The organism is Nocardia sp. NPDC055050, from assembly GCF_053608345.1.
In genome coordinates, this window is record NZ_JBSGVG010000009.1 from 56,345 (window position 1) to 112,316 (window position 55,972).

At 67.1% G+C, this 55,972-nt stretch carries 59 protein-coding genes, 1 tRNA gene and 1 other RNA gene (2 of these 61 cut by a window edge); 32 read left to right on the forward strand and 29 right to left on the reverse strand.

Annotation, left to right across the window (positions count from 1 at the left end; translation table 11 throughout):
* From ACWGCN_RS11710 to ACWGCN_RS11725, 4 genes are all read left to right on the forward strand, one after another.
* Positions 1-1,230 carry the 3' portion of a permease prefix domain 1-containing protein gene (locus ACWGCN_RS11710; protein ID WP_452459787.1) on the forward strand. The gene continues 108 nt to the left of window position 1, outside the view, so 1,230 of the gene's 1,338 nt are visible here — the last part of the coding sequence; the start codon falls outside the window, past its left edge; the stop codon is at positions 1,228-1,230.
* Positions 1,231-1,278: 48 nt separating this feature from the next.
* Complete coding sequence (locus ACWGCN_RS11715) at positions 1,279-2,676, forward strand: 3' terminal RNA ribose 2'-O-methyltransferase Hen1 (protein WP_452459788.1); 1,398 nt, start codon at positions 1,279-1,281, stop codon at positions 2,674-2,676.
* The gene (locus ACWGCN_RS11720; protein WP_452459789.1) at positions 2,677-5,196 is read left to right on the forward strand and encodes a polynucleotide kinase-phosphatase; all 2,520 of its coding nucleotides are present in this window, start codon (positions 2,677-2,679) and stop codon (positions 5,194-5,196) included.
* A gap of 77 nt (positions 5,197-5,273) precedes the next feature.
* Positions 5,274-6,764 carry a DUF4246 domain-containing protein gene (locus tag ACWGCN_RS11725; protein ID WP_452459790.1) on the forward strand — a complete coding sequence of 497 codons (1,491 nt, stop codon included), beginning with the start codon at positions 5,274-5,276 and terminating at the stop codon, positions 6,762-6,764.
* 234 nt (positions 6,765-6,998) lie between these two features.
* Here ACWGCN_RS11725 and ACWGCN_RS11730 read toward each other — a convergent pair whose 3' ends face one another.
* Together ACWGCN_RS11730 and ACWGCN_RS11735 are read right to left on the reverse strand one after the other, a co-directional pair.
* Entirely contained in the window at positions 6,999-7,688 is a 690-nt protein-coding gene (locus tag ACWGCN_RS11730) for a class I SAM-dependent methyltransferase (protein WP_452459791.1), read from the reverse strand.
* Positions 7,689-7,725: 37 nt separating this feature from the next.
* Positions 7,726-8,370, reverse strand: coding sequence for a dihydrofolate reductase family protein (locus tag ACWGCN_RS11735; protein ID WP_452459792.1), 645 nt, complete (start codon positions 8,368-8,370; stop codon positions 7,726-7,728).
* 60 nt (positions 8,371-8,430) lie between these two features.
* On the opposite strand from ACWGCN_RS11735, the gene ACWGCN_RS11740 reads away from it, so the two are divergent.
* The gene (locus ACWGCN_RS11740) at positions 8,431-8,949 is read left to right on the forward strand and encodes a winged helix-turn-helix transcriptional regulator (RefSeq protein ID WP_378633032.1); all 519 of its coding nucleotides are present in this window, start codon (positions 8,431-8,433) and stop codon (positions 8,947-8,949) included.
* Between the two features lie 3 nt (positions 8,950-8,952).
* On the opposite strand, the gene ACWGCN_RS11745 is transcribed toward ACWGCN_RS11740, so the two are convergent.
* Both ACWGCN_RS11745 and ACWGCN_RS11750 read right to left on the reverse strand, forming a co-directional pair.
* Complete coding sequence (locus ACWGCN_RS11745) at positions 8,953-9,969, reverse strand: fatty acid desaturase family protein (RefSeq protein ID WP_452459793.1); 1,017 nt, start codon at positions 9,967-9,969, stop codon at positions 8,953-8,955.
* A gap of 213 nt (positions 9,970-10,182) precedes the next feature.
* The gene (locus ACWGCN_RS11750) at positions 10,183-12,498 is read right to left on the reverse strand and encodes an ATP-binding protein (RefSeq protein WP_452459794.1); all 2,316 of its coding nucleotides are present in this window, start codon (positions 12,496-12,498) and stop codon (positions 10,183-10,185) included.
* Between the two features lie 203 nt (positions 12,499-12,701).
* On the opposite strand from ACWGCN_RS11750, the gene ACWGCN_RS11755 reads away from it, so the two are divergent.
* The 3 genes from ACWGCN_RS11755 to ACWGCN_RS11765 all read left to right on the forward strand — a co-directional run bounded on the left by ACWGCN_RS11755 (position 12,702) and on the right by ACWGCN_RS11765 (position 13,986).
* Complete coding sequence (locus ACWGCN_RS11755) at positions 12,702-13,145, forward strand: Zn-ribbon domain-containing OB-fold protein (RefSeq protein WP_452459795.1); 444 nt, start codon at positions 12,702-12,704, stop codon at positions 13,143-13,145.
* A gap of 150 nt (positions 13,146-13,295) precedes the next feature.
* Positions 13,296-13,781 carry a nuclear transport factor 2 family protein gene (locus ACWGCN_RS11760; protein ID WP_379314499.1) on the forward strand — a complete coding sequence of 162 codons (486 nt, stop codon included), beginning with the start codon at positions 13,296-13,298 and terminating at the stop codon, positions 13,779-13,781.
* Positions 13,782-13,821: 40 nt separating this feature from the next.
* The gene (locus tag ACWGCN_RS11765; protein WP_379314500.1) at positions 13,822-13,986 is read left to right on the forward strand and encodes a type II toxin-antitoxin system prevent-host-death family antitoxin; all 165 of its coding nucleotides are present in this window, start codon (positions 13,822-13,824) and stop codon (positions 13,984-13,986) included.
* Positions 13,987-14,401: 415 nt separating this feature from the next.
* Here ACWGCN_RS11765 and ACWGCN_RS11770 read toward each other — a convergent pair.
* The 7 genes from ACWGCN_RS11770 to ACWGCN_RS11800 form a co-directional block, all read right to left on the reverse strand.
* A tRNA-Ala gene (locus ACWGCN_RS11770) sits at positions 14,402-14,474 on the reverse strand.
* Between the two features lie 180 nt (positions 14,475-14,654).
* Entirely contained in the window at positions 14,655-15,395 is a 741-nt protein-coding gene (locus ACWGCN_RS11775; RefSeq protein WP_378991413.1) for a DsbA family protein, read from the reverse strand.
* A gap of 65 nt (positions 15,396-15,460) precedes the next feature.
* The gene (locus ACWGCN_RS11780; RefSeq protein ID WP_452459796.1) at positions 15,461-16,792 is read right to left on the reverse strand and encodes an MFS transporter; all 1,332 of its coding nucleotides are present in this window, start codon (positions 16,790-16,792) and stop codon (positions 15,461-15,463) included.
* A complete protein-coding gene (gene pgm / locus ACWGCN_RS11785; protein WP_449964213.1) occupies positions 16,789-18,426 on the reverse strand; it encodes a phosphoglucomutase (alpha-D-glucose-1,6-bisphosphate-dependent) in 1,638 nt (545 codons plus the stop codon). The genes ACWGCN_RS11780 and pgm overlap by 4 nt, the downstream gene beginning before the upstream one ends.
* Positions 18,427-18,473: 47 nt before the next feature.
* Complete coding sequence (gene crcB, locus ACWGCN_RS11790) at positions 18,474-18,836, reverse strand: fluoride efflux transporter CrcB (protein ID WP_378991409.1); 363 nt, start codon at positions 18,834-18,836, stop codon at positions 18,474-18,476.
* Positions 18,837-18,900: 64 nt separating this feature from the next.
* Positions 18,901-19,317 carry a fluoride efflux transporter FluC gene (locus ACWGCN_RS11795; RefSeq protein WP_378991407.1) on the reverse strand — a complete coding sequence of 139 codons (417 nt, stop codon included), beginning with the start codon at positions 19,315-19,317 and terminating at the stop codon, positions 18,901-18,903.
* A gap of 173 nt (positions 19,318-19,490) precedes the next feature.
* Entirely contained in the window at positions 19,491-20,984 is a 1,494-nt protein-coding gene (locus ACWGCN_RS11800; RefSeq protein ID WP_452459495.1) for an MFS transporter, read from the reverse strand.
* A gap of 129 nt (positions 20,985-21,113) precedes the next feature.
* On the opposite strand from ACWGCN_RS11800, the gene ACWGCN_RS11805 reads away from it, so the two are divergent.
* The 4 genes from ACWGCN_RS11805 to ACWGCN_RS11820 all read left to right on the forward strand — a co-directional run bounded on the left by ACWGCN_RS11805 (position 21,114) and on the right by ACWGCN_RS11820 (position 24,157).
* Complete coding sequence (locus ACWGCN_RS11805) at positions 21,114-21,791, forward strand: TetR/AcrR family transcriptional regulator (protein ID WP_378991403.1); 678 nt, start codon at positions 21,114-21,116, stop codon at positions 21,789-21,791.
* A 57-nt stretch (positions 21,792-21,848) separates the two neighbouring features.
* Positions 21,849-23,150, forward strand: coding sequence for a D-arabinono-1,4-lactone oxidase (locus ACWGCN_RS11810; protein ID WP_452459494.1), 1,302 nt, complete (start codon positions 21,849-21,851; stop codon positions 23,148-23,150).
* Positions 23,151-23,292: 142 nt separating this feature from the next.
* Positions 23,293-23,706 carry an arsenate reductase ArsC gene (locus ACWGCN_RS11815; protein WP_378991400.1) on the forward strand — a complete coding sequence of 138 codons (414 nt, stop codon included), beginning with the start codon at positions 23,293-23,295 and terminating at the stop codon, positions 23,704-23,706.
* Between the two features lie 52 nt (positions 23,707-23,758).
* The gene (locus tag ACWGCN_RS11820) at positions 23,759-24,157 is read left to right on the forward strand and encodes a VOC family protein (protein ID WP_378633010.1); all 399 of its coding nucleotides are present in this window, start codon (positions 23,759-23,761) and stop codon (positions 24,155-24,157) included.
* On the opposite strand, the gene ACWGCN_RS11825 is transcribed toward ACWGCN_RS11820, so the two are convergent.
* On the reverse strand, positions 24,133-24,621 hold the full coding sequence (locus ACWGCN_RS11825; RefSeq protein ID WP_378991399.1) for an NUDIX hydrolase: 489 nt from the start codon (positions 24,619-24,621) through the stop codon (positions 24,133-24,135). The two genes, ACWGCN_RS11820 and ACWGCN_RS11825, sit on opposite strands and share 25 nt — an antisense overlap.
* Positions 24,622-24,745: 124 nt before the next feature.
* On the reverse strand, positions 24,746-25,441 hold the full coding sequence (locus ACWGCN_RS11830; protein ID WP_452459493.1) for a helix-turn-helix domain-containing protein: 696 nt from the start codon (positions 25,439-25,441) through the stop codon (positions 24,746-24,748).
* A 141-nt stretch (positions 25,442-25,582) separates the two neighbouring features.
* On the opposite strand from ACWGCN_RS11830, the gene ACWGCN_RS11835 reads away from it, so the two are divergent.
* Positions 25,583-26,407, forward strand: coding sequence for a DUF1266 domain-containing protein (locus ACWGCN_RS11835; protein WP_452459492.1), 825 nt, complete (start codon positions 25,583-25,585; stop codon positions 26,405-26,407).
* Here the strand turns inward: ACWGCN_RS11835 and ACWGCN_RS11840 are convergent.
* Positions 26,385-27,272: a hypothetical protein gene (locus ACWGCN_RS11840; RefSeq protein WP_378991396.1), complete on the reverse strand. Its 888-nt coding sequence runs from the start codon at positions 27,270-27,272 to the stop codon at positions 26,385-26,387. The two genes, ACWGCN_RS11835 and ACWGCN_RS11840, sit on opposite strands and share 23 nt — an antisense overlap.
* Positions 27,273-27,344: 72 nt before the next feature.
* On the opposite strand from ACWGCN_RS11840, the gene ACWGCN_RS11845 reads away from it, so the two are divergent.
* Positions 27,345-27,593, forward strand: a complete 249-nt coding sequence (locus ACWGCN_RS11845) for a DUF5302 domain-containing protein (RefSeq protein ID WP_378991395.1) — start codon at positions 27,345-27,347, stop codon at positions 27,591-27,593.
* A gap of 91 nt (positions 27,594-27,684) precedes the next feature.
* Here ACWGCN_RS11845 and ACWGCN_RS11850 read toward each other — a convergent pair whose 3' ends face one another.
* The 4 genes from ACWGCN_RS11850 to ACWGCN_RS11865 are packed head-to-tail and all read right to left on the reverse strand — an operon-like array spanning position 27,685 to position 30,435.
* On the reverse strand, positions 27,685-28,746 hold the full coding sequence (locus ACWGCN_RS11850) for a hypothetical protein (RefSeq protein WP_378991394.1): 1,062 nt from the start codon (positions 28,744-28,746) through the stop codon (positions 27,685-27,687).
* 53 nt (positions 28,747-28,799) lie between these two features.
* The gene (locus ACWGCN_RS11855) at positions 28,800-29,408 is read right to left on the reverse strand and encodes a methyltransferase family protein (protein ID WP_378991628.1); all 609 of its coding nucleotides are present in this window, start codon (positions 29,406-29,408) and stop codon (positions 28,800-28,802) included.
* A gap of 2 nt (positions 29,409-29,410) precedes the next feature.
* Positions 29,411-30,106, reverse strand: coding sequence for a cation transporter (locus ACWGCN_RS11860; protein ID WP_452459490.1), 696 nt, complete (start codon positions 30,104-30,106; stop codon positions 29,411-29,413).
* Positions 30,106-30,435, reverse strand: a complete 330-nt coding sequence (locus ACWGCN_RS11865) for an ArsR/SmtB family transcription factor (protein WP_378991392.1) — start codon at positions 30,433-30,435, stop codon at positions 30,106-30,108. Before ACWGCN_RS11865 ends, ACWGCN_RS11860 begins: the two co-directional genes overlap by 1 nt.
* Before the next feature lie 214 nt (positions 30,436-30,649).
* Between ACWGCN_RS11865 and ACWGCN_RS11870 the strand changes: the two genes are divergently transcribed.
* The gene (locus ACWGCN_RS11870; RefSeq protein WP_378991391.1) at positions 30,650-30,793 is read left to right on the forward strand and encodes a hypothetical protein; all 144 of its coding nucleotides are present in this window, start codon (positions 30,650-30,652) and stop codon (positions 30,791-30,793) included.
* 156 nt (positions 30,794-30,949) lie between these two features.
* Here the strand turns inward: ACWGCN_RS11870 and ssrA are convergent.
* Positions 30,950-31,322: a transfer-messenger RNA gene (gene ssrA / locus ACWGCN_RS11875) on the reverse strand.
* Positions 31,323-31,547: 225 nt separating this feature from the next.
* Here ssrA and ACWGCN_RS11880 point away from each other — a divergent pair.
* Positions 31,548-32,846 (forward strand): ABC transporter substrate-binding protein, encoded by a 1,299-nt coding sequence (locus ACWGCN_RS11880; RefSeq protein ID WP_378991390.1) that lies wholly within the window; start codon positions 31,548-31,550, stop codon positions 32,844-32,846.
* Between the two features lie 4 nt (positions 32,847-32,850).
* On the opposite strand, the gene ACWGCN_RS11885 is transcribed toward ACWGCN_RS11880, so the two are convergent.
* The 8 genes from ACWGCN_RS11885 to ACWGCN_RS11920 all read right to left on the reverse strand — a co-directional run bounded on the left by ACWGCN_RS11885 (position 32,851) and on the right by ACWGCN_RS11920 (position 40,098).
* Positions 32,851-33,714, reverse strand: a complete 864-nt coding sequence (locus ACWGCN_RS11885) for an EamA family transporter (RefSeq protein ID WP_378991389.1) — start codon at positions 33,712-33,714, stop codon at positions 32,851-32,853.
* Complete coding sequence (smpB, locus tag ACWGCN_RS11890) at positions 33,711-34,184, reverse strand: SsrA-binding protein SmpB (protein WP_452459489.1); 474 nt, start codon at positions 34,182-34,184, stop codon at positions 33,711-33,713. Before smpB ends, ACWGCN_RS11885 begins: the two co-directional genes overlap by 4 nt.
* Before the next feature lie 48 nt (positions 34,185-34,232).
* A complete protein-coding gene (locus ACWGCN_RS11895) occupies positions 34,233-35,171 on the reverse strand; it encodes an acyl-ACP desaturase (RefSeq protein ID WP_378651804.1) in 939 nt (312 codons plus the stop codon).
* A 95-nt stretch (positions 35,172-35,266) separates the two neighbouring features.
* Positions 35,267-35,875 carry a YdcF family protein gene (locus tag ACWGCN_RS11900; protein WP_378991387.1) on the reverse strand — a complete coding sequence of 203 codons (609 nt, stop codon included), beginning with the start codon at positions 35,873-35,875 and terminating at the stop codon, positions 35,267-35,269.
* Between the two features lie 320 nt (positions 35,876-36,195).
* Positions 36,196-36,429: a hypothetical protein gene (locus ACWGCN_RS11905; RefSeq protein WP_378991385.1), complete on the reverse strand. Its 234-nt coding sequence runs from the start codon at positions 36,427-36,429 to the stop codon at positions 36,196-36,198.
* Positions 36,430-36,521: 92 nt separating this feature from the next.
* The gene (gene recQ, locus ACWGCN_RS11910; RefSeq protein ID WP_378991383.1) at positions 36,522-38,513 is read right to left on the reverse strand and encodes a DNA helicase RecQ; all 1,992 of its coding nucleotides are present in this window, start codon (positions 38,511-38,513) and stop codon (positions 36,522-36,524) included.
* Between the two features lie 95 nt (positions 38,514-38,608).
* Positions 38,609-39,394 (reverse strand): histidinol-phosphatase, encoded by a 786-nt coding sequence (gene hisN, locus ACWGCN_RS11915; RefSeq protein WP_452459488.1) that lies wholly within the window; start codon positions 39,392-39,394, stop codon positions 38,609-38,611.
* Between the two features lie 122 nt (positions 39,395-39,516).
* Positions 39,517-40,098: an NADPH-dependent FMN reductase gene (locus ACWGCN_RS11920; RefSeq protein ID WP_452459487.1), complete on the reverse strand. Its 582-nt coding sequence runs from the start codon at positions 40,096-40,098 to the stop codon at positions 39,517-39,519.
* A 141-nt stretch (positions 40,099-40,239) separates the two neighbouring features.
* Between ACWGCN_RS11920 and ACWGCN_RS11925 the strand changes: the two genes are divergently transcribed.
* The 6 genes from ACWGCN_RS11925 to ftsX all read left to right on the forward strand — a co-directional run bounded on the left by ACWGCN_RS11925 (position 40,240) and on the right by ftsX (position 45,034).
* Positions 40,240-41,097, forward strand: a complete 858-nt coding sequence (locus tag ACWGCN_RS11925) for a helix-turn-helix transcriptional regulator (protein WP_452459486.1) — start codon at positions 40,240-40,242, stop codon at positions 41,095-41,097.
* A 44-nt stretch (positions 41,098-41,141) separates the two neighbouring features.
* Positions 41,142-42,260, forward strand: a complete 1,119-nt coding sequence (gene prfB / locus ACWGCN_RS11930; RefSeq protein WP_056812604.1) for a peptide chain release factor 2 — start codon at positions 41,142-41,144, stop codon at positions 42,258-42,260.
* A 128-nt stretch (positions 42,261-42,388) separates the two neighbouring features.
* Positions 42,389-43,246: a mechanosensitive ion channel family protein gene (locus ACWGCN_RS11935; protein ID WP_378991378.1), complete on the forward strand. Its 858-nt coding sequence runs from the start codon at positions 42,389-42,391 to the stop codon at positions 43,244-43,246.
* On the forward strand, positions 43,233-43,388 hold the full coding sequence (locus ACWGCN_RS11940; protein WP_378632946.1) for a hypothetical protein: 156 nt from the start codon (positions 43,233-43,235) through the stop codon (positions 43,386-43,388). The genes ACWGCN_RS11935 and ACWGCN_RS11940 overlap by 14 nt, the downstream gene beginning before the upstream one ends.
* 54 nt (positions 43,389-43,442) lie before the next feature.
* A complete protein-coding gene (gene ftsE / locus ACWGCN_RS11945; protein WP_378632943.1) occupies positions 43,443-44,132 on the forward strand; it encodes a cell division ATP-binding protein FtsE in 690 nt (229 codons plus the stop codon).
* Positions 44,132-45,034 carry a permease-like cell division protein FtsX gene (ftsX, locus tag ACWGCN_RS11950; RefSeq protein WP_378991377.1) on the forward strand — a complete coding sequence of 301 codons (903 nt, stop codon included), beginning with the start codon at positions 44,132-44,134 and terminating at the stop codon, positions 45,032-45,034. The genes ftsE and ftsX overlap by 1 nt, the downstream gene beginning before the upstream one ends.
* A 70-nt stretch (positions 45,035-45,104) precedes the next feature.
* Here the strand turns inward: ftsX and ACWGCN_RS11955 are convergent, their stop codons facing one another.
* Positions 45,105-45,485, reverse strand: a complete 381-nt coding sequence (locus ACWGCN_RS11955; RefSeq protein ID WP_378991376.1) for a MerR family transcriptional regulator — start codon at positions 45,483-45,485, stop codon at positions 45,105-45,107.
* Between the two features lie 60 nt (positions 45,486-45,545).
* Here ACWGCN_RS11955 and ACWGCN_RS11960 point away from each other — a divergent pair, with 60 nt between their 5' ends.
* The 4 genes from ACWGCN_RS11960 (at position 45,546) to ACWGCN_RS11975 (ending at position 50,433) form a co-directional block, all read left to right on the forward strand.
* Entirely contained in the window at positions 45,546-46,307 is a 762-nt protein-coding gene (locus ACWGCN_RS11960) for an alpha/beta fold hydrolase (protein ID WP_452459485.1), read from the forward strand.
* A 284-nt stretch (positions 46,308-46,591) separates the two neighbouring features.
* Positions 46,592-47,989, forward strand: a complete 1,398-nt coding sequence (locus ACWGCN_RS11965) for an acyl-CoA dehydrogenase family protein (protein WP_378651822.1) — start codon at positions 46,592-46,594, stop codon at positions 47,987-47,989.
* A gap of 30 nt (positions 47,990-48,019) precedes the next feature.
* Positions 48,020-49,234: an acyl-CoA dehydrogenase family protein gene (locus ACWGCN_RS11970; RefSeq protein ID WP_378651825.1), complete on the forward strand. Its 1,215-nt coding sequence runs from the start codon at positions 48,020-48,022 to the stop codon at positions 49,232-49,234.
* Positions 49,235-49,419: 185 nt separating this feature from the next.
* Positions 49,420-50,433 carry a TIGR03617 family F420-dependent LLM class oxidoreductase gene (locus ACWGCN_RS11975; protein ID WP_378991373.1) on the forward strand — a complete coding sequence of 338 codons (1,014 nt, stop codon included), beginning with the start codon at positions 49,420-49,422 and terminating at the stop codon, positions 50,431-50,433.
* Positions 50,434-50,455: 22 nt separating this feature from the next.
* On the opposite strand, the gene ACWGCN_RS11980 is transcribed toward ACWGCN_RS11975, so the two are convergent.
* Positions 50,456-51,418, reverse strand: coding sequence for a DUF5996 family protein (locus ACWGCN_RS11980; RefSeq protein ID WP_378991372.1), 963 nt, complete (start codon positions 51,416-51,418; stop codon positions 50,456-50,458).
* 223 nt (positions 51,419-51,641) lie between these two features.
* On the opposite strand from ACWGCN_RS11980, the gene ACWGCN_RS11985 reads away from it, so the two are divergent.
* The 6 genes from ACWGCN_RS11985 to ACWGCN_RS12010 form a co-directional block, all read left to right on the forward strand.
* Entirely contained in the window at positions 51,642-52,625 is a 984-nt protein-coding gene (locus ACWGCN_RS11985) for an AurF N-oxygenase family protein (RefSeq protein WP_378991371.1), read from the forward strand.
* Positions 52,626-52,702: 77 nt separating this feature from the next.
* Positions 52,703-53,005, forward strand: a complete 303-nt coding sequence (locus ACWGCN_RS11990) for a type II toxin-antitoxin system Phd/YefM family antitoxin (RefSeq protein ID WP_266292300.1) — start codon at positions 52,703-52,705, stop codon at positions 53,003-53,005.
* Entirely contained in the window at positions 53,002-53,379 is a 378-nt protein-coding gene (locus ACWGCN_RS11995; protein ID WP_378632914.1) for a PIN domain-containing protein, read from the forward strand. The genes ACWGCN_RS11990 and ACWGCN_RS11995 overlap by 4 nt, the downstream gene beginning before the upstream one ends.
* 165 nt (positions 53,380-53,544) lie before the next feature.
* On the forward strand, positions 53,545-54,177 hold the full coding sequence (locus ACWGCN_RS12000) for a hypothetical protein (RefSeq protein ID WP_452459618.1): 633 nt from the start codon (positions 53,545-53,547) through the stop codon (positions 54,175-54,177).
* Between the two features lie 98 nt (positions 54,178-54,275).
* Positions 54,276-54,770 carry an ArsR/SmtB family transcription factor gene (locus ACWGCN_RS12005; protein ID WP_101468527.1) on the forward strand — a complete coding sequence of 165 codons (495 nt, stop codon included), beginning with the start codon at positions 54,276-54,278 and terminating at the stop codon, positions 54,768-54,770.
* Positions 54,771-54,871: 101 nt separating this feature from the next.
* Positions 54,872-55,972, forward strand: the 5' portion of a protein-coding gene (locus ACWGCN_RS12010) for an acyl-CoA synthetase (RefSeq protein ID WP_378991369.1). It continues 528 nt past the right edge of the window; the window shows 1,101 of its 1,629 coding nt (coding positions 1-1,101); the start codon lies at positions 54,872-54,874; the stop codon falls past the right edge of the window.

The following is a 55,972-nucleotide window of genomic DNA, read 5'->3' on the forward strand; positions in this document are numbered from 1 at the left end:
GAACAGATCTCGACCTTGCAAACCGCGGGCCTGTCGGGCGAGGAGGCATTCCTCGTCGCGGTGAAACGGATGGGCAGCATGGACGCGATCTCCCGGGAGTTCGCGCTCGAGCATTCCGAAAGGCTGTGGAAGCAGCTCGTTCTGGTGCCGGAACAGTCCGAGGGCGGCGCGAAAAATCGAGAGCTGATGGTGGTTCTCGCACTCGCGGCGGGGGCGGCGGTCACGGTCAAAGCGGGCTTCACCTGGCTGGAGGGTGCCGCCTTGGGCCGCAACATCAGCCTGCTCGTCTTGCCGTTCCTCGCAGGATATTTCGCGTGGAAGCGCCAGATTTCCGCGCGGGTCGGCGCCGTGCTGCTCGCGCCCGTCGTGCTCACCGCACTCGTGCTGAACCTGTATCCGTTCGAGCCCGAAGGGGCGACCGAGATCATCGCCGCGATCCACGCGCCGATCCTGCTGTGGCTGGTGGTCGGTTTCGCGTACACGGGCGGCGACTGGCGCTCCGGGCGGCGGCGAATGGACTTCATCCGGTTCACCGGGGAGTGGTTCGTCTACCTGACCTTGCTGGCACTCGGCGGCGGCGTACTGATCGGACTCACGGTCGGCGCCTTCGGGACCCTCGATTTCGACATCGAGCCGGTGATCGAGGACTGGGTGCTGCCCTTCGGCGCCGCGGGCGCGGTGATCGTCGCCGCCTGGCTGGTCGAGGCCAAACAGAACGTCGTGGAGAACATCGCGCCGGTGCTCACCCGGGTCTTCACCCCGCTCACCATCGTCATGCTGTTCGCGCTGCTCGCCGCCCTCGCGACCACCCGCAGCCTGACCGCGATCGACCGCGATCTACTCATCCTGATGGACCTGATCCTCGTCTTGGTCGTGGGCCTGCTCCTCTACACGATCTCCGCCCGCGATCCGCTGACCCCACCCGGCTTCTTCGACCGCTTGCAGCTGGTGCTGGTGTTCACCGCGCTGGTCGTCGACGCGACGATGCTGGCCGCCATGCTCACCCGGATCGCCGAGTTCGGCTCCACCCCCAACAAGGTGGTCGCCCTCGGACTGAACGTGGTGTTGCTGGTGAACCTCGTGTGGTCGGGCCACCTCGGGCTCGGCTTCGTGCGCGGCAGGAAGACCTTCGCCGCTCTCGAGCGTTGGCAGACCGACTACCTGCCCGTCTACGGAGTGTGGGCGGCCGCCGTGATCGTCGCCATCCCGCCCTCGTTCGACTTCCGATGATCTCCGGACTCGGCGAAAATCACTGGCGGTCCGTGACACGATCATCAAGTGCTCTTGACGATCTCCACGACTCACACGCCGGCGACCGACCTCGGATACCTCGTGGTCAAACATCCCGACCGCGTGCAGTCGTTCACGACCACCGGCGGCACGGCACACGTCTTCTATCCACAGGCCGATGTCGATCGCTGCACCGTGGCCCTGCTGCTGGAGGTCGATCCGGTGGAGTTGGCGCGACCGAGCAAGGGGCACAACGGGTCCGCACTCGGACGCTATGTGAACGACCGTCCGTATGTGGCGTCGAGCCTGCTGTCGGTGGCGATGGGCAAGGTGTTCCGGTCGGCGCTGAACGGCACGAGCCGGGACCGTAAAGAGCTGGCGGAGACGGTGATTCCGTTGGAGATCGAAGTCCCCGCCGTGCCGTGCCGTGGTGGGACCGAGATCGTCGAGAGGCTGTTCGCGCCGCTGGGTTGGACGGTGTCGACCACCTCGGTGCCGCTCGATCCGGAGTTCCCGGAATGGGGCCCGTCGCCCTACACCCACCTCCGTTTGACCGGGACGCTGCGGCTGGCAGAGGCACTGAACCACCTCTACGTGCTGTTGCCGGTGCTCGATGACGCCAAGCACTACTGGGTGGACGCCGACGAGGTCGACAAACTGCTGCGCGCGGGCGAGGGCTGGCTCGGCGCCCACCCCGACCGCGAACTGATCGCGCGACGCTATCTGGCCGGACGACGGACACTCATGCTGTCCGCCCTGGAACGCCTGCGCTCGGCGGACGAGGTGGTCGACGATGCCGAAATCCTCGGGGACGCGGTCGAACGCGTCGAAGCCGCCGAGCGCCGCACACCTTTGGTGAAGCTCCGCACAGCGGCGGTGCTCGCCGCGCTCGCCGACACCGGCGCAGCGCGCGTCCTCGATCTCGGTTGTGGCCCAGGCGCTTTGCTTCTCGCGCTGCAAGCCGAGCCCCGGTTCACCGAGATCGTCGGCGCCGATGTCTCGAGCGCCGCACTCTCGATGGCGGAGCGCCGCTTGAAGTTCGACCGGATGCCGGACCGGCAGCGAGCCAGGATCACCCTGATCCAATCCGCGTTGACCTACCACGACAACCGGCTGAGAGGCTTCGACGCGGCGGTGCTCATGGAGGTGATCGAACACGTCGACGAGTCCCGGTTGCCCGCGCTCGAACGCGCAGTCTTCGGGCACGCCGCACCCGGCGCGGTGATCGTGACGACGCCGAACGTGGAATACAACGTGCACTACGACACCCTCGACGGTCACCGTCACGACGATCACCGATTCGAGTGGACCCGTGCGGAATTCGCCGCCTGGTGTGCCCGCGTCGCCGAGACCTTCGGCTACGTCGTCGACATCCGCCCGGTCGGCGACCACGACCCGCAGACCGGCTCCCCCACCCAGCTCGCGCTTTTCCGGAAGGCCGCGTAAATGAACATCGACCTCCCCGAGCTGTCGCTCATCGCCCTGGTGGGCATCTCCGGTTCCGGCAAATCCACCTTCGCCCGCGAGCACTTCAAGCCCACCGAGGTGCTGTCGTCGGACTTCTTCCGCGGCATGGTGGCCGACGACGAGAACGATCAGTCCGCGACGAAGGACGCCTTCGACGCGCTCGGCCACATCGCCGGGATCCGGCTGCGTGCCGGTCGACGGGTCGTCATCGACGCCACCAATGTGCAGAAGCACGCGCGAGCCGAATTGGTCGCGCTGGCGCGGTCTTTCGATGTGCTGCCGGTCGCGATCGTCCTCGATACGCCCGAAGCTGTGGCGTGGGAACGTACCCAGGGGCGCACCGATCGCGACTTCGGGCGCAATGTGCTGAAGCGGCAGAGTCAGGACCTGCGGCGTTCCCTGCGCGAGCTCGGTCGCGAGGGTTTTCGCAAGGTGCACGTCGTCAGCGATCCGGCCGAAGTGACGATCACCTACGAGAAGGCGTGGAACGACCGGCGTGAACTCACGGGGCCGTTCGACATCATCGGCGATGTGCACGGCTGCCGGGCCGAATTGGAAACGCTGCTGGGCGAACTCGGATGGACGCTGGTTCGCGACGAAGCCGGGCGTGCTGTCGATGCCACCCACCCGGAGGGACGTCAGGCGGTCTTCGTCGGTGACCTCGTCGACCGCGGGCCCGATTCACCGGGGGTGCTGCGGTTGGTGATGGGCATGACCGCGAGCGGACACGCGCTGTGCGTGCCGGGCAATCACGAGCAGAAGCTGCTCGAGAAATTGCGGGGCAAGAACGTGACGGTGTCCCACGGCCTCGCCGAGACGCTCGAGCAATTGGGCAGCGAGACACCGGAGTTCATCGAGTCCGCGACCCAGTGGATCCACGACCTCGTGAGCCACCTGCGGTTGGACGGTGGGCGGCTCGTGGTCGCGCACGCCGGACTGAAGCAGGCGTACCACGGTCGTGCGTCCGGACGGGTTCGCGACTTCTGTCTCTACGGCGAATCCACCGGGGAGACAGACGAATACGGCTTGCCGGTGCGCTATCCGTGGGCGCGGGACTATCGCGGTGCGGCGATGGTCGTCTACGGGCACGTGCCGACGCCGAAGGTGGAGTGGATCAACAACACCGTGTGTCTCGACACCGGTGCGGTGTTCGGCGGCGAACTGACAGCTCTGCGCTACCCCGAGAAGACGTTCGTCGCGGTGCAGGCCGAGCGGATGTACTACGAGCCGATCCGGCCACTCGCCGATACCGAATCCGCGCGCGACAACGAGACGCTCGACCTCGCCGATGTCACCGGGCGCAGGCACATCAGCACCGAGCACGGAACGGTGATCGTCGATGCCGAGAACTCGGCGGCCGCGCTGGAGGTGATGAGCCGGTTCGCGATCGATCCTCGGCTGTTGCTGTGGTTGCCGCCGACCATGTCCCCGCCGTCGACATCGACCGTCGAGGGGTATCTCGAATATCCCACCGAGGCGTTCGCCGACTATCGCGCGGCGGGCGTGGACAAGGTGGTGTGCGAGGAGAAGCACATGGGGTCGCGGGCCGTGGTACTCGTGTGCCGTGACAAGGCAGCGGCCCGTTTCGGGGTCGGTGACGGCTGCTCCGGTGCGATCTACACCCGCACCGGCCGGTCGTTCTTCAACGATCCGGCCCTCACCGAGGCGCTCCTGGATCGCGTCCGCGCGGCAGCCGCACCACTTTTCGACGAACTCGGCTCGGACTGGCTGCTCCTGGACTGCGAACTGCTGCCCTGGTCTGCCAAGGCCGCGGGGCTGATCCGCACCCAGTACGCGGCCGCAGGCGCCGCCGCACGGTCGGCGCTGCCCGCCGCGGTCGCGGCACTCGACGCCGGACTGGCCCGTGGGCTCGACCTCGGCGAACTGCGTGCCCGCACCGCCGACCGCGCCGAGAACGCGGACAGCTTCACCACCGCCTACCGCCGATACTGCTGGCCGACAACAGGACTCGACGGCGTACAGATCGCCCCGTTCGCCCTCCTTGCCTCCGAAGGCGCCGGCTACGCCGACCGCGACCACGGCTGGCACCTCGACATCAGCGACCGACTCGTTGCGGCCGACCCCGTGACCTTCCGCCCCACCGGCCGCCGAATCGTCGACCTGTCCGACCCTGCCGCCGAAGCCGACGCCACCACCTGGTGGCTCGAGATGACCGCGGCAGGCGGTGAAGGCATGGTCATCAAGCCCTACGCCGGCCTCACCCATCGCAGCAAGGGCAAACTCGTCCAGCCCGGCATCAAATGCCGAGGTCGCGAATACCTCCGCATCATCTACGGCCCCGACTACACCACCCCCGAACACCTCGCCCGTCTCCGCGACCGCACCCTCAGCCGCAAACGCACCCTTGCCCTGCGCGAACACATGCTCGGCCTGGCGGCCCTGAACGCCGTCGCCGCGGGCGAACCGCTGTGGCGCGTCCACGAATTGGTCTTCGCCATCCTGGCCATGGAATCCGTGCCGACCGACCCTCGCCTCTGAGCTTTTCGGCGGTCAAATAGTGTCGTCTCCGGTATTCGCACCGTGCGGCTCGCCAGAACTGTTGAGAGAATAGAGAATTGACTCAGCTCGCCCCGTTTCCGTTGCCCTTTCGTGCCGCTCATCTGGTGGCTGTCGCACCGGTCAGGACGGTGCGCGAGCTGGAGATGATGCGATTGAGCGCCGCTGTTCGGGAGAAATCGCAGTGGCATCAGAAGATGCAGGACGCCGGCATCGTCGCCCGATGGACCCGGGAGGCCGCCGAGACCGGGATGACGGAAGCTCAAATCCGCTATGTGCTCGATGAACTCGCGCATTACGCCGGAATACGCGACGAGGAGACCGGAATCGAGGTGTCCGCTGTCGATGGGGTGTGGCAATCGGACACCCTGATCGACGACACACTACGGGATCGTCTGCGCGCGGCGGCTCGGGTGATCGAGAATGTTCCAGCGGCAGAAGAAGATTGGCATCCCGGCTCGAACGGGCAGGTGCGCGATCTCGTCCATCCCTCGCTGTACTGCCTGGTTCGCGGCGTCAGCCGGTCCGATGACGCACCATGGCCCAGCCCGGCGAACAAGGATGCCAAGTACGCGTACTCGCCGAAATTCCAATGGCTGCCCACCGATGTCGATGTCACCGATGCCGGCGACATCGCCTTCCGTTCCTACGTCAACAACGTCGACCCGGCTCGCCATCACGCACTCGAATCCGTCTTGCCGGAACTGTTCGCCCGCATGCTCCCGCTGCTGGCCAATGTGCTGACCGACCTGCGCCGACCACGACCGGTGCGGATCGACGTCAACCCCTTCACCTGGTACGAAGACTCCGAACCCACCGAGCCGGCCGATGAGAGCGACGAAGCCCAGGAAGCCTTCGACGCCGCCTGGGACGAATGGTGGGAAAACCGCCGACCGGCCATCCCCGACGCCCCCACTTTTCAGCCGCCGACACCTGTCGATGACAGCGACCGCGTCGACCTGACCGGGCGCAGGTTGCAGGTCATCGTGAAACTCGCCAACATCTACCTCACCCCCGAGAAGCCGGAATATCCGGGCGGTTCGTGGCACGTCGAAGCAATGCTCAACGAAAGCATCGTCGCCACCGGAATCTACTACTGGGACAACGAGAACATCACCGACAGCCGGCTCGGTTTCCGCGCGGCGATCGACGACCCGGAATACGACCAGAACGACGAAACCGGGATGCGCGAGATCTTCGGTCTCGCCGACGAGGACGCGCTCAACCAAGACCTGGGATCGGTCAAGGCCGAAGCCGGTCGCTGCGTGGCGTTCCCGAACATCCTCCAGCATCGCGTCGCACCGTTCCGGCTCCAGGACCCGACCCGAAACGGCCACCGCAAGATCCTGGCCTTCTTCCTGGTCGACCCGTCGATGACCATCGTCTCGACCTCCGACATCCCACCCCAACAACCCTGGTCCCCGACCTCGACGATGACAGCGGCACAGGCCGACGCCTTCCGCGCGGAACTGATGCGAGAGCGCAAGTTCTTCGTCGACGAACACAACAACGAGCTCTACGAACGCGAATTCTCCCTCTGCGAACACTGATCTCGACGCATGGCGGGAATCAACGTCACCGACGGCACCGCCGTGATGTCGGATATCAACCCGGGAAACTCGATACAGGTGGTTGTCGTCTTCGACGTGCCCGCCGGAACCGTGCCGCCACGCTCGAACTGCACGACTCCGCATTCTCGGGTGGCGAGGTCGAGCTTCGCTGAATCTGCTCGACCGCGTCTCTGTCAGCGCTGGAGATGAGCGACACCGGATTTCGACCGTGATTCACCAGTCGTAGTACGAGACCACCGAGGGTTGGCCGGTATAGCCGGGGCCCGCCTTCGGGTCGGCGCCGAGGTAGGTGGCGGTGAATCGAGGCCGACCGTGGCCGTGGATCTGGCGACGGTTGTATGTCAGGCCCGCCGCTCTGAGAGTTTCGACGACCGCCTCGGTTATCGGTGAACCGTTGGCGCGGCGGATCTCAGCTGGATCGAAGTCGGCGGCGAAGAGACCATCGGGGGTGAGCCAGCTCGCCATCGTCTCGATGAGAGTCAGTTTGTCGCCGATGTAGTGCAGGCCGTGCACGCAGGTCACGAGGTCGGCTTCGCGAGGCGGGGTCCAGGTTGTCGCCGAGGTGGTGAGCAGGCGCAGGCGTGGGGTGCGGGGTTTGTGCAGGAAGAAGTCGACGAGGTCGAGGCCGATGATGGTGACGTCGGCGGTCGGGAATTCGCGGTCGAATCGCTCCTCCGCTTCGAGCAGGGCCCGACCGGAGCCGCAGCAGACGTCGATCCACGTGACCCGGGCGGTGGGGTCGGCGCGCAAGCGCTCGGCGAGTACCTCGTAGGGGTCGAATCCGAGTTCGCGGGCGTAGCTGTTCACACCGGACAGTCCTCGGCCGCGGTTCATCGCGTTGTTCGCGACTACCGAGGACTGTTCCAGCGTCAGGTCGTCGAGCAGGACGGGATCTGTTGGCACCACACAATTATCGCTGCCGCGCAGGTCACGCGATACTTCACCGACGCCAGAAGAAGTGGTGGACGACTCCGCTGGGGCTGGGGACCTGCTCGTGGTGGAAGCGGTCGTCGTATTCGTCGGGACTGTCCCACAGTCGTTCGCCCGCACCGATTTCCACCGGTGCGACGACGATGTGCATGGCGTCGATGAGGTCGGCGGCGAGGAATTCGCGGACAGTGGCGACACCGCCGCCGATGCGTACATCCTTGCCGTCGGCGGCATCCAGAGCCTGCGCGAGCGCGTCCTTCGGGGCGGCATCGATGAAGTGGAAAGTGGTGTCGGCCAGGCTGAACGACGGGCGCTCGTGGTGGGTGAGGACGAAAACCGGAGTGCGGAACGGCGGGTTGTCGCCCCACCAGCCCTGCCAGTCGTAGTTCTCCCACGGTCCACGCTGTGGGCCGAACTTGTTGCGGCCCATGATTTCCGCGCCGATGTTGAAGGCGTAGTCGCGGGTGATGTAGTCGTCGAGGCCGTAGGTACCACCGGGTTCGGTGCGATTGGGCCAGTGCGCGGTGGCGCCGGCCCAAAACATGAGGTCAGAGGGTTCGGCGTGACCGAAGGGGCGTTCCAGACTCTGCCCCTCCCCCGCGCCGTACCCGTCGCTGGAAATGCTGAAGTTCTGAACGCGGACCATCTGAGCCATCGAGGTGCCCTTTCTGATTGCAATGTGCAAGCAGTGACGAACGTATCCTAGACTGATCCTATGTCGCAACCAGTTGCCCAGGAGAAGTTGCCGGTGCCGCCGGGCAAGTCGGGCTGCCCGATCAACCTCACGGTCGAGCTCCTCGGCGACCGCTGGAGCCTGATCATCCTGCGCGACATCATGTTCGGCGGGCATACGCACTTCCGGGAACTACTCACCGGGTCCATCGAGGGCATCGCCTCGAACATCCTGGCCGCACGGCTCGCCAAACTCGTCGCCGCGGGTCTGCTCACGCGCGACGACGACCCCAGTCACCGGCAGAAGGTCGAATACCACCTCACCGAGGCCGCGATTCAGCTCGTTCCGGTGCTGGCCGCACTGGGCGCGTGGGGCGCGCGATGGTTGCACACGGCGCCGGAGCTGACGGTGCGCGCGGAGTTACTCGCCGCGGGCGGGCCCCCGATGTGGGAGCGCTTCATGGATGAACTGCGCGCCACCCATCTGCGTGGCGCGCCGCTTCCCGACGACGGGGTGCTCGCAGAACTCACCGCCGCCTACCTCGCGGCAGCCGGCGAGTAGGCGTCAGCGGGCCGCTTGGCGGCCGACTTCGTTCAGGTGGGCCATCGCCTGGCGGTACGACTCGAACAGGCCGGTCTCGCAGTAGGGAACATCGATCTCGGCGCAGAACTGGGCGACCATCGGCTGGGCACGGCGCAGGTTGGCGCGCGGCATCGACGGGAACAGGTGGTGCTCGATCTGGTAGTTCAGCCCACCCATCGCGGTGTCGACGAGGAAGCTGCCGCGCACATTGCGCGAGGTGAGCACCTGGCGACGCAGGAAGTCGGTGTTGTCGCCGTCCGGCAGAACTTCCATGCCCTTGTGGTTGGGCGCGAAGGTGGAGCCCATGTACAAACCGAACAGACCCTGCTGAACCGCGATGAACACCAACGCCTTACCCGGCGACAACACCAGGAACGCCGCCGAGAGCAAGCCGATGAAGTGGGCGGCCAGCAGCGCGCCCTCCCAGATACGGTTCGGGATCGGCCAGCGGAACACCGCGACGATGCTCTTCCAGTGCAGACTGCCACCTTCCAGGAGCAGCAGCGGGAAGAACAGCCACGCCTGGTAGCGGAAAATGAACCGCCGCCAACCTGTTCCGGCCCGCGCACGATCACCGGAGAACGCGAGCACACCCATCGCGTCCGGGTCCATGCCCTCGGTATTGGGGTGGGCGTGATGCCGGTTGTGGTTGCTGGTCCACCACCCGATGCTCAGCCCGATGGCGAGATTGCCCGCGATCAGCCCGTACAGGTAGTTGGCCCGCCGCCCGGCGAAGATCTGCTTGTGCCCGGCATCGTGGCCGAGGAACGCGATCTGCGAGAACACCGCGGCCAGGAACACCCCCACCGCCAGCGTCCACCACGAGTCACCGATGGCGAAAAATGCCACCCAACCAGCCACGAAGGCGACTGCGGTCAGCGCGCTCTTCCACCCGTAATACCCCACTTGCCGGTCGAGCAGGTCCGCCGCCCGGACGCGACGCAACAGGACCGAGTACTCACTGCCACGCACGGGAACGACATCAGACGCGATAACCACGCCACAAGCATGGCGCATGCAGGCCACGTCCGGGTGAACGGGTTGCAGATCGGCGACGACTGGCCGTGCCGCCACCCGAATCCGGTCGTCCTGCTACCCGGCGAACAACGACACCATCACCCGGCAGACCATGTCGCCGGTCCTCGCGCCATCGCACCCCGAGATCCGCGTTGCCGCGATGGTCACTCGATCCGACCGGATCGCCATTGATGCCTACTCTCGATGGTGAGCGACCACCCACGCCGCGACCTGCGCGCGAGTCGCGCAGTGCAGTTTGCTCAGGATGTGCTCGACATGCCCCGCCGCAGTGCGCTGCGAGATAACGAGCTTCTCCGCGATGGCCCGGTTGGTCAGGCCCTGCGCGATGAGTTCGGCTATCTGCTTCTCGCGGCGGGTGAGTACGTCCACCGCGGCAGGAACCTCCGCCGCCGCGGACGAATCCTCCTCGAGGGCGTAGGCGAGCACCGCGTCGATATCGAGATCGTGGCCCTGGCGCATCGCCGCCTCGAAGGCGCGCGGGCCGAGCGCGCGAGTGGCGTCCTGCTGCGCCTGGGTGTGGTGGCCGAACATCTCGAGAATACTGACCGCCTGGCTGCCCACGGATTCGCCGACCGCCATGGCCGCCCCGACGAGCACAGCAGCCCGCTGCGCCCGGCGCTGTGCAGCCGCGACAAAGGCCAGGGTCGCCAGACAGCTCGCGACGCCCGGCCAATCCTCGATCATCCAGGAAACCCGCAGACTCTCCTTGACCAGCACCGATCCGCGCTCGAGGTCACCGCGCTCGACCGTGGCAAAGGCGAGCTGCGCGACCGCGTAGGACCGGTAGACCGACTCGCCGTGCGCTGTGGCGAGCGCCAGCGCCTGCTCGTTGCACGCCATGGCGAGGTCCGTTTCCTGCAGCAGACCGCACGCGACGCCGAGGCCGAGCAAGCTCGACACCTGATGCAAGACATCACCGGACGCCTCGAACACCGGCACTGCCCGCGCGAGCCGTGTCCTCGCACCGGTGAGATCGCCGGAGAACAACGACAGCAAGCCATGTGCGCCGTCGACATACGCGCACAACAACTCGTCATCACTGCCCTCGGCCAACGAACGCGCCTGTTCGATTCGCTCGGACCCGGACTGGATGTCTGTCTGCATCGCGGCCAGCACTGTGTCCGCGCACAGTGCCGCGATGTGCGCCAACGTGGCCCCGCTCGTTCTCTCCAACACCCGACCGAGCCAATAGCGGGCCTCGCTGACCCGCTGCCGCGCGACCCAGAACTCGTAGAGGGCAACCGCGATCCGTTCGGCCGATTCCGCCTCGTCGGGCTCGGCCAGGCAGAACTCCATCGCCTCACGCAGATTCGGCTGTTCCCGGTGCAGCCGATCGATCCATTCCAGTTGCTTCGGCCCCGCCCATTCGGTGTACGCCCGCAACGCCAACCGTTCGAACCAGTCCCGGTGGCGGCGCTGCAATTCCTTCTCGTCACCGCTACCGCGCAACCGTTCCCGGCCGTACTCGCGCAGCGTTTCGAGCATCCGGTACCGGACGCCGCCGTCACCACGGGTCGCACGGATCAGGACCGACTTGTCCACCAGCGAGCCCACCAGGTCGAGTACCTCGCCGGGATCGAGTCCGGCACCGCAGATCGCCTCTGCGGCATCCAATTCGAAGCCGCCCGCGAACACCGTCACCCGCGCCCACAGCTCTCGCTCACGGTCGGTCAGCAGGTCGTAGCTCCAATCGACGCACTGGCGCAGCGTCTGTTGACGGGTCGGCGTCGCGCGACCGCCACCGGTGAGCAGTCGATATCGGTCGGTGAGCCGTTGCAGGATCTGCTCCGGTGACATCGACCGCAGCCGGGCCGCGGTCAACTCGATGGGCAGCGGCAGGCCCTCGAGTCGTCGGCATATGCGGGCGACGGTGATCTTGCTGTCTTCGGTCAGCTCGAAGCCGGGGACGGCCGAGCGCGCGCGGTCGACGAACAGTGCGATCGCGTCACACCGCAACATCGCGCGTAAGCTCGGCGACCCCTCCGCCCCGGGAACCGACAGTGGCGGCACCGGGACCGCTACCTCCCCACCGATGCCGAGCGGCTCCCGGCTGGTCGCGAGGATGTGCAATCGTGGCGCAGCACGCAGCAGCGATTCGGCCAGCGAGGCGATCGTGTCCACCAGGTGCTCGCAGTTGTCGAGCACCAGGAGCAGATGGCGCGTGGCGACGAAATCGAGGAGCAACTCCTGCGGCGTCTGGGCCGTCCGGCCCACCAGTTTGAGTGCGGACACTGCGGCCTCGGCCACCAGGTCAGGCTCGCGAACCTTTTCGAACTCGACCAGCCAGACCCCGTCGTCGAACGCTCGGCGCACCTCCTCGGCCGCCCGGATCGCCAACCGGGTCTTGCCTACCCCGCCGATACCGGTCAACGTCACCAGCCGCGCCTCGGACAACAACTGTCTGACCTCGACGATCTCGCGTCCTCGGCCGACGAATTGAGTCAATTCCGCGGGGAGATTTCCCAGCGCGCCCTCACTGGTTGGCGGCATCCGACATGCCTCGCATTCGATGGCGGAATGGTCCAGAACGCCAGGTTACGCCGTGTAGACCACGGCACCGCCACACCACCGCAACGTCCCGGACGCCGGCTGCAGAAGTAGCCCGATTTCCGAAAACGGGTATATCGACCGTCCCCGTGACGCCGTGCTCGGTGGACGCTGAAGTGACGGTCAGCACCATTCCCGGAGGTCCGATGTACCCACCCGATCCAGTCGACAGCGATACGGCCGGCGACAACGACATGCAGCACGTGGAAGACGTGTTGATGATTCGCCGGTGCACCTGCTGCTCCACGCTGTTCGCGGCGGTGACCCTCGGCTGCTCGTCCTGCATCTCCGGCAGCCTCGAATGGCTGCCGTCGGCGGGCGCCGGTTCGATCGTGTCTTGTCGGGTCGTGGATCGCGCCGCGACCGGAATGCGCGGCGTACGACCGTTGACGATCGCCATCGTCGAACTCGACGAGGGGCCGTGGGTCTACACATCCATCGAAGGCGGGCTCCCGCCGCTGCAGAACTGCCCGGTGCGTGTGCAATTTCAGTCGTGTTCCTGGGACGACAGGTTCCCGGTCTTCGCCGTGAGCGCCGGTCGGCCGATGTCGGACGATCAGCGCCGGGCCGCCAGCCGTATCAGTGTCTGAGCGGCGGAACGGCCGGACCGTGGTGTACTGACCTGCGGCCACGGCTCGGAACAAGAACGTGACGCATTCACCGGAAATACAGATCCGACTCAGGGTGGTCGCGGAGCATCGCGTCAGTTCGCTATCGTCACGATGACGAGAGGACGCCGCATGTCCGCTGAACAGTTCGTTGCGAACTTCATCGACTTCTGGGATCGGCCGTCCGTCGATCGAATCCCCGAGATTCTGCATCCGGACGTGGTGCTGACCCAGCCGCTGTCCCCACCGATGCACGGCATAGCCGCGGCGCAACGAGAGTTCGCACAGATCTGGCGATTCCTCCCCGATCTCCGGGCGCACGTCGACCGATGGCGCGGCGACGACGACGTGGTCTTCATCGAGTTCCGGTTGCTGGCGCACGTAGGACGCCACCGCATCGAATGGCCGAACGTCGACCGCATGATCCTTCGCGACGGCAAGGCGATCCAGCGAATGAACTACTTCGACCCCCTACCGGTGCTGCCCATCGTTCTGAAACACCCGTCGCTGTGGCGGCGCTGGTGGGTATCGGGCGCGGCACGCCCCTGGCGGACCGGCCATCGGATCGACGACTACCGAACCATCACCGGAGGCGACCCGGCGACGGTGCTGGATTGAAGACCGAGCCGATATCGTCTTTGCGGCCGAAGGGCCTGTCGTGATCACAGATCGGGGCGAGGACGCTTTCGTGCTCTTGTCTATCGACGAGTACCGGCGACTGAAGGCCGACAGCCAGGACCTCGTTTCCCGGCTGAGCATGGACGACGAGATCGAGTTCGAACCAGCGCCGCTGCAGGTGGATCTGAGGGTCGCCGACCTGTGACTTCCCTCCTCAACACCAACGTCATCAGCGAGTCGCCCAGCACGGTTATACGTCCCGGACCCACGGCCCGAGCGCGATGCGATGATCGCGGCCACGGCGGACGAGCACGGTATGACCGTAGTGACTCGCAACATCAAAGACTTCGAGCCGATGGGCGTACCTGTTATCAACCCTTGGAGTCTCGCCTGACGATCCAGTCACCCACCGCTGCGCTCCGCGATCAGAGTCGGGATCAAGATTGCGCTGCAACCGAACTGGATCACTGTGCGCTGCGAGTCAGGTGAACCGATCGCTACGCCACCTTCCCAGCTTCAGGCACACAGGCGCCATCCAGCTCCCCGATGCACACCCGCCGGTTGCAGGCCACGAAACGAACAAAAGGTCCGGCTCGAAAGCCGGACCTTTTTGTTGTGGGTGGAGCTAAGGGGACTCGAACCCCTGACCCCCACACTGCCAGTGTGGTGCGCTACCAGCTGCGCCATAGCCCCGTGTTCAGTTGTTTCAGCGGCTCTCGCTGCTGCCTGAATGAAGTTACACCATGCGTCTGAGAGAGAACAAATCGGCTGGTAGACGGCGAAAATGTGGGGTTACGGGCGGGGGTGCAGTGGCCGGTGGGGCGGGAAGGATCGGCTGGTCAGGGGTAGAATGTGCCGAACCTCACGCGGGGCTCAGGGGGCCAGGTTCACTACCCAGTTCTCGTCCTGCCAGTCGATCTTGGTGGTGCCGTCGTAGATCGCGGGGGTGGCGGCCTTGTTGCCGGTGCGGGCGTCGAGGTCGGCGAGGTTCTTCGCGGCGGCGGTCTTGGCTGCGTCGGACTGGGTGCCGTTGTTGATGCAGGCGGCGACGGATTCGGGGGCGCCGGATTCGGTGGCGATGGTGGCCAGGGCGGGGTTGCTCAGGTCGGAGCCGCCTTCGGATGGCTGCTTGTTCGTGAACAGGGTTTCGTGGAACTTGCTGTAGATGGGCCCTGAACCCGTTTGGGCGACACAGAGATTCGCGGCCGTCGCGCGGGTGGAGTAGTCCTTGCTCTTGGACTGGGGGTCGAGGAAGGTGACGAGGTGGTAGTTCACCGCGAGCTTTCCTTCGTCGATCTTCTGGGCCAGTTCCTGGCCGTAGGCGGTTTCCATCGCGCCGCAGGCGGGGCAGATGGGGTCTTCGAAGATGTCGATGGTCTCGGTGGCGTCGGGGCGGCCGAGGCGGATGACGCCCTCGGGGCTGGTGGTGACCTGCACGGCGGCCTCGCGGACGGGGCCGTAGCCCTCGTTGCGGACGGCGGGCGGCGGTTCCGCGCTCCACTTGTAGGCAGCGAACACGATCAACCCGATGACGACGACCGCCACCGCGGCCAGCGCGTAGGTGGTGTTGCTGGAAACGGGGCGCGGATTGTGCGAAGAACCGGCTGTGCTCACCCGTCCACTCTGCCTCGAGTCGCCGGCGGCGCGCCGCGCGGGCACATCGAAATGGCGCTGACCTGCTATTGCGGCTTGTGGTAATCGCTGGGTCGACCGGCGGGAACCATGCCGTCACGCACCACCGGCTTACCGTCGGGGCTGCCGTCGCAGGCGCATTGCGGGTCGATGCCGTCGCCCGCGTGGTCGGGGTGCTCCGGATCGTCGGGGTGCGTGATCTGTGCGGGCTCGGGAGTGAATACCCATACAGCCGCCGACACCGCCAGCACCGCACCGGTCACGGCCATACCCACCCCGAACGACGTGCGTTCGGCCAACCAGCCGATCACGATCGGACCGAGCACGGTGCCCAGATCGGCCGACATCTGGAACGCGGCCAGCACCGGACCGCCGCGGGCCCGCGACCCGATCACATCGGCCAGCGCGGCTTGCTGCACCGGGCTGAACATCCCCGAACCCAGACCCGCGATGAACGACGCGGCGAAGAACCACGGCAGTGTCGGCGCGAAACCGAGCGCACCGGTGCCGAGCGCGCAGATGACGGACCCGGCGATCAGGAACGGTTTCCGGCCGAGCCGGTCGGAGAGCCTGCCCGACGCGAACAACACGGCCGCGTTGCCCGCGGCGAACACCGTCAGCGCGACGCCCGCCATGCCGACTTCCTGATGCAGCGTTTCCACGACTAGCAACGGGACGAATGCCATCCGCACACCGAACACCGCGATACCACCGGCGAAACTCGACAGCAGCACCGCCCGATAAGCAGGCTCGGCCCACCCTTGACGGAAGGTGAATTCGGCCGGCTTCGCGCCGTTTTCGGGCGCGAGCACCGGCGATTCGCGCAGCCCGGCGAACACGATCACACACACCACGAGCAGCGCGGCCATGTAGATGACGAACGGCGCGCGCAGCCCGAATCCGGCCAGACTGCTGCCGACCAGAGGCCCGAGCAACGACCCGATCAGAAAACTGGTCGAGTAGACCCCCGAAACCCGGCCGCGCGCGGCGGGCGGTGACACCCGGATGATCAGCGCCATCGACGACACCGTGAACATCGTGGACCCGATGCCGCCGAGCGAACGCAGCACCAGCAGTTGCCAATACGTCTGCGCGAGCGCACATGCCCCGGTCGACAGCGCCACGATCACGATGCCCGCCAGATACACCCGCCGCTCGCCCAGCTTCTGCACGAGCCGACCGCTGGCGGGCGCGAAGAGCAACCGCATCAACGCGAACGCGCTCACGATCGCCGACGCCGCCGCGATACCCACCCCGAATTCGCGGGCGTACTGCGGCAGCACGGGCGCGACGAGACCGAACCCGAGCGCGATCACGAAGGCTGCCGCGATCAGTACCCAGATCTCGGCGGGTAGCCGGACTTTGGCCGGAGCGCTCACTCGGTCAGCGCCTGGTTCACCATCTCCTCGGCCGCGGCCTGTACCTGGGTGAGATGCTCGGGGCCGAGGAAGGACTCGGCGTAGATCTTGTATTTGTCCTCGGTGCCCGAGGGACGTGCGGCGAACCAGGCGTTCTCCGTGGTCACCTTCAGTCCGCCCAGCGGCGCTCCGTTGCCGCGCGCGGTGGTGAGGATGCCGGTGATCTCCTCGCCCGCGATCTCGGTGCCGGAGACGGCCTCGGGAGTCAGGCGCGCGAGCTTGGTCTTCTGCGCGCTGGTGGCGGCGGCATCGATCCGCGCGTAGGCGGGGCTGCCGTATTGGCGTTCCAGTTCGCCGTACCTGGCAGAGGGAGTCTGGCCGGTGACGGCGGCGATCTCGGCGGCGAGCAGGGCCAGCAGGATGCCGTCCTTGTCGGTGGTCCAGACGGTGCCGTCCATCCGCAGGAACGACGCGCCCGCGCTCTCCTCACCACCGAATGCCAAACTGCCACTGAACAATCCGGGCACGAACCACTTGAACCCGACCGGCACCTCGTACACGTCCCGCCCGAGCACGCCGACCACGCGGTCGACCATGGAGGAGGTGACGACGGTCTTGCCGATCTTGGTGAGCGCGTCCCACCACATCCGGTTCGCGACCAGGTATTCGATCGCGACGGCCAGGAAGTGGTTGGGGTTCATCAGACCACCGTCAGGGGTGACGATGCCGTGCCGGTCGGCGTCGGCGTCGTTGCCGGTGGAGATGTCGTAGTCGTCCTTGATGCCGACCAGGGCCGCCATGGCATGGCGTGAGGACGGGTCCATCCGGATCTGGCCGTCACTGTCGAGGGTCATGAAACGCCAGGTGGGGTCGACGAACGGGTTGACCACTTCGAGCTCGAGGTCGAACCGCTGGCCGATCTCCTCCCAGTAGTCCACGCTCGCGCCACCCATCGGGTCGGCGCCCATCCGGATCCCCGCGCCCCGAATCGCGTCCAGGTTCAACGCGTTCGGCAGGTCGCCGACGTACTGGTCGAGGTAGTCGTAGCGCTGGACGTGGGTGTTCATCGCCTGATCGAGCGAGACCCGTTTGACCCCGGCCAGACCGCCGCGCAGCAGTTCGTTGGCGCGGGCGGCGATAGCGTCGGTGGCCTTGGTGTCGGCGGGGCCGCCGTGCGGTGGGTTGTATTTGAAGCCGCCGTCGCGCGGTGGATTGTGCGAGGGGGTGACCACGATGCCGTCGGCTTGGTGCTTGGTACCGCCACGATTGTGGTTCAGGACAGCGTGGCTCAGCGCGGGCGTGGGTGTGTAGCGGCCGCGGGCGTCGATCACCGCCGTGACGTCGTTGCCCGCCAGGACCTCGAGCGCGGTGGTCCAGGCGGGTTCGGACAGGGCATGGGTGTCGCGCGCGAGGTAGACCGGGCCGGTGATGTCACGGGTGGCGCGGTATTCGACGATCGCCTGCGTCATCGCCATGATGTGGGCCTCGTTGAACGCGCCGTCCTCGCTGGACCCCCGGTGACCCGAGGTGCCGAACACCACCTGCTGGCTCGGCTCGTCCGGATCGGGGACGAGGCTGTAGTACGCGGTGACCAGGTGAGCGATATCCACCAGGTCGGTCGGGCGGGCGGGCCGTCCGGCGCGATCGTGGGCCATGGTGGGTGTTCCCTTCCGTGTCGGCTGCGCGCGGCTGGTCATGAGAATCATGCGCACAACCACTGGGTCAGGGACGCGGCGGCATACACCGCGGCCAGGCTCGCCGCGACGCTGATCGCGACATTGCCCACGGCGTACACGTAAGCGCCCTCGGTTACCAGACGGACCGTCTCGTAGCCGAACGTGCTGAACGTGGTCAGCGCACCACAGAAGCCGGTTGCCGCGAATGCCAGCAGCGCACTGCCCACACTCGCGCCGATCAGACCCCCGAGCAACGCCGAACCGACAATGTTAACGGTTAGCGTCCCCCAGGGCAGCCCAGTCGGAAACCACGCCGACATCTGCCGGTCGATCAGGTACCGGGCGGGTGCCCCGAGCATGCCACCGACCATCACCAGCGCCACCGTCATGCCGCGCCTCCCCCTGTGGGAGCCCACATCTCGACCATCGGATGGCCCCCTTCCGTCGTCGAATTCATGTGAACCCCCGCCGCGCGACCCAGCGGGTCGCGCTCATGGCGACTGCCACGGCACCGAGCGCCGCGAGCACCGACAGGCCGAGATAGGCGACCGCCGTGCCCGTCGCACCGGTGCCGATGAGTCTACGAATCTCGAGGCTATAGGTGGAGAAAGTCGTGAAGCCCCCCAGCACACCGATTCCCAGGAACGGCCGCACGAGTTTCGGTGCTTCCCACAGTTCGGTGACCACGACCATCAGCACCCCGATCGCGAAGCAGCCGAGCACATTCACCGTGAACGTCGACCACGGGAACCGGCCCGGGAGCACCGGCCACCAGTACGCAACGCCGAAACGGGCGGTGGCACCGAGCCCGCCACCTACCGAGATCGCCGCGAGGACGGCCGGATCGAGCGCCGGGGGCCGCGATGCCATGCGTTGCCCTCCCGTCGGCCGATCCGTGTGGTGGTCGTCGCTCATGGTATCGAGACCCACCGACATCCGGGTGGGCGGTGCGCTCGTGGCAAACTTTCAGCAGCCCGTACCGGCGAACGACGATGGCCCGAACCGATTGTCGGTTCGGGCCATCGCCGTTCAGTTCTGCGGGATCAGTGCGCCAGCACCGGTTCGCCTTCGGCCGGGGCGGGCACCGTGTTCGGCATGATCGCCGCGATCACGATCGCGCCGAGCACGAAAGTGGCCGTCGCCCACCAGAAGCTGGTGGTGTAGCTCTCGATCGCGCCCTGCGCCATCGTGAGCGGGCCCGGCTGGTGCGAGGACACGTAGTCGGTCATCGCCGAGGCCGCGATGGTGCTGAGCAGCGCGGTACCGATGGACCCACCGACCTGCTGGCTGGTGTTGACCATCGCCGAGGCGACGCCGGCGTCCTCGTGCTGCACGCCCGCCGTCGCACCCTGGAACGCGACCGACATCGCACCACCGAGGCCGAGGCCGAGCAGCACCAGCGCGGGCAGGATATGGGTGGCGTAGCCCGAGTCCAGACCGATCCGGGTGAGCCACAGCATGCCCGCGGCGGCGACCAGGAATCCACCGCTGATGACGATCTTGGGTCCGACCTTGGGCAGCAGCAGCGACGGCGCGGTGGTCGAGGAGACCACCATGCCCGCCACCATCGGCAGGAAGGCCAGACCGGTCACGATCGGCGTGTACGCCAGGGTCAGCTGCATGTAGAAGGTGAGGAACAAGAAGATCGCGAACATGCCGATGCCCATGACGAACACGGTCAGGTACGACGCGCCGCGGGTGCGGTCGGCGACGATGCGCAGCGGCAGCAACGGATGCGCGACCTTGGTCTCGATCCAGACGAAGGCCGCCAGCAGCACGGCGCCACCGATCAGGAAGGCCAGCGTGGTCGGGTCGCTCCAGCCGTTGGACTCGGCGTGCGAGAAGCCGTACACGACGCCGAACAGCGCGGCGGTGACGGTGACCGTGCCGTACCAGTCGAGCTTGGGACGCGAGGTCGACGTGTGCTTGGCCAGCAACAGCACGGCGCCGACGAGCGCGACAGCGGCGAAGATCAGGTTGACGTACATCGCCCAGCGCCACGACGCCCATTCGGTGAGCACACCACCGAGCAGCAGGCCGATCGCACCACCGGCACCGGCGACGGCGCCGAAGATGCCGAACGCCTTGGACCGCTCACCGGGTTCGGTGAAGGTGACCGTGAGCAGTGAGAGCGCGGCGGGCGCGAGCAGCGCACCGAACACGCCCTGGCCGACACGGGCCGCGACGAGCATCTCGAAGCTGGAGGCCGCACCGCCGATGGCCGAGGCCACCGCGAAGCCGACGAGGCCGACGATGAAGGTGTTGCGGCGTCCGAACAGGTCGCTGAGCCTGCCGCCGAGCAGCAGGAGGCTGCCGAAGGCGAGGGCGTAGCCGGTGATGACCCACTGCCGGTCACCGTCGCCGAAGCCGAGGTCGGCCTGGGCCGCGGGCAGCGCGATATTGACGATCGTCGCATCGAGCACGACCATCAGCTGGGCGATGCCGAGTACGGCAAGCACCCACCAGCGCAGGGCGTGCGAGCCGCGGCGACCGGTATCCGCGGGGCTCTGCGGCCCCTTGTCGAGTGTGGTGGTCATAACTCCCCTAGTAGGTCTGCGGATGGTTTCAGGTGGCATAATCGGAGACACCGCCTCCGCTTCAATCGAAGCTACCAGAGTAACGGAGAAACAACCTCCACTTAATCCCCGGATTGATAGGATGTACTTGTGAATCACGCCACGACGACTGCCACACCACCCCGCAGATTGCGCGCCGACGCCGCACGCAATCAGCAACGCATCGTCGCGGCCGCCCGTGAGCTATTCGCCGACCACGGCCTCGAGATCACCCTCGACGACGTCGCCGAACGCGCGGGAGTCGGCGTCGGCACGGTGTACCGGCGCTTCGCGAACAAGAAGGAACTGATCGCCGAGGTCTTCGACCAGCACGTGAAGGACTTCGCCGACGCGGCCGACGCGGCCATGAGCAACCCGGACGCCTGGCTTGCGCTCGTCGAGTTCTTCGAGAGTGCGTGCAAACACCTGGCGACCAACCGCGGCTTCGGCGAGGTGATGCTCGAACTCGAGGAAGATCCGGCCCGTTTCGCCGAGTTGCGCGACCGGATCCAACCGGCGGTCGCGGGCATCATCGATCGTGCGCGCGCGGCGGGCGCGGTGGACCCCGATATCGCGACCACCGACTTCTTCGCGCTGATCCACATGGTCAATTCCCTCGCGGAGTTCGCGGCGCCGATCAATCCCGAAGTATGGCAACGGTATATGGCCATCGCACTCAACGGCGTCCGCACCGACGCGGTGCCGCGCAGGCCACTGCTGGTCGCGCCGATGACCAACGAGGAAGTCGAGCAGGCCAAGGCCGCCGGCTGCCTCGGACGTCGTCGCTGAGCCGAAACCTGCCCATCCAGTAGCGCGCGTCACAGTGCATCCTCTACTGTTGGACACATGACCAAGAGCACCTGGGTGAACTGGGCAGGCCAGCAGAGCTGCACACCCGCCGTCGTCGCCGCGCCGCGCGACGTCGAGGAACTGGCCGCGATCGTGACCGAATCGGCCGCCGCGGGGCGGACCGTGCGCGTCGCCGGGTCGGGACACTCGTTCACCGACGCCGTGCTCACCGACGGCACGCTGATCGACCTCAGCGGTCTGGACAAGGTTCTCGACGTCGACTCCGCCACCGGACGCGTGCGGGTGGAGGCCGGGATCTCACTGCACGCGGCGAGCCCGCTGCTGCACGGGCACGGCCTGGCCTTCCCCAATCTCGGCGACATCGATACACAGAGCCTCGCGGGCGCGACCGCCACCGCCACCCACGGCACCGGCGCTCGGCTGCGCAATATCTCGGCGGCACTGCACTCGGTGGAGGTGCTGCGCGCGGACGGCACCCGGGTGGAGCTCAACGAGCAGACCGACGCCGACGGCTGGAAGGCGGCGCGGGTCAGCGTCGGCGCGCTCGGCGTCGTCACCGCGGCCACTCTGCAACTCGAGCCGTCGTTCGTGCTGGAGTGCGTCGAGCGGCCGGTGCCGCTGGACGAGGTGCTCGCCGATATCGACGAATTCGCCGACGGCAGTGATCATTTCGAGTTCTTCGCGTTCCCGCACAGCGCCACGGCGATGACCAAGGCCATCGATCGCACGCAGGCACCGGAGCAACCGCGCGGCACGATGCGCGAGTGGATCAACGACATCCTGATCGCCAACCACGTCTACGACGGCATGTGCAAGCTCGGTCGGCGAATTCCCGCCGCCATCCCGATGATTCACCGCGCGGCCACGCTCGCCGGGAGCAACAACCGGCAGGTCGACCGTTCCTATCGTGTGTTCTCCACCCCGCGGCTGGTGAAGTTCAACGAGATGGAATACGCGATCCCGCGCGCGCACGCGGCCGAGGCGATTCGCGAGATCCTCGCGCTGGGAAGGCAATTCGGCACCCCGATGCCGATCGAGGTGCGCTGGGTCGCGCCCGACGACGCCTTCCTGTCCCCCGCGGGCGGACGCGACACCTGCTACATCGCGGTGCACCAGTATCAGGGCATGGTGTGGGAACCGTACTTCCGCGCGTGCGAGGCGGTCTTCGACGCCTACGACGGCAGGCCGCACTGGGGCAAACGCCACTTCCAGACCGCCGAGACACTGCGGCCGCGCTACCCCGACTGGGACCGGTTCACCGCGGTGCGACGCCGCTTCGACCCCACCGGTGTATTCGCCAACGACTACGTGCACCGGGTACTGGGCTCACTCGACTGACGTCCTCGCCGCGCGGACACTGCTCGGACAACCTGGTCGCCGGTTCGTCCACACCCACCCCCGCCGCAGCGCGCTGATGGAATGATGACGGGTGATATCCGAAGCGCCACAAGCACTTCGCCCCTGCGCCGAAAGGGCGACCATGGCCCACACTCCCAGCGTGTTGTTCGTCTGCGTCCACAACGCGGGCCGATCACAGATGGCGGCGGGTCTCCTGCGCGCCATGGCCGGTGACCGGATCGAGGTGCGCACCGCGGGCAGCGAACCGGCCGCCGCGCTGAACCCCGCCGCGGTGGTGGCCATGGCCGAGATCGGGATCGATATCGCGGGCGCACGGCCTGCCGCGCTCACCGACGATGTCGTCGGGCTCTCGGATGTGGTGGTCACGATGGGATGCGGCGAGGTGTGCCCGTATTTTCCGGGGATCAGCTATCGCGACTGGGTGCTGTCGGATCCGGCGGGTCAGCCCATCGAGGTGGTGCGCGGCATTCGCGACCACCTGCAGATCCTGATCGGCAATCTGATCGCCGAACTGCTGCCGGTACCCGCCCGCTGACACGTCCGATTCGTTCAAGACGCACCCACGATCCAGTGTTTACGCTGCGAATATGACTCCACAGCTTGATGTCGTGTCCGTTGTAGTTTCCGATATGGCCGCTTCGGTGGCCTTCTACCGCCGGCTGGGACTGGTCTTCCCGGACGGCGCCGAAGCCGAGGGCCATGCCGAGGCCGTGATCGGCGGTGGCCTTCGGCTGGCACTGGACACCGAGGCGACGATTGCCTCCTTCGCGCCCGATTGGCAGCCGCCGACCGGTCCCGGCCGCAGCAGTCTCGCGTTCCGATGCGCCGATCCGGCCGAGGTCGACAAGCTCTACGCCGAGCTCGTCGACGCTGGCCATCACGGCGAACTCCCACCGTGGGATGCCTTCTGGGGTCAGCGCTACGCCTCGCTCGCCGACCCCGACGGGCACGGAATCGACCTCTACGCGCCGTTGCCCGCCGAATAGGACGACCAGTCGTGGGGGTCGCGCTGACGCTGCTGATAGCGGCCGAGCATCTCGCGGACCTCGTCGCTGACCGGGGGTTCTCCGGTGAGCCTGGTCCACAGGTGCGCGTCGTGGTCGGTGAGCGTCACCGGTCCCGACGCGGCCACGTCGACGACGAAGGTGAACTGCCTGGTGCGGGCGCCCGCACCGGTCAGGTAGTCGAAATCGCCGAGGTAGTCGCTGACTCCGGTGACCTGCAGCCCGGTTTCCTCCGCGACTTCGCGGGCCAGCGCTTCGTCGAGTGCCTCACCCGGCTCGACGACGCCGCTGGGCAACTCCCACCGGCCACCCAGGAAATCCGATCGTCGGCGGCGCAGAATGAGCACTCGCTGATGGCGGACGACGACCGCGCCGACGACAAGCCGGCGGATTTCGTCTCGTTCTGCCTCGATACGGAGCGTGGAGTACACGGATTCGTCGATCATCAGGTCACATCCTCTCGTCGGTGTTCGGACTGGACTGAGCACTTGCGACGGGGCGTGCACTAGTGAGCCTAAACCTTCCGTCACGCTGTGCCGAATGAGACTTTCCGGGCGGTGAGACGCCCGGTCAGCGGGTTTGCAGAGTGCTTACCGAGCATCCAGCCAGGTCACGGACCTCCCGGGACAGGTGCGCCTGGTCGGCGAAGCCGGTCACGGCGGCGATATGCGCCGCCGGGATTCCGGTGCGTAGCGCCGCGAGCGCACGTTGAAATCGGAGAATACGGGCCAACATCTTGGGTCCGTAACCGAAGGCGAACAGGGAGCGCCGGTGCAGCATCCGGGCCGACATGCTCGTCCGAGCGGCGGTTTCGGCGACCGTCGCGCCCGCCGAGAGGGCATCGACGACAGCGGTGAGCGCCGGATCGGCAGGGCCGTTGTCGGCGGCGAATCGTAATGCGATCGCTTCCAGGGCAGCAACGCGGTCGGGCGCGTTGTCGATGCGATCGACGAGTTCGCGGGTGGCGCGCGACGGTGCGATCTCGGCCAGATCGACCCGCTGGTTCAGCAGTTCTACCGCCGGAACCCCGAGCAACGTGGGCGCGCTGCCCGGCGCGAACCTGACGCCGACGAATTCTCGCGCCCGCGCGGTCGGTGCGAGAAACGCGCGGCTGTCCGGACCCGCCACCATCAGCGTGCCCTCGGTCCAGATCAGATCCATGCAACCGTCGGGGAACACCGTGACGGGACCGGTAGCGGCGGGCATGGTTCGCGACCAGACCACCGCTCGGTCCAGCCGTGATTCGCGTTCCCGGTATTCGGCCACACTTCGACGGTAGTCCCGCCCACCGACAGGTAGCTGCCGCACCATGATCACCCGGTCCGTAAGATCTGACGGCACGACGTTCGGCTCGGCAGAGGGGTGCCAATGCAACCGACAGCATCAGTGCGGGGTGGACGGCCGCGGGTGGCGGGATTTCCCGGTGCGGACATAGATATCGAGCCGGACATCTGGTCGGGGGCGTTCGTCGACGACGACCGGATCAGGGCGCTGGCTGTCGGTGCGTATTACGGGCGCAGCTGGGGCGCGCAATGCGACGGCGTCGCGTTCCTCCCGGAGGAGCCCGACAGCGCGTCGACGCGGCGGGAGACCGCCATCGAAGGACTGCACGAGTCGTGGGGCGTCGACAACGCCGAGGACGCCCACGACACCGTGCGGCGGCTGCTGGCCGGGATGCACGCGCCGCTGTTCGAACTCGTTCATCCGCTCGCCGTCATGGCCGCGACCGACACCGGCCGGGTCGATCGGTCGGGATTGGCCGACGAGCATCGCGAATTCCTGCACACCCTTTCGGGTTTCCGTGGCTATCGCGGGCCCGCCGGGATCGATCGCGACTACGACGCCTGGCTACAGGCCATCAAACTCGGCATCACCGACAGCCTGCCGACGCCGCTGCAGATCGACGCCACCGCGTGGGATCTGGCACGGCTGGTGTTCATCGCCCGCGCCGCGTGCACGGCCGGATACCTGACCGAGGACGAGGCGTGGCAACACATGCTGACCGGGCTGGATCGGGCGCGTCAGCACTATCGCAACTGGCGCCAGTTCGGCGACGGGTTCCTCACCGGTGCGATCTTCTGGGCGGCCACGCAAGATCTGTCGGCCGCGAAAAGCCAAGTGACCGAACGTAGACGGATGATCGCGGGGCTGCACCTTCGACCGTCGAGTCCGTGGCGGCGGGTGTCGCTGCATCCGGGTGCGCCGGTGTTCAGCCCGGCATCGTCAGCATGATGCCGACGGCTTGACGGCGGAACGGATCGTCGTCGACCATGCCCAGTTTGCGGCGTTCCACCAGCAGTTGCCATTCGCCGAAGAGGTCGGCCGAGCAGGGCATCGACTGGGTGATGGATCCGTCGACGTGCTCGATCTCGCAGGCCAGACGCACGGCCTCGGTGATGCGCGTGAAGTCGGCGGGTTCCCAGTCGACGAAATCGAGGTCGGCGCCCGCTCCCGAGATCCGCAGCGTCGCGACCTGTCCGGGGGCGGTGAGCACTTCGGCGCCGGTGAGGACCGAGACCGGAAATTCGTAGACCGCCCACGCGGACACGAACAGCAGGCGCAGCGTGGTGATCGCGACCAGGCCGGGAGCGCCCTCGTGGCCCGCCTGGGCCAGTTCGAGAACGTACTCGTCGGGCCGGGCGCAGCCGTGCAGGATGTCGATCTCGCGTAAGGAGTTGCCCGCGTGCCGCATTCGGCGTGCGGCCGCCGTGACATCGGGGCGCTGCGGGCCGTTCGAACCCGGCACCGAGTGCGGTGGAACGAGATTCGGGCGGGGCGGGAACACCCTGCGTAGGCTGACCAGGTCGCGTTCGACCGCCCTGATCAGCGCCTGCGCCTGTTCGCGTAGGCCGGTTTCGAGGAACACCGGCACCGGATGACGATCCGTCGGCGCACCGTTCACCACGAACTGCGCCGACCGGAAGAACAGCAGCAACGCCATCTGCCCGTCGTCGGTGTTCGCGAGCGCGATCCTGCCCAGTTCGGCCACTCCGACGTCGAGCGCGATCTCGTTGTCGGCGCGCAGCGGCGTCGTCACCAACCGCCCGTCCGCGTACCGGACCGCGACTCGCGCACCCCATACTTCGATCAAAGCCACGTCCCTCCTGGCCTGCCCCGCATCGGTGGATCCTACCGAGGGGCCGTCGCGGGCGGGGCGATGGTCCTGCCGATGGTGTTCGAAGCCGCGCCGAGGTGGCAGGCTGTACGCATGCCCGATGAACAGGAAGTCTCCGCCGAACAGTCCGCGGACGCGATCGAAACCCCGGCGGAGGCGACGAAGCGGAGGTTCCGCGAGGCGCTCGAGCGGAAGAACGGCCACTCCTCCGCGGGTGGAGCCGCCCAGAATTCCGCCAAAGTGCGTGGGACGCATGCGCAGGCGGGCGGGAAGCGCACCTTCCGCCGTCGCGCCGGCGGATAGTTTTCGCGCCGGGACGCGACTGTCCTTCCGTGATCAGCCCTGCTCCGCTGGCAATAATTCTGCGGCGCAGGGCTTTTCGGTGGAGTGGGAGCTACTGCAAGCGGGAGGTATCTGCGTCCGCTTCGGTTCGGACAGCGTTCTCGAAGATGGCGCCGCTGTCTGCTTCGCTGAAAACCAGCCAGCAGCCCCGGATGGCGCCCAGTAGGTCCTCGAGCAGATCGATGGCGGGGCGAGTGGGGTCGAGGCGGCAGATGCGGTAGCCGTCGGTCCAGTCGTCGAGATCGTCGTCCTCGTCGTCACGTTCCTCGATTTCCTGCGCGGCTTCGATGATGCCGTCCAGGTCGCGGACCTTACCCTCGGAGACGGCGATGGCATCGGCGATCAGGTCGACCACCACCTGGGTGGGCGTCTCCCCCGCGCCGAGGCGTTCCAGGACCACGGTCGGCGTTTCGACCTGGAGCGCTTCGATGTCGTCCGCCTCGGCGACCACGTCCACCGGCTCGAGGCCCGTGACCTCGCCTGCCACCGTCGCCGCGGCCCGCAGCCAGTGCGCGGCGGCGACCGAGGCGGCGGCGGGGTCCAGTTCGGTGAACAGGTCGATCGTGCCCAAGGGATTGGCCCGGAGCAGGGTGTCCGCCGCGTGCACCTGCACCGGGGAGATCTCCGGGCGGGTGAGTTCGACGGCCTGCCTGGCTCGACCTGCCAGATCGCCCAGTTCCGCGGCCGTGATCGCCGCCTGCTCGGTGAGCACCTCGTTCACCACCCGGTCGACCAGGCTCGCGTCACCGATCGCATGGAGCACACGGCCCACGTGGTGCGCGGATTCCTCGATGGGGCTGTAGAAGACCAGCATGCATCCGTCGTCGTCGGGCAGATTGGGGGTGCGCAGCGCCGCTTCGACCTTCGCGAAGCGATTGCGCTCCTCCGCCCGCCGCCACGCTTCCCCGTTCACGACATCGGGATCACCGGCGGCGGTCGCCGGATGGGTGTAGGTCCGCCACTGGAACCGCGCCAGACTCGCCAACGCCGCCGCCAGCTCCACACCGTGCTCGGCGCCTGGCACCTCGGCGATCGTCTCGGCGACATCACCGCGACCGGTCCCCCAGGTGGCGACCAGCGTTCCCGCCCCCGAGTCGTATGCATACCGCGTCATTCGCTCAGTTCTACGTGGCCCATCCGCACCACCCGTCACCAGGGTCTACCGGATCAGAGTGGAGCCCGTCCGAGGCCGGGGACGAACCGTCCCGTCGCCGCGAGGTAGGCACGGTAGTTCGCACCGTGGACCCGCGTCAGATAGGGCTCTTCGACCGCCCGTACCTGCAGCTCGATCGTCACCAGCAACAGTGCGAACGCGACGATCGCGACAGCGTTCGGGATGATCAGCGTGACGCCGCCCGCGAAGACGAGCATCGCGGTGAAGATCGGGTTGCGAACCAGACCGAACACCCCGGTGTCGACCAAGGTCGTCGTCTCGCTGGGATCGACTCCGATGCGCCACGATTCGCCCATCTCGATCTGCGCGTACAGCGTTGCCGCGATACCCGCGACGGCGAGCACGAATCCGGCGGTCTGAATCGGCATCGCGGACAGCGCCCCGATCGGGGCTACGACACCGGCCAGCTGCAGCACCGACGATGCCGTGCCGACCACGATCGCGGCGACGAAACCGACGCCGGCGAGCCATTCGATCGAGCCGGGCCGTCCGCTGATGCCGTGGAAACCGGTCGAACCCGTGGCCTGATACTGACGCCAACTGCGCCAGCCGAAGCCGAGCAGGCCGAAAACCAGGTACAGAACCAGTGCGCAGATCGCCATCATCATGGGTTCCCTCGATCGTCGTTGTCACAGCAGCCGCGGTGACCGACATCGGTGGACATCGTCGCGCAGCAGGTTTCGCCCTTCCAGGCGTTGATTCCTTCGTTGACCGCGATCACCGCGATCACCAGCGCCGCGAGCGGATCAGCCCACGACCAGCCGAACAGGCTGTTGAGCAGCAGGCCGACCAGCAACACGGCCGAGAGATAGGTGCACAGCAGGGTTTGCTTGGAATCGGCCACGGCGGAGGCGGACCCGAGCTCGCGCCCCGCCCTCCGCTGCGCGGCGGACAGCACCGGCATGATCACCAGACTCGCGGCCGCCAGCCCGATCCCGACCGTCGAATGCCGTGCCTCACCGACCCCGAGCAGCGAACGGACGGCGTCGACAGCGACATAGCCGGCCAAGGCGAAGAACGAGAACGCGATAACCCGCAGCGCCACCTTCTCCCGCGCCTGCGGATCGCGCCCGGCGAACTGCCACGCCACCGCGGCCGCCGAGGACACCTCGATCACCGAGTCGAGACCGAACCCGATCAGCGCGGACGAGGACACCCGCGCGCCTTCGCTCAGCGCGACGATCGCCTCGACCACGTTGTAGCTGATCGTCGCCGCGACCAACCACCGAATCCGCGTCGTCAGCACCGCCTCGCGCACCGAACTCGGCGCGATCAGCGCGGGCACCCCGATCGACTCCATCAGCAGCAGCCCTCCGATTCCGCCGCCGGGCAGCAGGCCGGATCAACGGCGAGCACCAGGCCGACCAGATCGTCCAACGCCCGCCCGATCCGCGGATCCGCCAGCTCATACCGGCTGCGCCGCCCCTCGGGAACCGCGACGACCAAACCACATCCACGCAGGCAGGCCAAGTGATTGGACAGGATCTGCCGCGAGACACCGATCGCCTCCGCCAACTCCGACGGGTAGCCGGGTTCCTTCCGCAGACTCAGCAGGATCTTGGTTCTGGTCGAGTCCGAGAGGGCGTAGCCGAATCGGGACAGCGCGTCGGTCTGCACCGTGGATTCCATAGACCTAACGGTACATCAGAATCTGTATTCAGAAAAGGATGTACTGATGGTGCCGCTGACGGATCGAGGCGGGCATCGATGTAGGCATCGATCTCGCTGCCCTGACGGGAACTTGTGGCCGATAATCCGTGAATCTTCGCTGCCCAGAACTGCATTCAAGAATAGTGAGCCGGCGTTCAGGTCGTCCGGCACCACGCACCGAAAGGCACCGCCCATGAGAATCTTCGCCCTGCTGGCCGGCCTCGCCGTCCTCGGCGCTCTCCTGCTCGCCGACAACTGGAACCCGGTACGCGCCGGGGTCTACGCGGCAGCGTGGCTCGCCGTCGCATTCATCCTGATCAAGTTCGCCCGGAGGTAGACCCGGACGGTCGAGCTCGCACGCGAGAACATGCCGACAGGCTGGCGTCCGGAAGGCTGGGCCCACCGCGGCTGCAACGCCGTTGAGCCGCGTGGTGTTCATCGCGCGTCGGGACATGAAAAAAGCCCTCCACCTGCGGTAACAGGCGGAGGGCCTGGGTGGAGCTGCCGGGAATCGAACCCGGGTCCTCCGCCGCGTCTTCAGGGCTTCTCCGTGTGCAGTTCGCTGTGTCTCTGCTCGGATCTCCAAGTCTCGCGAACAAGCCTGGATGACGATCCCAGTCGCTGTTAGATGTCCCATCCGACTCCGCGACCGAGCCGAACGGTAATTCCCTCTAGCTGATGCCAGTACCCGGGTCGAGGGACGAACCCGGACTGACAGAGACGACCTGGCTACTTAGGCAGCGAGGGCGTACTCGCGCTGATTGGAATCGGCGCTTAATTGGTTGCAGCGACGCTTACGGTGGTCTCTTGCCTGCACCGACACGCTTCCCCTGAATCAACGTACGCAGTCGAAACCGTTCAGCCCCGTACGTGCCCGCACCGTGCGGGCTAGTCATATTAACACCGGCGCGACGTGAGATCTTCCCATTATTTCTGCCAGCTCGCGGTGTCGCCGGAGTGATCTTGTAGCGAACCCCGCCAGATGGCCTCGGCGAATCCGGGTGGGGCTGCCGGTGGTGACGGGTACTGTTCTCGTTCGGCCGCCCCGGAACGGTCAAATGTCCTGGGCGACTGGAGCAAGGAGTTATCTCATGGCATTCACCAGTCACCGTGGACTGCGCCGATTCGCGGCGATCCCGGCTGTTGCGAGTCTCGTGCTGGCCGCGGCCTGCTCGTCGGGCGAGTCCACCGCCGCGCCGGGCGTCACCAGCACGCCCTGTCCCGGTTCGCCGAACACCGATAACGGCTGCATCTATCTCGGGGTGCTCTCGGATCTGGCGAACGGGCCGTTCACCCCGCTCGGTGCCTCGATGAACGACGGTCAGATGGCGTTCTGGAAGCAGGTGAACGCGGCGGGCGGCATCGGCGGCTACGACATCGACATCAGCACCTACACCCGCAACACCTCCTACGATCCGCGCACCCATCGCAGCGCGTACGAGGAGATCGAGCCGAACGTGCTCGCTTTGTCGATGAGTTTCGGGACCGCGCAAACCGTCGCGATGCTGAACCAGATGGACGCCGACGACATGGTGAGCACCGCGGCCACCCAGTGGTCGGGCTGGAACTATCGCAGCGCCGACCGCAATCTGGTGCTCAGCGCGGGCTACTCCTACTGCACCGAAGCGGTGACCGGCCTCGACTGGTTCGCCGAAACCCATTACGCGCCGCGCAATATCGCCGTGGTCGCCTATCGCGGCAACTACGGCGGCGACTACGCCAGCGGCGCGCTGAAGTGGGCGCTGGCCAACGACGCCACCATCGCCGATCGCATCGACACCGGACCCAACGCCGAGGTCGGCAACCAGGACGGTCCCGTGGCGGAGATCCTGGCCGCCGCGCCGGACCTGGTGATGCTGGCCACCGGACCCGCCGAGACCGCGGAGATCGTGGGCAAGCTGGTGAAGTCGGGTTTCACCGGGCGATTCCTCGGCTCGCTACCCACCTGGAACGCGGCACTGCTGCAATCGGCGGCCGCGCCGGCGCTGACCGCGCTCTACAACTACACGACCCCGGTCGACAGCTGGGCCGGCGACAGCGTGGGCGCCAAGCACGCCCGCGACGCGATCACCGGCGAACCGGCCAACTTCGGCTATTCGCTGGGCTGGGCGATCACCTATCCACTCAAAGCCCTGCTCACCGCCGCGGCGGCGAACGGCGAACTCACCCGCGCCGGCCTGCGCCGCAGCGTCGGCGCGATGAAACCCGACGGTGAGGGCATGGTCGTGATCCATCCGGCGGGGGCGGCCGAACCGGATCTGGAGACGGAGTGGTCGGCGGTGTTCGAACCGGACCGGGAGGCGCCGATGGGCGCCAGAGCGGTGAGTGTCGGCTACCAGGGCAAGACGCTGGGTCGACTCAACCTGCACGAGCCCTGCACCCGGTTGTAGGGAATCAGCTCGCGGCGATCATGGCGACCGCCGTGAGCGCGAGCACCATACCGACCTTCTGGGTGGCGCTGATGCGCTCGCCGAGCAGGACCATCGCCAGCAACACGGTCGCCGCAGGATACAGCGAGCCGATCACGCTCACCACCGACAGCATCGCGCCGTGGAAGGCGTAGAGCAGCGCGGCATTGGCGATCACATCGAGCACGCCGACCGCCAGTGCCAGGCGCAGTGGTTCACCGTGCAGTCCACGGAATTCGCCTGCCGCCAGCGCCGATGTCCACACGACCGCGGTTGCCGCCACCCGCTGGGCGAGCAGGGGCCACAGTCCCGCGCTCGCACTGGTTTCGTGCAGGAAGTAGAACGCGAAACCGAACGCGGCACCCGACCCGATCGTGAGGAGCGCGACCCGGCGGGTGAAACGCAGTTGCCTGCCGCCGGTGATCTCCTCGGTGGTTTCGTCGGGTGCTTCCCTGCTCACGAGTACCACCGCGACCAGGGCGACGGCGATGCCCGCGATCGCGATCGCGCCGGGCCGTTCGCCGAGAAAGAACCCGGCGATCACCGGGATGCCCGCGACCAGCACCGCGGTCAGCGGCGACACCACCGACATGGGACCGTCGGCGAGCGCGGCGTAGAACCACCACACCGCCAGGCCACTGGCCACACCGGCGGCCAGGCCCCACAGCACGGACGCGGTGTCGGCATGCCCGCCCACCAGTGGCGCGATCAGCAAGACCAGCAGCACGGAAAACGGATACGACACCACAACCACACGCAGCGCCGTGACCCTGCGCGCGGCGATCCCGCCGAAGAAGTCGCTGACTCCGTAGCCCGCCGCCGCGACGAGGGCGAGCACTACGGAGATCAACGAATGCCTTTGACCCGCCGACCTATTTCACGGGTGACCTCACGCTCGGCCTGCTTGCGGGCCAGATCCTGACGCTTGTCGTAGTCCTGCTTGCCCTTGGCGAGGGCGAGCTCCACCTTCACCTTGCCGTCGGAGAAGTACATCGACAGCGGCACCAGCGTCTGGTTGCCCTCGCGCGACTTGCCGACCAGGTGCTCGATCTCACGCTTGTGCAGCAGCAGCTTGCGGGTGCGGCGCGGGGAATGATTGGTCCAGGTGCCGTGGCTGAACTCCGGGATGTGCAGCCCGCGCAACCAGACCTCGCCGTGGTCGACGGTCGCGAAGGCGTCGACCAGCGAGGCCTTGCCCTCACGCAGGCTCTTCACCTCGGTGCCGACCAGCGCGATCCCCGCCTCATAGACGTCGAGGATCGTGTAGTTGTGCCGCGCCCGGCGGTTGGTCGCGATGACCTTGCGCCCCTTTTCCTTCATAACGGTCAACTGTAAGTGACGGCGCCAGCCCTTTATTCCATGGCCGACTCAGACCCTGGCGGCTGCCCTGGCCAGTGCGCGGTCGCGCTGCTCCTCGAAACGAGCCGCCTTGACCTCGAGGTCGAGCAGGTAGGTGTGCAGCTCGTCGCGGGCGATCTCGCCTTCGGGGCCGAAATCGGTGCGCTCGAAGATTCGCCAGATCCGCAGGGTCGGGCGCAGGACGACATCGAGGTGCTGGCGCAGGTCGTACACGCCGTGCTTGGCGAGCAGCACCGCGTTGCGGCGGAAGTTGGGCTGGTTGAGGCCGGGCATCTGGAAACGCAGGATCACGTCGGTGATGGCCCGCATGGCCTCGTCGGGGGTGAGGTCGAGAGCCGCCGCGCAGAGCTTGCGGTAGAAGATCATGTGCAGGTTCTCGTCGGCGGCGATCCGGGCCAGCATGCGATCGGCGACCGGGTCGTCGCACAGGGCGCCGGTGTTGCGATGGCTGATTCTGGTCGCGAGCTCCTGCAACGTGACGTAGGCGACGCCCTTGAGGAACTGCGAACCCTTCTCCGGCTTGGCGATACCCGCGGTCATGTGCGACATCCTGGCCTCTTCGAGCGCGACCGGGTCGACGGCGCGGGTCACGACGAGGTAGTCACGCAGGACGATGCCGTGGCGGTTCTCCTCGGCGGTCCACCGGCCGACCCAGGTGCCCCAGGCGTTGTCGAAGCCGAAGGTGTCGGCGAGTTCGCGGTGGTAGGAGGGCAGGTTGTCCTCGGTGAGCAGGTTGGTGATCATCGCCGCCTTGGCGACCTCGCTCAGCCGCGACTGCTCGGGATCCCAGTCGTCGCCGCCCATGGCCGCGAAGTTGCGGCCCTCGTCCCACGGCACGTAGTCGTGGGGGTGCCACATCTTGGCCTTGGACAGGTGGTCGTTGAGATTGGCTTCGGCCGTCGGCTCGAGCTCGGCGAGGATGTCGCTGTCGGACAGGTGGAGCGTCATGGGTCGACGCTACGAGGCGAGGGGTGGGTTCTCGGGGTTATTGCCGAGATTTCCGCGACTACTCATCACAACGGCCGACGTGCGGCGATGATCGGTCACAGCGGTGCGGGGCCGAAGCTGCCGACGTGCAGTGGCACCGAATCCCACTGTGCGCGGTCGGGCGTGAGGTCGCCGACAACCAGCACGCCCGCGTCGGCGAAAGCGCCTCTGGCCCGGGCGATGTGGTCCTCGGAGGTGACGAGAACGACCGAGCGCAAGCCCCTGTCGGCGAGCATGGCCGCGGTGTTGCGAGCGTTGGCCACCGTCGAGTCGGCCTCGGATTCGCGCAGGACCCGGCTCTCGTCGATGCCGGCGCCGACCAGCCACTCGGCCATGGCGTCGGCTTCGGACAGACCGGCTTGCGGGTTGCCGCCGGTGACGATGATCGGCGACCACGGCGCGAAGACGGCTTGGGCCAGGCCCGCGCGCAGTCGTCGCACGAGTTCCTCGCGCATCGTCCCCTCCGGGGTCAGGCCGTAACCGAGGACCACGACGGCGGTGTCGGGGCCGTAGATGCCGGGCAGGGTCGGTGTGCCCAGCGCCCGCGCGAAGTCGAGACCGGGCGGGGCCGGAAAGTCGGCACCGGCGGGTACCGGCACGCAGGCCAATCCCGTGACCGCTATCGCCGCGCACACCACACGCTTGCCCCAAGTCCACCGCACCATTGCCGTCGCCTCCTCGAGCTCGGGCCGATCTCCGTGATCGGTCCCGCTCGGCAACGGTGCGCCGGGTCGTCGACGTCAGGTATCCCTTTGACCTGCGCCTACGACAACTCACATGCGCATGTCGGCCACCGCTGGTGCGTGGCATCGCAAAATTTCCGGAATCGGACGTCGGGGCATACGAGGACTTGGCGAGCACGCGATCGATCGGCGGGCAGCGAGGGCGATCGCTGGAACACGACCGTCAGTGACACAGCACCGGATCCGACAGCGGCGTGTGGGAAATTGTCGAACGCGGCCGATCGGGCGGTGCGGACGGAACGTCAGCCTGGGCTCAGTACGAGGTAGAGGACCAAGGCGGCGGTGAAGATGGCGATCAGTGCGAGGGTCGACCAGCGTGGCCTGCCGCGGTGGATCACCCCGTGGTGAACGCCGAGCAGGGACGGCGCGACGACCGGATCGATGTGGCGGTGCGGCATCGGGGGTGTCGGGGTATCGGCTCCCGCACTCGGGCTGCTGCCCGACGTATCGTCGTCCGAGCCTTCACCGTTCGCCATGACTCGACAGTAACTCGGCGTCGTCCGATTCGGTGCGGTTCCTCGCCGCCGCGCGTGTACGCCCTGCTGGGCGGGGAGGCGCGGGTGCACCGCTACTCCCCGGCCAGCGTGGTCAGCACCCCCTCGCCATAGCGAGCCAGTTTGTTCTCGCCGACGCCGGCGACGGTGCCGAGGGCGGCGAGGTCGGCGGGTTTGCGCGCGGCGATCTCGCGCAGGGTGGCGTCGTGGAACACCACGTAGGCGGGCACGCCCTGTTCCTTCGCCGTCGCGGCGCGCCAGGCCCGCAGGCGCTCGAACACTCCGACGTCGGCGGCGGGCAGGTCGGCGGTCGCCTTGGCCGATTTCGCGCTGCGCGCGGGGCGGGCGGCGCGTTCGGGCTCGCGCCGCATCGGCACCTTCCTGCCCTCGAACAGCACCTCGTTGCTCTCGTCGGTCAGTGCCAGGACACCGTATTCGCCCTGTACCGCCAGCAGGCCACCCGCGAGCAGCTGCCGCACCACCCCGCGCCATTCGGTATCGCGCAGATCGGTGCCGATGCCGAACACCGAGAGCTCGTTGTGCCGATGCTGGGTGATCTTCTGGTTGGTCTTGCCGAGCAGGATGTCGACGAGGTGGCCCGCGCCGAACGATTGTCCGCGTTCGCGTTTGAGCCGCAGCACCGTGGACAGCAGCTTCTGCGCGGGCACCGTGCCGTCCCAGGTTTCGGGCGGATTCAGGCACACATCGCAGTTGCCGCAGGCGCCACCGGTCTGACCGAAATAGTTGAGCAGCCGCGCGCGACGGCAGCCGACGGTCTCGCACAGGGCGAGCATGGCGTCGAGGTGCAGTTGCAGCTGTCGGCGATGGGCCGCGTCGCCCTCGCTGGAGTCGATCATCTTGCGTTGCTGCACAACATCATTGAGGCCGTAGACCATCCAGGCCGTCGACGGCAGGCCGTCGCGGCCCGCGCGGCCGGTCTCCTGGTAGTAGCCCTCGACCGATTTCGGCAGGTCTAGGTGGGCCACGAATCGCACGTCGGGTTTGTCGATGCCCATACCGAAAGCGATGGTGGCGACGACGATCAGGCCGTCCTCGCGCAGGAATCTGGACTGGTTCTCGGCACGGGTCCGGAAATCCAGGCCCGCGTGATAGGGCACCGCGCGGATGCCGTTCTCGTTGAGCATGGCCGCGGTCTTCTCCACCGAATTGCGCGAGAGGGTGTAGACGATGCCCGCGTCGCCGGGGTGCTCGGCGCGGATGAAGTCGAGCAGCTGACGGTCGGCGCGGTTCTTCGATTCGATCCGGTACTGGATGTTGGGCCGGTCGAAGCTGGAGATGAACTGTTTCGCGGCGCCGAGATCCAGGCGTTCGACGATCTCGGCGGCGGTCTTCTCGGTGGCGGTCGCGGTGAGCGCGATGCGCGGGACATCGGGCCAGCGTTCGTGCACCAGCGACAGCGCGAGGTAGTCGGGCCGGAAGTCGTGGCCCCACTGCGACACGCAGTGCGCCTCGTCGATGGCGAACAGGGCGATCTTGCCGCGGTCGAGCAGGCGCAGCGTGGCTTCCAGCCGTAGGCGTTCCGGCGCCAGATAGAGCAGGTCCAGATCGCCCGAGACGAACTGTGCCTCCACCGTCCGCCGCTGATCCGGCGACTGGGTGGAGTTGAGGAATCCGGCCCGCACGCCGAGGGCGCTCAGCGCGTCGACCTGGTCCTGCATGAGGGCGATCAGCGGTGAGACCACGACGCCGACACCCTCACGGACCAGCGAGGGAACCTGGTAGCAGAGGGATTTGCCGCCACCGGTCGGCATCAGTACCAGCGCGTCGCCACCGCCGACGACCTGTTCGACGATGGCCGCCTGGTCACCGCGGAAGCTGTCGTAGCCGAAGACGCGGCGTAGTACCTCGTCGGCTGTCTCAGCGCGATCGGGAGCCGCGACCCGGCCCGGGGTGGCCGGGGCGAGATCGTCGAAGTGGAAGTCGCCGGTGTCGGCGAAATCGTGTTCGGAGACGTACCCGCCGTCGGACGGGTACGCGTCGTCGGGTGGGAAGTCCTCGGGCGGGAAGTCGTCGACATCGGGGGCTGTGGCGCCGGAATTGCTCACCGGGCCATCCTACGAGCGAGCGCCGGTCGCGCAGCCCGTCGACCGGAGCCGACGGCGGCGGATGCCGAAGTTGCGCACCTGTGGATAACTTCGATTCACCCGCGCAAACGGCCGAGGACCTCGTCTTGGAGGAGGCCGTTGGAAGCAACAGCGTCGCCGCCGTGCGGGCCGGAGCGTCCGTCCAGGGAGGTGAACGCGCCACCCGCCTCGCGGACCAGGATGTCGAGAGCGGCCAGGTCCCACAGGGAGACCTCCGGCTCGGCGGCGATATCGACCGCACCCTCCGCGACCAGGCAATAGTTGAAGAAGTCGCCGTAACCGCGGACTCGCCAGACGGCGTCGGTGAGGTCGATGAACTTCTCGCGCAGACCGCGCTCGTGCCAGCCGGACAGACTGGAGAAGGCCAGGCTCGCGGCGTCGACGTCGGCGACCGCGGATACCGAGATCGGCTTGGGCGCTCCGGGGTGGACCTGCACCCATGCGCCCGAACCGGCGGCGGCCCACCAGCGCCTGCCCAGCGCGGGCGCGCTCACCACGCCGACCACCGGGACACCGTCCTCCAGCAGGGAGATCAGGCTGGCCCACACCGGTACGCCTCGGACGAAGTTCTTGGTGCCGTCGATCGGGTCGACCACCCACTGCCTGCCGCTGAACTCGGCGTCACCGCCGAACTCCTCGCCGAGCACAGCGTCGGCGGGGCGTTCGTCGGCGAGTACGCGGCGGATCAGCTGTTCTACCGCGAGATCGGCGTCCGAGACCGGGGTGAGGTCCGGTTTCGAGTCGACTTTGAGGTCGACAGCGCCGAAACGCTCGAGGGAGATGGCGTCGGCCTGGTCGGCCAGTCGCAGGGCAAGGTCCAGGTCAGCGGAGTAGGCAGCCACGGTGGGAGTGTATTCGCCGAGCCGGTGCGCTCGAGTTCGCGGCGCGGTGAACATCGCTGCCGTTCCCCGCCCCGGCTCAGCGGCTCCGGCCGGGTGTCCGAGAACGCGCGAAAGCCGCCTGGTCAGGCCACGACCTGGGCTGTTTTCGCTGCGACCAGCGCACTTGTCCACCAGTGCAACTGGTCGAGGAGGGCCGTGGCGGCGGCTTCTGGTTCCTGCGGGTCGTGGAGTTGGCCGGTCTCGTCGAAGAGCATGTAGTAGCGCGGGAACGAGACGTAGTTGCGCACGGTGTGGGCGTTGAGTTCGTTGAACACCTGGCGCAGGTGTTCGATGGCCAGGAGTCCGCCGGAGCCGCCGCTGTAACCGACGAAGCCGATCGCCTTGGCGTCCCACTGGGTGAAGTGCCAGTCGATGGCGGCTTTGAGGGCGGCCGGGTAGCTGCGGTTGTAGTCGGGGGTGACGATGACGAAGGCGTCGGCCGCGGCCAAGCGGCCGGTGAGGTCGCGCATGCCGGCGGGGCGGACCGGGTCGGGGTCGAGGGCGGGCGGCACGGCGGGCAGGGCGGGCATGGTGGTGTCGGCGAGGTCGATGATGTCGACCTCGAAACGGTCGTCGACCTGCTGGGCGAACCAGTTCGCGACAACGGGGCCGAATCGTCCGTCACGGACACTGCCGATGATGATCGCGAGCTTCAGCGTGGACACGATGTTCTCCTGTTCGTCGTACCGGCTCGATCAGCCGGTACGACCAAATCTCGCGGACCGCGAGCGTCGCAGGGAGACCACGCTGAGAGTGGTAGTGGCACGGCCACTCTCCGATGCGCCGAGCTGGGTACCGTCGACGAGGTGAGCGACAACGAACTCGGGCTGTTCCTGCGGACCCGCCGCGAAGCGGTCTCCCCCGCCGAGGTCGGGCTGCCCGCCGGACAACGCAGGCGCACGCCGGGTCTGCGTCGCGCCGAGGTCGCGCTGCTGGCGGGCGTCAGTGTGGAATATCTGATCCGGCTCGAGCAGGGCCGCGACAGCCATCCCTCCGCCCAGGTGTTGTCCGCGCTGGCCGAGACGTTGCGGCTGAGTCCTCGCGAACGCGTCCACCTGCATCAACTCAGCAAAGGCGCGTCCGGGTTCAGTTGCGGCGCTGCCGAGAACGGTCCCAACCGCACGGTGCGTCCGACGATCCTGGCGATTCTCGCCCAGCTGGAACCCGCTCCCGCCGCGATCACCAACCGCTTCACCGAGATCCTGGCTTGCACCGAGGGCTACCGGAAGTTGATGGCGCCCGCGGGGCTGTTCGAGCAGGGCGAGCCCGCCAACGTCGCCCGTTTCGTGTTCACCCACCCCGGCGCCCGCGAGCTGTACCCGGAGTGGGACTCGGCTGCCGACAAGCTGGTCGCTTCGCTCAAGCAGGGCCCGTTCCGCGCCGACCCGATGGTCGCCGCCCTGGTCGACGAACTCACCGTGACGGCGGGCAGCGTCTTCACCGATCGCCTCGCGACGCTGCCCGGATTGCCGCCGTCGGGCGGGATCAACCGCCTCGATCATCCCGAGGCGGGCACGCTGCGGCTGGCCTACGAATCGCTGGATCTGTCCATCGACGACGACCAGTCGCTCTACGTCCTGCTCCCGGCCGACGAGGCCAGCGCGAACGCCCTCGACCAGCTGGTCGGACGCCGCCCAGGGGGCTTGCGGTCCATCGCAAGCTGACCGAATAGGCACTGTGTCGGACGGGACCGGTAGCCTAGGACATCGTGCATCCTGACGTTATCGCCGACCTCGCAGAACTCGACACCACGCTCAAGACGGTCGAGTCGGTCCTCGATGTCGAGGAACTACGCCGCCGCATCGATGAACTCGAGCACCAGGCCGCCGATCCCGAGCTGTGGAACAACCAGGAGCACGCCCAGCAGGTGACCAGTGAGCTCTCGCACGCGCAGAGCGAATTGCGCCGGGTCGAGGATCTGCGCCAGCGGCTCGAGGACCTGCCGGTGCTCTACGAACTGGCCGAGGCCGAAGAAGACGCGGCCGCCGCCGAAGCCACCGCCGACGCCGATGCCGAGCGCGCCGCACTGCGCGTGGACGTCGAGGCGATGGAAGTGCGCACCCTGCTCTCGGGCGAGTACGACAAGCGTGACGCGCTGGTCAACATCCGTTCCGGCGCCGGCGGCGTCGACGCCGCCGACTGGGCGATGATGCTGATGCGCATGTACATCCGCTGGGCCGAGCGGCACAAGTTCCCCGTCGAGGTCTACGACACCTCCTACGCCGAAGAGGCCGGCCTCAAGAGCGCCACCTTCGCGGTGAAGGCGCCGTACGCCTACGGCACCCTGTCGGTGGAGATGGGCACGCATCGCCTGGTCCGGATCAGCCCGTTCGACAACCAGGGCCGTCGCCAGACCTCCTTCGCCGAGGTCGAGGTCCTGCCCGTGGTGGAGACGACCGACCACATCGAGATTCCCGAGGGCGAGATCCGGGTCGACGTGTACCGCTCGTCGGGCCCCGGCGGCCAGTCGGTCAACACCACCGACTCCGCGGTGCGCCTGACCCACATCCCCACCGGCATCGTCGTGACCTGCCAGAACGAGAAGTCGCAGCTGCAGAACAAGATCTCGGCCATGCGCGTGCTGCAGGCCAAGCTGCTCGAGCGCAAGCGCCAGGAGGAGCGCGCCACGATGGACGCGCTCAAGACCAACGAGGGCGCGTCGTGGGGCAACCAGATGCGTTCCTACGTGCTGCACCCGTACCAGATGGTCAAGGACCTGCGCACCAACCACGAAGTCAACAATCCGACCGCGGTCCTCGACGGCGACATCGACGGTTTCATCGAGTCCGGAATCCGTTGGCGTATGCGCGATCAGGACGACGCGTAGCCAGCTGTTCGCTCACAAACCGTGCGCTTCAGCACGTTTGACCGCACGCCGTGACCGACCTGTAACCTTTCTGGTGTGCGTTCGACCGAACCGAAACTGTGCCTGTGCAGGTCCATGAAGGAGACGCGATGACCGACGTCCTCGCGGCCAACAGCGGACCCGAGATCAGCGACTGGATGCGTTCCAGTGGGCTGGAAATCGTCCTGCTGATCGTCGGCGCGATGCTGTTCGGCCGGTTCGCCGCGTTCCTGCGCGACCGGGTGACCACCAAGATCGACTCGGGTTTCCAGACCAGCGACGCCCTGGTCCGCACCGAGGCGGCCAAGCACCGTCACGCGCTGGCGCAGGTGGTCACGTGGGTGGTGCTGACCATCGTGTACGTGCTGGTCGGCATGGAGGTGTTGCGTCGGCTGGGCTTCGCGGTGACGGGACTGGTCGCGCCCGCGGCGGTGCTCGGTGCCGCGCTCGGTTTCGGCGCGCAGCGCATCGTCCAGGACATTCTGGCCGGGTTCTTCCTGATCACCGAGCGCCAATACGGCTTCGGTGACGTGGTGCAGATCTCGGTCACCGGCTCCGCCGACCCGGCCGAGGGCACCGTCGAGGACGTGACGCTGCGCATCACCACGCTGCGCAACTCCGACGGCGAGGTGATCATCGTCCCCAACGGGCAGATCGTGAAAGTCACCAATCTGTCCAAGGATTGGGCGCGCGCCGCGATCGACGTCCCGGTCTCCGCGCAAGCAGATATCACCAAGATCAACGAGATCCTGCACGCGGTGTGCACCAAGGCCTACGAGGATCGCCGCCTCAAACCGCTGCTGCTCGACGAGCCGTCGGTGATGGGTGTCGAAGATCTCTCGCTCGACGTGATGAACATCCGGATGGTTGCCCGCACATTGCCAGGCAAACAATTCGAAGTGGGTCGCGAACTGCGCGTACGCGTCGCCGCGGCCCTGCGTAAGGAGGGAATCAGTGAAACCACGTAAGTCCACAGCGATCCTGATGGCGGCGTGGCTGTCGACGTTTGTCGTGTACCTGTTCGTCAAACCCACCGATACCGCTGCCGAGGGCCCGACGACGTTCCTCAACGCCGTACCGACCTGGGTGAATGCCGACCCCCAACCCTGATCGACGCGCCGCGTCCCGCTGAGACGCTTGGTTCGCTGGTTACACTGGCTCCCCGTGATCACCATGCGCAACGTGACCAAGTCGTACGAGACCTCGACGCGACCGGCGCTGGACAACGTTTCCGTCGATGTGGAAAAAGGCGAGTTCGTCTTCATCATCGGCCCGTCCGGTTCGGGCAAGTCGACCTTCATGCGACTCCTGCTCAAGGAAGAGGCGCCGACATCGGGCGAGATCCGGGTCGCGGATTTCCGCGTCGACCGCTTGCCCGGCCGGAAGGTGCCCAAGTTGCGGCAGCGGATCGGCTGCGTGTTCCAGGACTTCCGGCTGTTGCAGCAGAAGACCGTGGAACAGAACGTCGCGTTCGCGCTGGAGGTGATCGGTAAGCGGCGCCAGTTCATCGACCGGACGGTGCCCGAGGTCCTCGACATGGTCGGGCTCGGCGGTAAGGGGCAGCGGTTGCCGTCGGAGCTGTCCGGTGGTGAGCAGCAGCGGGTCGCGATCGCGCGCGCGTTCGTCAACCGGCCGCTGGTCCTGCTCGCCGACGAGCCGACCGGCAACCTCGACCCCGACACCAGCGCCGACATCATGGCGCTGCTGGAACGGATCAATCGCGTCGGCACCACGGTGCTGATGGCCACCCACGACAATCACATCGTCGACGCCATGCGAAGGCGGGTGGTGGAACTCGACCACGGCAGACTCGTGCGCGACGAAGCGACCGGCGTCTACGGGGTGGGTCGATAATGCGACTGAGTTTCCTGTTCACCGAGGTCGTCGACGGCCTGCGCCGCAATCTCACGATGACCATCGCGATGATCCTGACCACGGCCGTGTCACTGATGATGCTCGGCGGCGGCATGCTGTCGGTGCGGATGGCCGACAAGACCGAGAACTTCTTCATCGGCCGCCTCGAGGTGCGCTTCTATCTCGACGACGCGGTCTCCGACACCGATCCCGACTGCGCCGCCGACCCGTGCAAGTCGCTGCTGGCCGACCTCAAGCAGACCTCGGGTGTGGAGAGCGTGCAGTTCCTCAACCGCGCCGACGCGCTGGAGGAGGCGAAGAAGCTGTTCGCGGATCAGCCGGAAATGGTGCAGTACATCTCCGACTCGCCGCTGCCTGCCTCGTTGCGGGTGAAGATGACCGACGCCGACCAGTATCAGCACATCTACGACGGCTTCGCGACGCGGCCGGGTGTGCGGATCGTGGCCAACGACAAGGAGTTCGTCGACCGGCTGACCAGCCTGTTCGACGGACTACGCAATGCCGCGTTCGGTTTGGCGCTGGTGATGGCGCTGGCCGCGATGCTGCTGGTGCTGAACATGGTGCAGATCGCCGCGTTCACGCGGCGCACGGAAGTCGGCATCATGCGCCTGGTGGGCGCGACCCGCTGGTACACCCAGCTACCGTTCCTGCTCGAAGCGGTCGCGGCCGCCTTCGTCGGTTCGGTACTCGCGATCCTCGGCCTGGTGATCGCCCGGCCGCTGGTGATCGACCGGGCGCTGGGGCCGCTGTTCGACAGCAATGTGTTCCCGCGCATCACCGGCGACGACATCGCGGTGGTTGCCCTGACGATCGCGCCTGTCGGCATCGTCTTCGCCGCCGTCACCGCCTACCTGACCCTGCGCTACTACGTGCGCGAATAAGGTTTGTGCGCGGCGGGGCCGGCTCGATCGGTCCCGCCGCGTCGACGGCGGCCGACGTCAAGCGTGCTGGTTACTTCAGGCCCGTCGACGGCCGCTGCCCGGCGTGGGCGAGGCTGGCGCCGAGTTGAGCGGCGAGTTGGGATCGCTGACGGTCGAGGTCTGCGATGCGCCGGTCCAGTTCGGCGGTTCTGTCGGCCATGATTCGCACCGACATCTCGCAGGCTTGGACCGGTCCCGCGTCCTCGGCGCACGGCATCAGCAGGGCGATGTCATCGGTGTTCAGTCCTGCGGCCAGCAGTTCCCTGATCCGGGCGACCGTCGCTGCCGCCGATGCGGGATAACTGCGGTAACCGTTGCTGTCGCGGTGTGGATGTAGCAGACCCTGTTCCTCGTAGTAGCGCAGCAGCCGGGTGGCGACCCCGGTGCGCCGGGCCAATTCGCCGATCAGCATGTGACCACCGGCACCGTCGGCTTGACCTTCACACCCATGTCAATCCCTAACGTCGCCGCCATGACCACGATTCCCCTGCACACCACCGTCCATGGCTCCGGCCCCGGCATCGTCCTCGCGCACGGCGCGGGCGGCGGGATCGAGAGCAACTTCGGCACCGTGATCCCGGCGCTCGCCGACGGTCACACCGTGGTCGCCTCGGACTATCCGGGCGACGACACCCCCTTGAACCTCGACGACCTCGCCGACGCGCTCGTGTCGGCCGCCGTCGACGCGGGCGTCGAGACCTTCACCATCATCGGATTCTCCCTCGGCACCGCGGTGGCCGTGCGCGCCGCCACCCGCCACCCCGACCGCGTCACCGGCCTCCTGCTGACGGCCGGCCTGGCCGCCCCCGACAGTCGCGCCCAGCTCATCGTGCGGTTCTGGCAGGACCTCCTGGATCGAGGCGACCATGAATCCTTCGCCCGTCTCGTCGTGCTCACCGGTTTCTCCACCGGGTTCGTCAACACGCTGCCCGTGGCCGCGATCGACGACATCGTTCGCCAGACGGCCGCCTCGATTCCCGGCGGCACCCGGCAACAGGCGGCGCTGGTCGAGTCGGTCGACACCACCCCCGACCTGGCCGCCGTCGCGGTGCCCACCCTGGTCGTGGCCACCACCGCCGACCTGCTGGTCGATCCCGCGAACTCGCGGGCGCTGGCCGCGGCGATTCCCGGCGCCGACTACACCGAGATCGAGGCAGGCCACGTGGTGATGGTCGAGCGCCCCGACGAGTGGCGCAAACTGCTGACCGAATTCCTCGACCGCCACGGGCTGTAGCACTCCCCTGCCATCACCCCGGGCGCACCACGGCGAAACGTCGCCGCGGCGATGGCGGGCAATCTCATGACACATAACGAATCGGGATCGACCGCAGCCATGAGTCTGGCCAGAAACGGCGACAACGGCGGCTGATCGGGGTAAGACCAGTCCAGTCGCCGACCAGCGTGGCGGAGGTCGGCAATCCCACTTTGGGTCGGCACACATCTTACTCTGGAGTAAGATAGACTTACCGAAGAGTAAGATGGTGGGGTCGAAGGCACCCCGACAGCCGAGGAAATCAGGTGATGATGAGCACTCGAGACAGCGCGACGAAGCGACGTCCGAACGACACGTCCGCGGTCGGCCTCAGCCAGCCCAAACGGGACTGGATGGGCGCCGCGATGCGCGCTTTGACGACCATTACCGGGTCGGAGCTCGCGGGCAAGTACAACCTGCGCAAGCCGATCGAGCGCGTCACCTACGAGGGCACCAAGACCGGGTTCCGCACCCTGGGCGCGGCCACTCGTACGTTCGCCAAGGTCGCGGGCGGCGGTGAGCCCAAGCGCCTGGTCGACAACGAGTCCAAGACCAAGGACTACTTCGATCTCACCCCGTCCGACGAACAGCAGATGATCGTCGAGACGGTGCGTGATTTCGCGGGCGAGATCCTGCGCCCCGCGGCCTACGACGCCGACAATGCCGCCAAGGCCCCGCGCGATCTGCTCGAGCGCGCCGCCGAACTCGGCATCACCCTGATCAACGTGCCCGAGGAGCTGGAAGGCGCGGCCTCCGAGCGCGGCGCCGTCACCAACTCCCTGGTCGCCGAGGCGCTGGCGCACGGCGACATGGGCCTGGCGCTGCCGATCCTGGCGCCGAGCGGTGTCACCGTCGCGCTGTCGCAGTGGGGCACCGACGCCCAGCAGCAGACCTACCTGCCCGCCTTCACCGGCGAGAGTGTGCCGCAGGCGTCCGTGGTGATCAACGAGCCGCGCGCCCTGTTCGACCCGTTCGCGCTGCAGACCAAGGCCGTCCGCTCCCCCAGCGGTTACAAGCTCAACGGTGTGAAGAGCCTGGTCCCGGCCGCGGCCGACGCGGAACTGTTCATCGTGGCCGCCGAGCTCGACGGGCGCCCCGCGCTGTTCATCGTCGAGTCCGACACCGCCGGGCTGTCGGTGGAAGCCGACCCGAGCATGGGTCTGCGCGCCGCGGGCCTGGGCCGGCTGATCCTGGACAACGTGGCCGTCGGCGCCGACGCCGTCCTCGGCGACAGCGACGCCAAGACCCGTGCCGCCGAGTACGGCGACGCGGTGCAGCTCGCCCGCCTGGGTTGGGCCTCGCTGGCCATCGGCACCGGCCAGGCCGTGCTCGACTACGTGATCCCGTACGTGAACGAGCGTGAGGCGTTCGGCGAGCCGATCTCGCACCGTCAGGCGGTGGCCTTCATGGTCGCCAACATGGCGATCGAGCTCGACGGCCTGCGCCTGGTCACCCTGCGTGGTGCTTCGCGCGCCGAGCAGGGTCTGTCGTTCGCCCGTGAGGCGGCGCTGGCGCGCAAGCTGGCCACTGACAAGGGCATGCAGATCGGCCTGGACGGCGTGCAGCTGCTCGGCGGCCACGGCTTCACCAAGGAACACCCGGTCGAGCGGTGGTACCGCGACCTTCGTTCCGTCGGTGTCGCCGAAGGCATCGTGCTGGTCTAGGCCCGTTTCTCACCTTCCAGGAGCCCCCTCATGATCAATCTCGAACTCCCCAAGAAGCTGAAGGCGAGCGCCAACCAGGCCCACCAGGTCGCCTCGCAGATCTTCCGTCCCATTTCCCGCAAGTACGACCTTGCCGAGCACGAGTACCCGGTCGAGCTCGACACGATGGCCGCCATGATCGAAGGGCTCGCCGATTCCGGCACCCAGAAGATCGGTGGCGCCGCGGGCGGCCGTAACGACGAGGCCGCCGCGGACCTGACCGCGAATGCCAACGGCGGCAACATGTCCGCGCTGCTCAACGCCCTCGAGACCTCGTGGGGCGATGTCGGCCTGATGCTCACCATCCCCTACCAGGGACTGGGCAACGCCGCGATCGCCGCCGTCGCGACCGACGAGCAGCTCTCGCGTTTCGGCAAGGTGTGGGCCGCGATGGCGATCACCGAGCCGTCCTTCGGTTCCGACTCCGCCGCCGTCACCACCACCGCCACCCTCGACGGTGACGAGTGGGTCCTCAACGGCGAGAAGATCTTCGTCACCTGCGGTGAGCGCGCCACCCACATCGTGGTGTGGGCCTCGGTCGACAAGAGCCTGGGTCGCGCCGCGATCAAGTCCTTCGTCGTCCCGCGCGACGCTCCGGGTCTGTCGGTGGCGCGGCTCGAGCACAAGCTCGGCATCAAGGCCTCCGACACCGCGGTGCTGCTGCTGCAGGACTGCCGCATCCCCGCCGACAACATCCTCGGTTCGCCGGAAGTCAACGTGGAGAAGGGCTTTGCCGGGGTCATGCAGACCTTTGACAACACCCGTCCCCTTGTGGCGGCCATGGCCGTGGGCGTCACCCGCGCCGCGCTCGAGGAACTGCGTACCGTCCTCACCGAGGCGGGTGTCGAGATCTCCTACGACACCCCCGCGATGAACCAGTCCGCGGCGGCCGCCGAGTTCCTGCGCATGGAAGCCGACTACGAATCGGCCTACCTGCTCTCCCTGCGCGCCGCCTGGATGGCCGACAACAAGAAGCCGAACTCCCTCGAGGCCTCGATGTCCAAGGCCAAGGCGGGCCGCACCGGCACCGACGTCACCCTCAAGGCGGTGGAGCTGGCCGGCACCATCGGCTACTCCCAGCGCACCCTGCTCGAGAAGTGGGCCCGCGACTCGAAGATTCTCGACATCTTCGAAGGCACCCAGCAGATCCAGCAGCTGATCGTGGCTCGCCGCGTGCTCGGAAAGACCAGCTCCGAACTGAAGTGAGCTGGTAGACAACGAAAACCGGTGCGAGTCGTTCCGACTCGCACCGGTTTTTCGTTTCCGGGAGAAGGCCGGCGTTTGCCGGATCGGCCCGGATGGGTTCTGCGCGGCGTTACGGTAATGGTCGAATTGTTCCGCGCTGTCACGAACATCGCTGGACTGCACACGACGGTGATGGGACGCGCGTCTTGAAGATCGACACCACGCTGACCGGCGGGCTCGCCACGATGGGCAAGGATGCCGCCGCCGCGGAGGCCGCGGGGTACGCGGGCATCTGGACGTTCGAAGGCGCGCACGACCCGTTTCTGCCGCTGTTGCTCGCCGCCGAGCACACCGAGCGGGTCGAGCTCGGTACCTCGATCGCGGTGGCGTTCGCCCGCAATCCGCTGTTGCTCGCCACCATCGCCTGGGATCTCCAAGCTTTCTCCCGTGGCCGGTTCGTACTCGGTCTCGGGAGCCAGATCCGCGCGCACATCACCCGGCGCTACTCGATGCCGTGGAGCCGACCGGCCGACCGGATGCGCGACATGGTGCTGGCGGTGCGTGCCATCTGGGCGAGCTGGGAGCAGGGCGGGCGGCTCGATTACCAGGGCGAGTTCTATCAGCACACCCTCATGCCGCCACTGTTTCGCCCCGCGGCCGACGAGGTGGCCGGGTTCGGACCGCCGCCGATCTATCTCGCGGGGGTGGGCCCGGGCATGACCGCGGTGGCGGGCGAGGTCGCCGACGGATTCATGTCGCACCCGTTCTGCACGCCGAGATTTCTGCGCGAGGTGACCCTGCCTGCCCTGGCGCACGGCGCGGCGCGCGCACGGAAACCCGTGGACGACATCGTGATCCACCATTCGGCGATGGTCGCGACAGGCAGATCCGCGAGCGAGCTCGCCGCGGCCAGGCAGGCCGTCCGAAAGCAGCTGGCGTTCTACGGATCGACACCGGCCTACTGGCCGATTCTCCAGCTGCACGATCGGGCCGAACTCGGACCCCGCCTGAAAGCGATGTCCAAGAACGGGGAATGGGATCGGATGGCCGACCTCGTCGACGACGATTTCCTCGATGCCGTCGCGATCACAGCCACCGACCCCGCCCGCGCGGCGGCGCAACTGCACGAGCGCTACGACGGAATCGTCGAACGGCTCGGGTTCAACACGCCCTATCGGGTCGACCCCGCGCTGCTGACAGAGCTGTTGCGGGAGATGTGATGTCGTGCGGGATGCCGACGGGTCAGAGCGCCGTCGTGTCGTCGACGTGGAGTCGGCGGTCGAGGCGGTGGGGATCGACGTCGAGCAGCGGTCGGTCCCAGTGGGCCAGGTCGGCCGCGGAAGCGTAGGTGGTGTCGAGGAAGTGCAGGAGGGTGGCGTCGGGGTCGGGGGAATTGCGGACCACGTCGTACGGGAGGACGAATTCGCCGAGGGTGGTGTCCCACTGGGCGCCGTCGGGGCCCGCGGGACGAGCGGAGTAACCGTCCGGAGCCGGGTAGGAATAGGCGTAGAAGGTGCCTTCGGTGCCACCGGGCCAGAAGCCCGCGCTCGCGCATTCGCGGGAGTAGGCCTCCTCCATCACCCAATCGGCGCAGTTGGGGGCACCGCCGGGGTGCAGGGGCGCGGGGCGGCCGGAGAAGCGGGTGCAGGCCAGGTCGAAGGAACCCCAGAAGAATTGCACCGGACTGGATTTCCCGGCGAAACCGGCGCGCCAGAGCTGGAATACTCGCTCGATCTGGACGAGCTGTTGCCAGAACAGGTGGACGGCGTCGGCGTCATAGGAGTGGTGGGTGGTGTCCTCGGCGAAGGGGATGGCCGGGTCGACCTCATTGGGTGAGGCTTCGATATCGACCACGATGTCCAGCCGGCCGAGCACATGGCCGAGTTCGGCGTAGAAGTCGGCGACCGTGCGCGGTCGCAGGGCGATCGTGGCGCGGCGGGCGTCGCTGCTGCGCAGGACGAGTTCGTGGTCGACGAAGTCGAATTCGATGTCGAGCAGGCGGCCGTCGACGGAAATCGCACCGGTCGTCATCCCGCGCGCGCTGACCGCGAACGTGATATTCCACCAGTGGTTCACCAGCGGAGTGCCCGCCATTGTCAGCTTGCCGATGATCTGTGACCACATGTGCAGGGTGTCGCGCGTGTCGGACCAGGAGTCGACGCGTAGGGCCGGCCATACGGCCTTGGCGGGAGTCGAACGTGCCATCGGGATCCTCGCTCTCTCGGTGCGCGACCCCGTGGGCCCCGCCCGTTCACAGCCAGGTGCGCTGGCTGATTGGTCAACCGTTCGGCGTGTCCTGCGACGTTTCATCGTACGTCGGCGCTGGTAGATCGCGCCGCAAGGACGAATCCGACCATCAGAGGGGTTGTGTGGGACTCTGAGTCTCATATAACGTAGGAGTCGCGCCACACCGAAGGAGACACCGCTGATGCTGTCGACAATCAAGAACACCGCCACCGATCCCGAGTACCACGAGATCCTGCGCAACCTGTCCGAAGGTTCGGTCAACCGGCACTTCGACCCCTACGTCGACATCGACTGGGAATCCCCCGAGTTCGCCGTGCACAGCGACGACCCGCGCTGGATCATGCCCGAAGAGGACCCGCTGGGCCGTCACCCCTGGTACAAGGCCCAGCCGATCGAGAAGCAGATCGCCATCGGCATGTGGCGCCAGGCCGGCATCGCCAAGGTGGGCCTGGATTTCGAGCAGCTGCTGATCCGCGGGCTGATGCAGTACCTGGTGTCGGTCCCCAACGGCGACCCGGAATTCCGGTACATCACCCACGAGGCTGCCGAAGAGTGCAACCACACGATGATGTTCCAGGAGATGATCAACCGCATCGGCTACCGCGATGTGATCGGCATGGGCACCATCGATCGCAAGCTGACGATGGCCATCTGGCCCGCGGTGAAGTACTTCCCCGAACTGTTCTTCACGATGATCCTCGGCGGCGAGGAGCCGATCGATCACCTGCAGAAGTCACTGCTGCGCGCCGGCGTCGATCTGCACCCGATGGTGCAGCGGGTGATGCAGATCCACGTGGCCGAGGAAGCCCGGCACATCTCCTTCGCCCACGAATACCTGCGCCGCAACGTGCCCGGCATGAACCCGATCACGAAATCGGTGCTCTCCGTGGCCTTCCCGATCGCCATGCGGGTGATGCTCGACATGATCATGACCCCGCCCAAGGAATTCGTCGAGAAGTTCGACATTCCGGCGGAGGTCATGCGCGACGCCTACTGGGGCAGCGAGGAATCGCAGACCACGATGCGCAATATCTTCGGCGATGTGCGTGCCCTCGCCACCAACAGCGGTCTGATGAACCCGGTCGCCAAGCTGACCTGGCGCCTACTGGGCATCGACGGCCCGGTGACCCGTTACCGCAGCGAACCGGCCCGCAAGGTCGCCTGAGCGATCAGGTGAGCACGACGTCCCACCGGAACACCGTTCGGCCATAGTCAACTGTACACAGCGATGTACAGTTGACTATGGCCGATTACGACAGTGTGCCGCTGACCGAGTTACGTGGTCAGCTGGGTAGTGTTTTCGACGGGGTGTCCGCGAGCGGACGGCCCGTGATCGTGACGCGGGAGGGGAAAGAATTGGTCGCGGTGGTACCCGCTGAGGTGTTGCGGCACGGGGCACTGCCCCCCGCGTACTTCAACGATGACCTGCGGGAGCAGATCCTGGGCAAGCTCGACGCCAGGATCACCCAGCATTCGGCGGAAGACATCGCCGAGGCGGAAGCCAAACTGAGCAAGCTGATGGGCGCGCTGGACAGCCGCCAGTGAGCGTCGCCGACCACACCGCGCTCACCTCGCTGGCCCTGTCGCCACTGTTCGGGCAGGTGATCATGCGCCAGTTCACCCAGCAGCGCCGAATCCTGGTGGTGCCCACCGTGAGTCTGATGGCCGCGATGCGCGCCGTGGACAACATCGATGAGCTCGGGCGCCTGCTCGACAATCGCGTCGCCGTGCGCTGGGCCGAACTCGACGCCCCGACCGCGATCCGCATCGGCACCACGGTGCCGATCGTCGACGACCATCTCGACTGGCCACTGATCGCGCCCGTGGTGTTCACCGCGCAGAATCTGGACATGCCGGTCCTCACCGCCAAACCCGAGCTCTATCGCGGCTACAAAGTGGAGATCGCGAACATGCCGTAACCGACCCTCGAGGTCCTGAACTCGGCTTTCCCCGGGGTAGTGACAGATCCCACATCTGCTGTCGGTACCGTGCACAGGTGGTCGGCGGCTGATAGCCCGACCGACCCGCACAGCGGACGAATTACCAGGGAAAGCAGTACCAGGAACACTCGAGGAGAGCTGGTTATGCATCATCTGAGTTTCATGCGTCGCTTCACCACCGCGGTAGCCGCCACCTCGGCCGCCGTCGCCATCGTCTTCGCGGGCCCCGCGGTCGCGGAACCGACGACACAGACTGTCGATGTGGCCGCGGCCGTTTCGCAGCTGCGCACGTCGGTGGCGAACAATCCGGGCGCACTCGCCGCCCTCGACAAGCTCGCCGCCGACGGCACGGTCGATGTCGCGCTGCCGGCACAGCCGTTCCAGATCCCGGCGACCTCCGATATCGGCCAGAACGGCGGCGGGTCCGGGGTGTACGGCTCTGGCATCGCCCTCGATATCGACGGCTTCCGCCTCGGCTTCTTCGGCGGGCCCGGCGCCATCTCGCCCAACCAGGGCAACGCCAAGCTCGAGGTCATGTGGCTGAATCTGTCGAGCGGGCAGAGCGGCACCGCAGTCCTGAACGAACACCAGGACGTGCCGGTCGACACCACCATCCGCACGGCGTCGCTGAACACCGGCGCCGGGCTGGTCGTGGCGGCGGTGTACGGCAACCTGTGGCACCGCTGGCCGGTGCCGGTCGACGAGGCGCACCCGGACGGGTTCGCTTACCAGCTCGGCACCATCCAGCAGCCCTCGTTCGGTGCTGTCACGCGCTGACGTTCGTCCACTGCGCACCCCGGGTCCACCGGATCCGGGGTGTGCTGTCGTTTCGATGAAGCAGCGCAACAGCTTCGGTGTGGCGTAGGTTGACCGGCGTGGAGGATCTGGTCGACCGACTCGAAGAACTGGAACGCCGTGTTGCCGCGCTGGAGAGCGCGCAGCCCGAGCACGCGCAGCTGCCGTGGGCGGTGGCGCGCCTGCGGCAGGAATTCGCCGATGCCGGGAAACGCACCGGCGGGGTGCTGCTGGCGGGCGCGTTGCAACTGCCCACCGGTGAGCGCTTCGATTGGCAGGCCCAGTACCCCACCGATGCCATCGTCGGTGATGTCTGGACCATCGAAGCGGCCAATTGCCTTGCCGCGCTGGCCGATCCGGTCCGGCTGCGACTACTTCAGGAAATCGTCTACGGGCGCAGAACCGCCGCCGATCTCGCCGCCATCGCGGAACTGGGCACCTCACCCGAGATCTACCAGCACTTGCGTCAGCTGGCCGCCGTCGGCTGGTTGCAGACCGCGGGATTGGGCCGTTTCGAGGTGCCGGAAGGCAGGCTTGTCCCGCTCCTCGCGGTGCTGGCGGCGGCCCAGCGCTGATCTTGTGGAGATGTCCCAAATGCCCGGTTAGACTACTGTGATGCACAGCACATCGACTGCTACGGTGAGCGTCGAGTGATCCAAGCTGCGGAGGTAGTCGAGTGAACCTGTCACATCTGCTCGAAAGCGTGAAGGCGATCGGTGTACTCCGCGCGCGCGGAGTCTCCGATCCCAAAACACCGCTCGAGACCCTGCGGACGATGAAGGAATCCAAGATCTACGGCCCGCAGGCCACCCTCGTGCGCCATTCGGCCCGCGTCGCCCCCGCCCAGGTGGCCCTCGTGGACGAGCGCGGTGAGCTGACCTATCGCGAGCTCGATGAGCAGTCCACCGCCATCGCCCGCGGGTTACGCGAAGCGGGCATCGGCGAGGGCACGGTCATCGCCGTGCTGGCCCGCGATCACCGCGGCCTGATCATGTCGATGATCGCGGCGGGCAAGCTGGGCGCGCGCATCGCGCTGATGAACACCGGCTTCGCCAAACCACAGTTCGCGGAGGTCTGCGAACGCGAGAACGTGCGCGCGGTGCTGCACGACAGCGAGTTCCTCGGCCTGCTCGACGCACTGCCCGCCGACCTGCCGCGCTACCTCACCTGGGTCGACGAGGGCACCGAACTCCCGGCGGGCGCCACGACATTCGACGACCTCGTCGCGAACAACTCCACCGAGGATCTGCCCGCGCCGAGCAAGCCGGGCGGCTTCATCATCCTTACCAGTGGCACCACCGGCCTGCCCAAGGGCGCACCGCGCACCAAGGTCACGCCGATGGCGACCGCGCAGTTCGTCGACCGCGTACCGTTCCCGAAGCGCGGTACAGCGATGATCGTGTCGCCGATCTTCCACAGCACGGGCCTGGGCACCTGGCTGGTCAACACGATCCTGTCGAACAAGATCGTCATGCGCCGCCGATTCGATGCCGAGGCCACCCTCGCCGCGATCGCCGAGCACAAGGTCGAGATGCTGGTGTGCGTGCCGACGATGCTGCACCGGATGACCGAGCTGCCTGCCGACGTCCGCGCGAAATACGACCTGTCCTCACTGAAGGTCATCCTCTTCGCCGGCTCCGCGCTCACCCCGGAGCTGTGCATCAAGGCCACCGAGGCCTTCGGACCGGTGCTCTACAACCTCTACGGGTCGACCGAGGTCGCCATCGCGACCATCGCGAACCCGGCCGAGCTGGCGGAAGCGCCGGGCACGGTCGGC

Bases quoted from the DNA above. Each gene is read 5' to 3' on its own strand.
- ACWGCN_RS11720 (WP_452459789.1), top strand. From the start codon at position 2,677: ATGAACATCGACCTCCCCGAGCTGTCGCTCATCGCCCTGGTGGGCATC.
- ACWGCN_RS11735 (WP_452459792.1), bottom strand. From the start codon at position 8,370: ATGGCTCAGATGGTCCGCGTTCAGAACTTCAGCATTTCCAGCGACGGG.
- ACWGCN_RS11740 (WP_378633032.1), top strand. From the start codon at position 8,431: ATGTCGCAACCAGTTGCCCAGGAGAAGTTGCCGGTGCCGCCGGGCAAG.
- ACWGCN_RS11750 (WP_452459794.1), bottom strand. From the start codon at position 12,498: ATGCCGCCAACCAGTGAGGGCGCGCTGGGAAATCTCCCCGCGGAATTG.
- ACWGCN_RS11755 (WP_452459795.1), top strand. From the start codon at position 12,702: ATGTACCCACCCGATCCAGTCGACAGCGATACGGCCGGCGACAACGAC.
- ACWGCN_RS11760 (WP_379314499.1), top strand. From the start codon at position 13,296: ATGTCCGCTGAACAGTTCGTTGCGAACTTCATCGACTTCTGGGATCGG.
- pgm (WP_449964213.1), bottom strand. From the start codon at position 18,426: ATGGCCCACGATCGCGCCGGACGGCCCGCCCGCCCGACCGACCTGGTG.
- crcB (WP_378991409.1), bottom strand. From the start codon at position 18,836: ATGACGGTGGCGCTGGTGATGGTCGGTGGCATGCTCGGGGCACCCGCC.
- ACWGCN_RS11795 (WP_378991407.1), bottom strand. From the start codon at position 19,317: ATGGCATCGCGGCCCCCGGCGCTCGATCCGGCCGTCCTCGCGGCGATC.
- ACWGCN_RS11800 (WP_452459495.1), bottom strand. From the start codon at position 20,984: ATGACCACCACACTCGACAAGGGGCCGCAGAGCCCCGCGGATACCGGT.
- ACWGCN_RS11810 (WP_452459494.1), top strand. From the start codon at position 21,849: ATGACCAAGAGCACCTGGGTGAACTGGGCAGGCCAGCAGAGCTGCACA.
- ACWGCN_RS11815 (WP_378991400.1), top strand. From the start codon at position 23,293: ATGGCCCACACTCCCAGCGTGTTGTTCGTCTGCGTCCACAACGCGGGC.
- ACWGCN_RS11820 (WP_378633010.1), top strand. From the start codon at position 23,759: ATGACTCCACAGCTTGATGTCGTGTCCGTTGTAGTTTCCGATATGGCC.
- ACWGCN_RS11825 (WP_378991399.1), bottom strand. From the start codon at position 24,621: ATGATCGACGAATCCGTGTACTCCACGCTCCGTATCGAGGCAGAACGA.
- ACWGCN_RS11845 (WP_378991395.1), top strand. From the start codon at position 27,345: ATGGTGTTCGAAGCCGCGCCGAGGTGGCAGGCTGTACGCATGCCCGAT.
- ACWGCN_RS11850 (WP_378991394.1), bottom strand. From the start codon at position 28,746: ATGACGCGGTATGCATACGACTCGGGGGCGGGAACGCTGGTCGCCACC.
- ACWGCN_RS11855 (WP_378991628.1), bottom strand. From the start codon at position 29,408: ATGGCGATCTGCGCACTGGTTCTGTACCTGGTTTTCGGCCTGCTCGGC.
- ACWGCN_RS11860 (WP_452459490.1), bottom strand. From the start codon at position 30,106: ATGGAGTCGATCGGGGTGCCCGCGCTGATCGCGCCGAGTTCGGTGCGC.
- ACWGCN_RS11865 (WP_378991392.1), bottom strand. From the start codon at position 30,435: ATGGAATCCACGGTGCAGACCGACGCGCTGTCCCGATTCGGCTACGCC.
- ACWGCN_RS11870 (WP_378991391.1), top strand. From the start codon at position 30,650: ATGAGAATCTTCGCCCTGCTGGCCGGCCTCGCCGTCCTCGGCGCTCTC.
- ACWGCN_RS11880 (WP_378991390.1), top strand. From the start codon at position 31,548: ATGGCATTCACCAGTCACCGTGGACTGCGCCGATTCGCGGCGATCCCG.
- smpB (WP_452459489.1), bottom strand. From the start codon at position 34,184: ATGAAGGAAAAGGGGCGCAAGGTCATCGCGACCAACCGCCGGGCGCGG.
- ACWGCN_RS11895 (WP_378651804.1), bottom strand. From the start codon at position 35,171: ATGACGCTCCACCTGTCCGACAGCGACATCCTCGCCGAGCTCGAGCCG.
- ACWGCN_RS11900 (WP_378991387.1), bottom strand. From the start codon at position 35,875: ATGGTGCGGTGGACTTGGGGCAAGCGTGTGGTGTGCGCGGCGATAGCG.
- ACWGCN_RS11905 (WP_378991385.1), bottom strand. From the start codon at position 36,429: ATGGCGAACGGTGAAGGCTCGGACGACGATACGTCGGGCAGCAGCCCG.
- ACWGCN_RS11935 (WP_378991378.1), top strand. From the start codon at position 42,389: ATGACCGACGTCCTCGCGGCCAACAGCGGACCCGAGATCAGCGACTGG.
- ftsX (WP_378991377.1), top strand. From the start codon at position 44,132: ATGCGACTGAGTTTCCTGTTCACCGAGGTCGTCGACGGCCTGCGCCGC.
- ACWGCN_RS11955 (WP_378991376.1), bottom strand. From the start codon at position 45,485: ATGCTGATCGGCGAATTGGCCCGGCGCACCGGGGTCGCCACCCGGCTG.
- ACWGCN_RS11960 (WP_452459485.1), top strand. From the start codon at position 45,546: ATGACCACGATTCCCCTGCACACCACCGTCCATGGCTCCGGCCCCGGC.
- ACWGCN_RS11970 (WP_378651825.1), top strand. From the start codon at position 48,020: ATGATCAATCTCGAACTCCCCAAGAAGCTGAAGGCGAGCGCCAACCAG.
- ACWGCN_RS11980 (WP_378991372.1), bottom strand. From the start codon at position 51,418: ATGGCACGTTCGACTCCCGCCAAGGCCGTATGGCCGGCCCTACGCGTC.
- ACWGCN_RS11985 (WP_378991371.1), top strand. From the start codon at position 51,642: ATGCTGTCGACAATCAAGAACACCGCCACCGATCCCGAGTACCACGAG.
- ACWGCN_RS11990 (WP_266292300.1), top strand. From the start codon at position 52,703: ATGGCCGATTACGACAGTGTGCCGCTGACCGAGTTACGTGGTCAGCTG.
- ACWGCN_RS12000 (WP_452459618.1), top strand. From the start codon at position 53,545: ATGCATCATCTGAGTTTCATGCGTCGCTTCACCACCGCGGTAGCCGCC.